Annotated in this window: 60 protein-coding genes and 3 pseudogenes (2 of these 63 running past the window's edge); 28 read left to right on the top strand and 35 right to left on the bottom strand. The window is 59.8% G+C overall.

All coding sequences use genetic code 11. From position 1 onward, the window contains the following. From AT6N2_RS12420 to AT6N2_RS12405, 4 genes are all read right to left on the bottom strand, one after another. On the bottom strand, positions 1-45 hold the start of the coding sequence (locus AT6N2_RS12420; RefSeq protein WP_209087192.1) for a hypothetical protein. 138 nt of this gene lie to the left of the window's left edge; the window shows 45 of its 183 coding nt (coding positions 1-45); its start codon is at positions 43-45; its stop codon lies beyond the left edge, outside the window. 123 nt (positions 46-168) lie between these two features. Then, a complete protein-coding gene (locus AT6N2_RS12415) occupies positions 169-459 on the bottom strand; it encodes a DUF3175 domain-containing protein (RefSeq protein ID WP_209087190.1) in 291 nt (96 codons plus the stop codon). An 18-nt stretch (positions 460-477) separates the two neighbouring features. Next, positions 478-669 (bottom strand): hypothetical protein, encoded by a 192-nt coding sequence (locus tag AT6N2_RS12410; RefSeq protein WP_209087188.1) that lies wholly within the window; start codon positions 667-669, stop codon positions 478-480. A 41-nt stretch (positions 670-710) separates the two neighbouring features. Then, on the bottom strand, positions 711-908 hold the full coding sequence (locus AT6N2_RS12405; RefSeq protein WP_077224706.1) for a hypothetical protein: 198 nt from the start codon (positions 906-908) through the stop codon (positions 711-713). Positions 909-1,066: 158 nt separating this feature from the next. On the opposite strand from AT6N2_RS12405, the gene AT6N2_RS12400 reads away from it, so the two are divergent. Both AT6N2_RS12400 and AT6N2_RS12395 read left to right on the top strand, forming a co-directional pair. Further along, positions 1,067-1,255, top strand: coding sequence for a hypothetical protein (locus tag AT6N2_RS12400; RefSeq protein ID WP_063948103.1), 189 nt, complete (start codon positions 1,067-1,069; stop codon positions 1,253-1,255). A gap of 50 nt (positions 1,256-1,305) precedes the next feature. Next, complete coding sequence (locus tag AT6N2_RS12395) at positions 1,306-1,545, top strand: DUF6894 family protein (protein ID WP_063948184.1); 240 nt, start codon at positions 1,306-1,308, stop codon at positions 1,543-1,545. Here the strand turns inward: AT6N2_RS12395 and AT6N2_RS12390 are convergent. Next, entirely contained in the window at positions 1,528-2,274 is a 747-nt protein-coding gene (locus AT6N2_RS12390) for a Crp/Fnr family transcriptional regulator (RefSeq protein ID WP_209087186.1), read from the bottom strand. The genes AT6N2_RS12395 and AT6N2_RS12390 overlap by 18 nt on opposite strands. A gap of 258 nt (positions 2,275-2,532) precedes the next feature. On the opposite strand from AT6N2_RS12390, the gene AT6N2_RS12385 reads away from it, so the two are divergent. The 8 genes and pseudogenes from AT6N2_RS12385 (at position 2,533) to treZ (ending at position 9,182) form a co-directional block, all read left to right on the top strand. After that, the gene (locus AT6N2_RS12385) at positions 2,533-3,189 is read left to right on the top strand and encodes a UdgX family uracil-DNA binding protein (RefSeq protein WP_209087185.1); all 657 of its coding nucleotides are present in this window, start codon (positions 2,533-2,535) and stop codon (positions 3,187-3,189) included. A gap of 89 nt (positions 3,190-3,278) precedes the next feature. Beyond that, positions 3,279-3,617, top strand: a complete 339-nt coding sequence (locus AT6N2_RS12380) for a hypothetical protein (RefSeq protein ID WP_209087183.1) — start codon at positions 3,279-3,281, stop codon at positions 3,615-3,617. Between the two features lie 258 nt (positions 3,618-3,875). After that, the gene (locus tag AT6N2_RS12375; RefSeq protein ID WP_209087181.1) at positions 3,876-4,235 is read left to right on the top strand and encodes a hypothetical protein; all 360 of its coding nucleotides are present in this window, start codon (positions 3,876-3,878) and stop codon (positions 4,233-4,235) included. A gap of 15 nt (positions 4,236-4,250) precedes the next feature. Further along, positions 4,251-5,015, top strand: coding sequence for a Crp/Fnr family transcriptional regulator (locus AT6N2_RS12370; RefSeq protein WP_209087179.1), 765 nt, complete (start codon positions 4,251-4,253; stop codon positions 5,013-5,015). Positions 5,016-5,157: 142 nt separating this feature from the next. After that, positions 5,158-5,385 carry a hypothetical protein gene (locus tag AT6N2_RS12365; RefSeq protein WP_144577015.1) on the top strand — a complete coding sequence of 76 codons (228 nt, stop codon included), beginning with the start codon at positions 5,158-5,160 and terminating at the stop codon, positions 5,383-5,385. 189 nt (positions 5,386-5,574) lie between these two features. Further along, on the top strand, positions 5,575-5,757 hold the full coding sequence (locus AT6N2_RS12360; protein ID WP_063948109.1) for a hypothetical protein: 183 nt from the start codon (positions 5,575-5,577) through the stop codon (positions 5,755-5,757). Between the two features lie 90 nt (positions 5,758-5,847). Continuing rightward, positions 5,848-7,376 (top strand): annotated as a pseudogene (glgA, locus tag AT6N2_RS12355) (glycogen synthase GlgA). Between the two features lie 24 nt (positions 7,377-7,400). Next, positions 7,401-9,182, top strand: a complete 1,782-nt coding sequence (gene treZ, locus AT6N2_RS12350) for a malto-oligosyltrehalose trehalohydrolase (protein WP_209089694.1) — start codon at positions 7,401-7,403, stop codon at positions 9,180-9,182. Between the two features lie 146 nt (positions 9,183-9,328). Here the strand turns inward: treZ and AT6N2_RS12345 are convergent, their stop codons facing one another. After that, a complete protein-coding gene (locus tag AT6N2_RS12345) occupies positions 9,329-9,853 on the bottom strand; it encodes a sigma-70 family RNA polymerase sigma factor (RefSeq protein ID WP_209087177.1) in 525 nt (174 codons plus the stop codon). A gap of 162 nt (positions 9,854-10,015) precedes the next feature. Here AT6N2_RS12345 and AT6N2_RS12340 point away from each other — a divergent pair, with 162 nt between their 5' ends. Further along, complete coding sequence (locus AT6N2_RS12340) at positions 10,016-10,246, top strand: hypothetical protein (RefSeq protein WP_144577012.1); 231 nt, start codon at positions 10,016-10,018, stop codon at positions 10,244-10,246. 113 nt (positions 10,247-10,359) lie between these two features. On the opposite strand, the gene AT6N2_RS12335 is transcribed toward AT6N2_RS12340, so the two are convergent. Then, positions 10,360-10,566 carry a hypothetical protein gene (locus AT6N2_RS12335; RefSeq protein WP_209087175.1) on the bottom strand — a complete coding sequence of 69 codons (207 nt, stop codon included), beginning with the start codon at positions 10,564-10,566 and terminating at the stop codon, positions 10,360-10,362. A gap of 172 nt (positions 10,567-10,738) precedes the next feature. Here AT6N2_RS12335 and AT6N2_RS12330 point away from each other — a divergent pair, with 172 nt between their 5' ends. Continuing rightward, positions 10,739-11,908, top strand: coding sequence for a zinc-dependent alcohol dehydrogenase (locus tag AT6N2_RS12330; protein WP_209087173.1), 1,170 nt, complete (start codon positions 10,739-10,741; stop codon positions 11,906-11,908). A gap of 9 nt (positions 11,909-11,917) precedes the next feature. Next, the gene (locus AT6N2_RS12325) at positions 11,918-12,712 is read left to right on the top strand and encodes an SDR family NAD(P)-dependent oxidoreductase (RefSeq protein ID WP_209087171.1); all 795 of its coding nucleotides are present in this window, start codon (positions 11,918-11,920) and stop codon (positions 12,710-12,712) included. Positions 12,713-12,717: 5 nt separating this feature from the next. On the opposite strand, the gene AT6N2_RS12320 is transcribed toward AT6N2_RS12325, so the two are convergent. The 7 genes and pseudogenes from AT6N2_RS12320 to AT6N2_RS12290 all read right to left on the bottom strand — a co-directional run bounded on the left by AT6N2_RS12320 (position 12,718) and on the right by AT6N2_RS12290 (position 18,578). Beyond that, positions 12,718-13,341: a cysteine hydrolase family protein gene (locus AT6N2_RS12320; protein WP_209087169.1), complete on the bottom strand. Its 624-nt coding sequence runs from the start codon at positions 13,339-13,341 to the stop codon at positions 12,718-12,720. Between the two features lie 188 nt (positions 13,342-13,529). Next, positions 13,530-14,030: a ferritin-like domain-containing protein gene (locus AT6N2_RS12315; RefSeq protein ID WP_063948118.1), complete on the bottom strand. Its 501-nt coding sequence runs from the start codon at positions 14,028-14,030 to the stop codon at positions 13,530-13,532. Between the two features lie 49 nt (positions 14,031-14,079). Further along, positions 14,080-16,221, bottom strand: coding sequence for a catalase (catE, locus tag AT6N2_RS12310; RefSeq protein WP_209087167.1), 2,142 nt, complete (start codon positions 16,219-16,221; stop codon positions 14,080-14,082). 66 nt (positions 16,222-16,287) lie between these two features. Then, positions 16,288-16,893, bottom strand: coding sequence for a general stress protein (locus tag AT6N2_RS12305; protein ID WP_063948120.1), 606 nt, complete (start codon positions 16,891-16,893; stop codon positions 16,288-16,290). Between the two features lie 26 nt (positions 16,894-16,919). Then, a complete protein-coding gene (locus AT6N2_RS12300; protein WP_209087165.1) occupies positions 16,920-17,237 on the bottom strand; it encodes a PepSY domain-containing protein in 318 nt (105 codons plus the stop codon). A gap of 218 nt (positions 17,238-17,455) precedes the next feature. Next, on the bottom strand, positions 17,456-18,073 hold the full coding sequence (locus AT6N2_RS12295; protein ID WP_209089692.1) for a flavodoxin family protein: 618 nt from the start codon (positions 18,071-18,073) through the stop codon (positions 17,456-17,458). 95 nt (positions 18,074-18,168) lie between these two features. After that, a pseudogene (locus AT6N2_RS12290) lies at positions 18,169-18,578 on the bottom strand (low affinity iron permease family protein). A gap of 281 nt (positions 18,579-18,859) precedes the next feature. On the opposite strand from AT6N2_RS12290, the gene AT6N2_RS12285 reads away from it, so the two are divergent. Genes AT6N2_RS12285 through AT6N2_RS24170 form a run of 4 tightly spaced genes read left to right on the top strand, consistent with a single transcriptional unit; the run spans position 18,860 to position 22,116 of the window. Beyond that, entirely contained in the window at positions 18,860-20,128 is a 1,269-nt protein-coding gene (locus AT6N2_RS12285) for a sugar ABC transporter substrate-binding protein (protein WP_209087163.1), read from the top strand. A gap of 22 nt (positions 20,129-20,150) precedes the next feature. Then, positions 20,151-21,239 carry a carbohydrate ABC transporter permease gene (locus AT6N2_RS12280; protein WP_209087161.1) on the top strand — a complete coding sequence of 363 codons (1,089 nt, stop codon included), beginning with the start codon at positions 20,151-20,153 and terminating at the stop codon, positions 21,237-21,239. Continuing rightward, positions 21,239-21,697, top strand: coding sequence for a hypothetical protein (locus AT6N2_RS24175; protein ID WP_233282449.1), 459 nt, complete (start codon positions 21,239-21,241; stop codon positions 21,695-21,697). The genes AT6N2_RS12280 and AT6N2_RS24175 overlap by 1 nt, the downstream gene beginning before the upstream one ends. 11 nt (positions 21,698-21,708) lie before the next feature. Next, the gene (locus AT6N2_RS24170) at positions 21,709-22,116 is read left to right on the top strand and encodes a carbohydrate ABC transporter permease (RefSeq protein ID WP_233282448.1); all 408 of its coding nucleotides are present in this window, start codon (positions 21,709-21,711) and stop codon (positions 22,114-22,116) included. A 44-nt stretch (positions 22,117-22,160) separates the two neighbouring features. Here the strand turns inward: AT6N2_RS24170 and AT6N2_RS12270 are convergent, their stop codons facing one another. After that, positions 22,161-22,979, bottom strand: coding sequence for a DMT family transporter (locus tag AT6N2_RS12270; protein WP_233282504.1), 819 nt, complete (start codon positions 22,977-22,979; stop codon positions 22,161-22,163). A 284-nt stretch (positions 22,980-23,263) separates the two neighbouring features. Between AT6N2_RS12270 and AT6N2_RS12265 the strand changes: the two genes are divergently transcribed. From AT6N2_RS12265 to AT6N2_RS12235, 7 genes are all read left to right on the top strand, one after another. Beyond that, a complete protein-coding gene (locus AT6N2_RS12265) occupies positions 23,264-24,064 on the top strand; it encodes a LysR substrate-binding domain-containing protein (RefSeq protein ID WP_209087157.1) in 801 nt (266 codons plus the stop codon). Between the two features lie 349 nt (positions 24,065-24,413). After that, the gene (locus tag AT6N2_RS12260; protein WP_144577004.1) at positions 24,414-25,526 is read left to right on the top strand and encodes an ABC transporter ATP-binding protein; all 1,113 of its coding nucleotides are present in this window, start codon (positions 24,414-24,416) and stop codon (positions 25,524-25,526) included. After that, positions 25,523-26,173, top strand: coding sequence for an ABC transporter permease (locus AT6N2_RS12255; protein ID WP_063948126.1), 651 nt, complete (start codon positions 25,523-25,525; stop codon positions 26,171-26,173). The genes AT6N2_RS12260 and AT6N2_RS12255 overlap by 4 nt, the downstream gene beginning before the upstream one ends. After that, complete coding sequence (locus AT6N2_RS12250; protein WP_144577003.1) at positions 26,170-26,841, top strand: ABC transporter permease; 672 nt, start codon at positions 26,170-26,172, stop codon at positions 26,839-26,841. The genes AT6N2_RS12255 and AT6N2_RS12250 overlap by 4 nt, the downstream gene beginning before the upstream one ends. Before the next feature lie 62 nt (positions 26,842-26,903). Beyond that, the gene (locus AT6N2_RS12245) at positions 26,904-27,818 is read left to right on the top strand and encodes an ABC transporter substrate-binding protein (RefSeq protein WP_144577002.1); all 915 of its coding nucleotides are present in this window, start codon (positions 26,904-26,906) and stop codon (positions 27,816-27,818) included. Positions 27,819-27,916: 98 nt separating this feature from the next. Beyond that, a complete protein-coding gene (hutC, locus tag AT6N2_RS12240; RefSeq protein WP_144577001.1) occupies positions 27,917-28,657 on the top strand; it encodes a histidine utilization repressor in 741 nt (246 codons plus the stop codon). Between the two features lie 93 nt (positions 28,658-28,750). Next, complete coding sequence (locus tag AT6N2_RS12235) at positions 28,751-30,238, top strand: HAL/PAL/TAL family ammonia-lyase (RefSeq protein WP_144577000.1); 1,488 nt, start codon at positions 28,751-28,753, stop codon at positions 30,236-30,238. Positions 30,239-30,295: 57 nt separating this feature from the next. On the opposite strand, the gene AT6N2_RS12230 is transcribed toward AT6N2_RS12235, so the two are convergent. Next, positions 30,296-31,042 (bottom strand): PhnD/SsuA/transferrin family substrate-binding protein, encoded by a 747-nt coding sequence (locus AT6N2_RS12230; RefSeq protein WP_144577484.1) that lies wholly within the window; start codon positions 31,040-31,042, stop codon positions 30,296-30,298. Positions 31,043-31,062: 20 nt separating this feature from the next. After that, positions 31,063-32,103 (bottom strand): fatty acid desaturase, encoded by a 1,041-nt coding sequence (locus tag AT6N2_RS12225; RefSeq protein WP_144576999.1) that lies wholly within the window; start codon positions 32,101-32,103, stop codon positions 31,063-31,065. A gap of 134 nt (positions 32,104-32,237) precedes the next feature. Here AT6N2_RS12225 and AT6N2_RS12220 point away from each other — a divergent pair, with 134 nt between their 5' ends. Beyond that, positions 32,238-33,074 carry a helix-turn-helix domain-containing protein gene (locus tag AT6N2_RS12220; RefSeq protein ID WP_209087155.1) on the top strand — a complete coding sequence of 279 codons (837 nt, stop codon included), beginning with the start codon at positions 32,238-32,240 and terminating at the stop codon, positions 33,072-33,074. Between the two features lie 188 nt (positions 33,075-33,262). On the opposite strand, the gene AT6N2_RS12215 is transcribed toward AT6N2_RS12220, so the two are convergent. From AT6N2_RS12215 to AT6N2_RS12175, 9 genes are all read right to left on the bottom strand, one after another. Next, positions 33,263-34,024, bottom strand: a complete 762-nt coding sequence (locus tag AT6N2_RS12215) for an SDR family NAD(P)-dependent oxidoreductase (protein WP_209087153.1) — start codon at positions 34,022-34,024, stop codon at positions 33,263-33,265. A 3-nt stretch (positions 34,025-34,027) separates the two neighbouring features. Continuing rightward, positions 34,028-35,710, bottom strand: a complete 1,683-nt coding sequence (locus AT6N2_RS12210; protein WP_063948134.1) for an SMP-30/gluconolactonase/LRE family protein — start codon at positions 35,708-35,710, stop codon at positions 34,028-34,030. Then, positions 35,710-36,690, bottom strand: a complete 981-nt coding sequence (locus tag AT6N2_RS12205) for an NAD-dependent epimerase/dehydratase family protein (RefSeq protein WP_209087151.1) — start codon at positions 36,688-36,690, stop codon at positions 35,710-35,712. The genes AT6N2_RS12210 and AT6N2_RS12205 overlap by 1 nt, the downstream gene beginning before the upstream one ends. After that, positions 36,687-37,769: an ABC transporter ATP-binding protein gene (locus tag AT6N2_RS12200; RefSeq protein ID WP_209087144.1), complete on the bottom strand. Its 1,083-nt coding sequence runs from the start codon at positions 37,767-37,769 to the stop codon at positions 36,687-36,689. Before AT6N2_RS12200 ends, AT6N2_RS12205 begins: the two co-directional genes overlap by 4 nt. 2 nt (positions 37,770-37,771) lie before the next feature. Further along, positions 37,772-38,602: a carbohydrate ABC transporter permease gene (locus tag AT6N2_RS12195; RefSeq protein ID WP_142172418.1), complete on the bottom strand. Its 831-nt coding sequence runs from the start codon at positions 38,600-38,602 to the stop codon at positions 37,772-37,774. A 10-nt stretch (positions 38,603-38,612) separates the two neighbouring features. Continuing rightward, complete coding sequence (locus tag AT6N2_RS12190) at positions 38,613-39,539, bottom strand: carbohydrate ABC transporter permease (RefSeq protein WP_063948138.1); 927 nt, start codon at positions 39,537-39,539, stop codon at positions 38,613-38,615. 70 nt (positions 39,540-39,609) lie between these two features. After that, the gene (locus AT6N2_RS12185; protein ID WP_209087142.1) at positions 39,610-40,881 is read right to left on the bottom strand and encodes an ABC transporter substrate-binding protein; all 1,272 of its coding nucleotides are present in this window, start codon (positions 40,879-40,881) and stop codon (positions 39,610-39,612) included. 24 nt (positions 40,882-40,905) lie between these two features. Next, positions 40,906-42,072: a mandelate racemase/muconate lactonizing enzyme family protein gene (locus AT6N2_RS12180; RefSeq protein WP_209087140.1), complete on the bottom strand. Its 1,167-nt coding sequence runs from the start codon at positions 42,070-42,072 to the stop codon at positions 40,906-40,908. Beyond that, positions 42,069-42,977 (bottom strand): dihydrodipicolinate synthase family protein, encoded by a 909-nt coding sequence (locus tag AT6N2_RS12175; RefSeq protein WP_209089686.1) that lies wholly within the window; start codon positions 42,975-42,977, stop codon positions 42,069-42,071. The genes AT6N2_RS12180 and AT6N2_RS12175 overlap by 4 nt, the downstream gene beginning before the upstream one ends. A 115-nt stretch (positions 42,978-43,092) precedes the next feature. Between AT6N2_RS12175 and AT6N2_RS12170 the strand changes: the two genes are divergently transcribed. Both AT6N2_RS12170 and AT6N2_RS12165 read left to right on the top strand, forming a co-directional pair. Beyond that, positions 43,093-44,004: a 2-dehydro-3-deoxygalactonokinase gene (locus AT6N2_RS12170; protein WP_209087132.1), complete on the top strand. Its 912-nt coding sequence runs from the start codon at positions 43,093-43,095 to the stop codon at positions 44,002-44,004. A 67-nt stretch (positions 44,005-44,071) separates the two neighbouring features. Next, complete coding sequence (locus tag AT6N2_RS12165; protein ID WP_209087123.1) at positions 44,072-44,698, top strand: GDSL-type esterase/lipase family protein; 627 nt, start codon at positions 44,072-44,074, stop codon at positions 44,696-44,698. Between the two features lie 971 nt (positions 44,699-45,669). Here AT6N2_RS12165 and AT6N2_RS12160 read toward each other — a convergent pair. From AT6N2_RS12160 to AT6N2_RS12120, 9 genes and pseudogenes are all read right to left on the bottom strand, one after another. Next, a pseudogene (locus tag AT6N2_RS12160) lies at positions 45,670-45,952 on the bottom strand (IS3 family transposase); the annotation flags it as partial. Between the two features lie 69 nt (positions 45,953-46,021). Next, on the bottom strand, positions 46,022-47,032 hold the full coding sequence (locus AT6N2_RS12155; RefSeq protein WP_209087121.1) for an alcohol dehydrogenase catalytic domain-containing protein: 1,011 nt from the start codon (positions 47,030-47,032) through the stop codon (positions 46,022-46,024). After that, on the bottom strand, positions 47,029-48,096 hold the full coding sequence (locus tag AT6N2_RS12150; protein WP_209087119.1) for a branched-chain amino acid ABC transporter permease: 1,068 nt from the start codon (positions 48,094-48,096) through the stop codon (positions 47,029-47,031). Before AT6N2_RS12150 ends, AT6N2_RS12155 begins: the two co-directional genes overlap by 4 nt. 4 nt (positions 48,097-48,100) lie before the next feature. After that, positions 48,101-48,958, bottom strand: a complete 858-nt coding sequence (locus AT6N2_RS12145; RefSeq protein ID WP_209087118.1) for a branched-chain amino acid ABC transporter permease — start codon at positions 48,956-48,958, stop codon at positions 48,101-48,103. Further along, entirely contained in the window at positions 48,945-49,676 is a 732-nt protein-coding gene (locus AT6N2_RS12140; protein ID WP_209089684.1) for an ABC transporter ATP-binding protein, read from the bottom strand. Before AT6N2_RS12140 ends, AT6N2_RS12145 begins: the two co-directional genes overlap by 14 nt. Beyond that, on the bottom strand, positions 49,676-50,401 hold the full coding sequence (locus tag AT6N2_RS12135; RefSeq protein ID WP_209087116.1) for an ABC transporter ATP-binding protein: 726 nt from the start codon (positions 50,399-50,401) through the stop codon (positions 49,676-49,678). Before AT6N2_RS12135 ends, AT6N2_RS12140 begins: the two co-directional genes overlap by 1 nt. A gap of 77 nt (positions 50,402-50,478) precedes the next feature. Then, a complete protein-coding gene (locus tag AT6N2_RS12130) occupies positions 50,479-51,774 on the bottom strand; it encodes an ABC transporter substrate-binding protein (protein ID WP_209087111.1) in 1,296 nt (431 codons plus the stop codon). A 68-nt stretch (positions 51,775-51,842) separates the two neighbouring features. Continuing rightward, positions 51,843-52,676 (bottom strand): SDR family NAD(P)-dependent oxidoreductase, encoded by an 834-nt coding sequence (locus AT6N2_RS12125; protein WP_209087103.1) that lies wholly within the window; start codon positions 52,674-52,676, stop codon positions 51,843-51,845. Positions 52,677-52,797: 121 nt separating this feature from the next. Further along, a complete protein-coding gene (locus AT6N2_RS12120) occupies positions 52,798-53,313 on the bottom strand; it encodes a 2,4'-dihydroxyacetophenone dioxygenase family protein (RefSeq protein WP_209087102.1) in 516 nt (171 codons plus the stop codon). 289 nt (positions 53,314-53,602) lie between these two features. Between AT6N2_RS12120 and AT6N2_RS12115 the strand changes: the two genes are divergently transcribed. Continuing rightward, a protein-coding gene (locus tag AT6N2_RS12115) for a sigma-54-dependent Fis family transcriptional regulator (protein WP_209087100.1) crosses the window boundary here: on the top strand, positions 53,603-54,066 show its beginning. The gene runs 1,138 nt beyond the window's last position; only the first 464 of its 1,602 coding nucleotides appear in the window; it begins with the start codon at positions 53,603-53,605; the stop codon falls past the right edge of the window.

Raw genomic sequence — 54,066 nt, 5'->3', positions numbered from 1 at the left:
GCCGGCCTTCACATGCTGTTCGTGCGTACCACCCTGATTTGCCATGGTATGTCTCCTCATATTGGTGATTTTGTCACTCGCGCCTTCCGTGAGACGCCTCAAACGAACCATTCGGCGCGGCAGGAGTTCCGGATTTTTTTTAACATTTCGTGAGATCGCGACAGGCTCTCATCGCTGCTTTCCAAATTCCTTGCGAAGTTCGTCCTTGGCCTCTTCCAGCACATCCTTTCGTGTTCTCGGCAGCGATCGACCGGCCCGGTTGATGTAAAAGACCAGCATGGACATGGCCGACCGGAAAGGGTTTGCCTTGCGCCTGTCGGATTGTTCTGCCGAGGCCTTCAGCGATCGGGCGATCTGCGAGGGGTCCTCCTTTGTGAAGACCTCTTTTTCAAGGTCAAGCGCATCGCTTTCCCTGGTCACTTTCTGCGACCATTTCTTTTTCTTCTTCGCCTTTTTCATTGTTCTTCTCCCGAACGATCATGATTTTCGGCCGGGATCGTGGGTGTGGTGACTGTCGCGCTCGCCACCGCCGCCGGAAACGTGGCTCTTCGAGCGTTTGTCGCTGTCCGCGGGGGGCTTCTGGATTTCCAGCGGCTCCTTTGCATTTTCATGCGATGCGCCCGGCCCACCCTGTCGGATGCTGGCCGGCGTTTTTGTTGACGTGGACATCTCTTCCTCCTGTCATCGGTGACGGCGGTCAGGCCGCCGGATCATGGGTCATCGCGCGTTTTCATCGCGTCCGAGACGCGCTTCTTGCGTGGATCCCTAAGGTTCTCGCCAACGGCGTCGCGATCGTGCTCAGGATCGTCAGACGGTTTCATGTAACCTCTCGGCCGGTTTTCCTCCGGCCCTTCCCAGCGCGGCGATTGGTCGGTGGTGCCAGGCGCACCGTCTCGCGGAGATTTGATGGTCATCGCTGCCTCCATTTAAGTTGCGAACCCACCCAACCTCTTTGCTGAGGTGATGTTCCGCAGAACGCAGGGTGCGATGAGGCCAAGTTTTTTCGAAACCATTGCGGGTTGCACCGGTTAGGCGGCAGAGAAATTCAATCAGAGGGAACACGACGATGACGGATAAACCCGATAAGTCCGATCGCATCTCCAGAATTGCTTACGAGCAACAGCAGGACTTTCTCAGACGCTCGTCCCTGCAGTTTCTGGAATGCGCCATCCATTTATGTGCCACGAATATGAGTATTTCCGAACTCGCCACGCGACTTGAAAAACAGGCCCAGTATCTGCGGCAGTTCGGCTGAGGGTGCAGGGGCATGGCGGCGACGACAACGCCTTAGCCGGGAAGACCGAAATGCCGAGATTTTTCTTCACTGTGATCAGTGGCAAGAATGTCCTTGATGATCAGGAAGGGAGCGTTCTGCCCTCGCTCGACCAGGCGATCGAGGAGGCGCTGAAAGATGCCCGCGCGCTGATGAGCGATGCCATCCTGCAGGGCCGCGACATCTCCGGAGGGTGCATCATCATCCGCAACGCGCAGCAGGAGGTTCTGACAGTCGTCCGCTTTGCCGATGCGTTAGACAGAAATGGCTGACGGCGTGTCGACATCCGTCTGCATGCGCGCCATCAGCCGCTCATATTCTTTTTCGGGGACGCCGTAGGTCGCGTCGGCAACGCTTTCCAGAATGCGGCGATTGATGATGCGGACCTTGCCGCGGCTGGCGCGGATCGCATGAATGCCCTCGAGAATGTGCAATTCATTGGTGATGCCGGGCCGGCGCACACCAAGAACCGTGGAGAGGAACTCATGGGTAATCGGCAGGTCATCGGTATCGAGCCGGTCATGGCACATCAGCAACCATCGCGCGAGCCTTTCGCGCAGGCTGTATTGCCCGTTCGCCAGCACGAGCTGGCCGACCTGAAGCATGCAGATATTGACGTAACCGAGCAGAAGCTCGCGCAGACGCGCATCCTCTTCCATATCCCGCAATACTTCGGCAGCCGGGATGAGGTAGCCGCGCCCGGTCACGCTCATCACGGTCTCATCCGGCGTGGTTTCTGCGCCCAGCAGTGCGGGCCAGCCGGTAATCCCCTCGCGCCCGACAAGCACGGTCTCGATACCCTTGCCGCCCTCATCATGCACGATGGTCGATGCGAGCCCGGTTTCGATGAAACAGAGATGGGAGATCGGCATGCCGGCACCGACGAGCTGATGCCCGGCCGGCAGGTTTACCGGTTCCATACGGGCGGCGAGCTGCGACAGCCGTTCCGTGCCGAGGGTTTTCAACAATCGGTTATAGAAAACAAAACTTGATCCAAGCATAGCGGTTCGCCCCGTTCGCCCCTCTGCTCGAAACATTAACCTGCAGAATCATATTAGCAGGGGAAAAATGAATGAAAACAGTGAGTACGTTACCGTACAAATTTGCAGAAAGGGGCGTCTCTGCCTCGCAGGATGACCAAAATTCGCAATTCCTGCCCAAGCTTGAAACAGCATGATAACCCGAAATACCGCGATTGGGTATGGCTTGCCAAATGATGGGGAACGGTCCTGATAACCGGCGAGGAAGGAGAAACCGCCGTGACGGAGAAAAGGCCAAGCAGAAAACCGCCTCCCGCCTTCCAGTCCGGTGGCGCGGATGCCACCTCTTTGGGAGCCCTCCGGGACGACGCCGAGGGATGCCGGAGATGTGATCTCTACCGAGACGCCACCCAGCTGGTTTTCGGCGAAGGCAGCGCGAAAGCGCGCGTGGTTCTCGTCGGTGAGCAGCCCGGCAATGAGGAGGACCGGAAAGGCAGACCCTTCGTCGGACCAGCCGGCCGTCTCCTCGACCAATGTCTCCAGGAAGCCGGCGTCGACCGCTCGCAATGTTATGTGACGAACGCGGTCAAACATTTCAAATTCAAACAGCGCGGCAAGCGGCGGTTGCATGAACGCCCGAATAGCGGCGAGGTTCAAAGCTGCGCCTGGTGGCTGGCAGCAGAGCTGCGCCTGCTTGCCCCCGACCTGATCGTGGCCATGGGCGCTACCGCTTTTTATACACTGACCGGGCGTAGAACCGGCGTGACCAGCGAACGCGGCAACCTCCTGACGACGCCTTTCGGCACCCGCCTCCTCGTCACGATACACCCCTCCTATCTCCTGCGCCTTCGCGACCGCGACGACGCCCACCGGCAGCAGCGCGCGTTCATCGCCGACCTGCACAGGATAGAGGAGATCCTTGCCGAAAACTCGTAACCGCCGCATCTGCTGCATTCGGTCCGACCATCAGGAACAAGCCTTTCCCATCGTGGTTAGGGACTCCCAAACAGGGAGGCTTCAAAACCATGCACAAAAAAATCGAACACAAGATCATCGCCCATGAAAATGGATGGGCTGTCGTTATCTCCGGCGTGATACGAGGCGTGTACCCCAGCCGCCATATGGCTTTGTCCGCGGCAAAAGAGCTGCAAAGCGATTTATTATCCGCGGACACGGCAAAGGCTTCCGGTCCGGTCGCCAATCTGCCCTTGACCGATGCGGCGGCCATCAGCCGGTGGCGCACCTCATCACAGCCAACAGTAGCAGTGCCCTATCAGGTGGATATGCCTTTGCGGCGCAGGAGTGGCGAGGTCAGCTACCCCGCGTCGTTTGACGGCTCCAGTCTAAGAGCCGGCAAGATTTAAGCGGCATCGTAGACCAGCCGCGTCTCGATGGGGCGGCGGTCTGTGCGGCAGCTGTCCGAGCCCCTAGCGCCTGTACCAGGATGAGGTCCACTTACCATGGAACTTCATCCAGGCGCTATCATCGGATCGATCCGTGGCGCCTTTGCCTCTCTTGCGCATATTTCAGATTTCGCTTGATTGGACGGCTGGAATTGCGCCTTTCAGGCGCTATGGTGAGCTGAAAGGTCAGTGCATGCGATGGGATGCGAGGAGAAAGCTATGGAGACTGTCGAACGCCTCACCATCGCTATCATCGGGATGACCGATACCGTGACACCCGAGATCACGAAGGCCTGGTCGAATGCCCGCGTTGGCCTCGAAGGACCCTACACGGCTGATCACTTAGAACGGGAGCACGCACTGGAATTCGCAGCAGCGATCGTCGACATCCGTTACGAGCCGGACGTTATCCTGCGGCTGACCGAGAGACTGGAAGCCGAAGCAATACCCTATCTTTTTTTCGTTCCCGCGACCGTTATCGACAGTGCACCGGGACCTTTTATCCTCTCCGAGCGTTCGGAAGATATCGAAACCATCGTCTCCGCCCTGGTTGCGCAGGGAGGAGGCACCAGGCATTAGAGCGAGGCACGTGTTATGCTGGAGCGACCGCAGGGCCATGGTGAAGCGAATATTCTGTTTTCTCTTTTGCCTGAGGGTGTCAGGCGCGAGGTTGTGGGAGCCTGCAGCGCGGTAGAACTCGCCTTGGGCGATGTGCTGATATCCGCTGGCGCGCCGATCGAGCGCGTTTTCTTCCTTTCTTCCGGCATCGCATCCGTCGTTGTCGTCTCGAAAGCCGGGCGAAGGACTGAAGCGGGCCTCGTGGGTAGAGAGGGTTTCGTTCCCATGGCCGCAGCGGCGGGCGCGCTGAGAAACGTGACCGAGATCGTGATGCAGGCCCCGGGTGAGGCACTTGCCCTTGACATAGGGTCGTTTGAAACGTTGCTGGCAAAACATCGGGTGTTCTTCGACATTCTGGTCTGCGCGCATCATATCGCCAGGGTGCAGGTGGAGTGCACGGCTTCCTCCAACGCCATCCAGTCGGTCACCGAGCGTCTCGCGCGCTGGCTTTTGATGTGTCACGACCGTGTCGAAGGCAATTCCCTGCATCTGACACACGACTTTCTGTCAACGATGCTGGCAGTGCGGCGTGCAAGCGTGACGGATGCGCTGCACGTTCTTGAGAGCCATGGCTTCATTCGTTCTGAAAGAGGACGGATCACGATCAGGAACCGTGAGACGCTGGAAACCTATGCCGGCGAGCTCTACGGTCTGCCCGAAGAGGAGGGCAACCGCATGCTCGCCCGCTTCCGGCGCGCGCACCCTTCGGAGCCGCCGCTGGGTAATCTCACCGCGGTCTGAAGCGGCAGCAGGCGCCGCACGGGAGGATTTTCACGCCGTCGGTTTGGTACGGTGGCGGACATTTACCTTTGGCGGTTTCCCTATAAGATGGATGCATCTTCCCTCACGCTGTGAAATGCCCGACGCATTTCGAGGAGGTGAAATGTATGCGAATCACGAGTACCAGAGTTCGGGAATATTCCTGGACGACGACATCAATATCGTTAAGGCAGCCTTCGACAATGTCGTTTCGGCCGAGCCGGACCCTGCCCTCTGCCGCGCCGAAGTCGCCCGCTACGTTCTGAAAATGTATGATCGTGGCGTCGTTGACCCGCTGAAACTCCAGCAACTGACCGCCCTCTATTTCAGGACCAAGCTACGGGTCCGTTGACAACCCGTTCGGGATGAAAGGCAGCGCGTCAGGGCCGAAGTTCCGACCGCGGCCAGCAGGATTGGTACGCCTCATCCTGCTTTTGAATTCTTCCCGACCGCACCATAAAAGGTGATCGAACAGGCAGGAACAAAGCCACGCGGGCATGGTTCGGATTGCTCCACGAACTCAGGCCCGACGAGGTAGACGATGACCCGCAAAACGCTCCCCATCCCCGAGGAAAACAGAAGCCACGAGGGGTCAGGCGACAATGAACGCCTGAACACGGAAGAGGCTTCTCCGGTCAAGGAACAAAAGGTTTCAACACGGACCGGCAGGCAGGCAAACATCAAGATCAACACCACCCATCAGGGTCACCAGCAGGACAGATAGCCTCCTGCTTCCGGTAGACGGCTGCGCGCTGCCGCCGCTCCGTCTCCGGGTTCCTGCCGTTTGATATCCACGCGTTCCTGGAGGCGCCACATGCGCATTCTTGCCGTCACGGCCGAACTGTTTCCCTTCGTCAAGACCGGCGGATTGGCCGATGCGGCAGGGGCGCTGCCGGAGGCGCTCGCAAAACTCGGCGCAGACGTTCGCACTCTGCTGCCCCTTTACCGCAAGCTGATCCCCCTCGTTCGCGGCCAGACACCGTGTCTGAAGACCGATATTCTCGGATGGCCGGTAGCGGTTTACGCCGTCGCCGCCAAAGGGCATCGACTTCTCCTTCTCGAGGCGGCAGACCTGTTCGACAGGGACGGCCATCCCTACGGCATGAAAGGCGCGCCCTTCGGCGACAATGACCTGCGCTTCGCGGTGCTATCCAAGGTGGCCGCAGAGATTGCCCTTGGGGCCATAGCCGAGTGGAAGCCCGATCTTGTCCATGTCCATGACTGGCATGCGGCGCTGACCTGCGTTTATCTTTCAGAGGCGACACCCAAGGTGCCCACCGTCCTCACCCTTCACAATCTCGCCTTTCAGGGCCAATATGCAATGGATCGGGCCGGCATGCTGGGCTTGCCCCCGCACCTTTGCACCGTCGATTGCCTTGAATATTATGGCGACATTTCCTTTCTGAAGGGCGGTCTCACGACGGCCTCGGCCGTGACAACAGTCAGTCCGACCTATGCGAGGGAAATCCTGACACCGGATATGGGCATGGGCATGCATGGTGTGCTGGCCGTTCGGCGCGATGACCTGCGTGGCATCGTCAACGGTGTCGACCAGGATGTGTGGGACCCTGCAACCGATCCTTACATCATAGCAAATTTCACCGCTGCGACGGCCACGCGACGAAGCCTGAACAAATATGCCCTGCTTCAGGCCCTCGGCCTTGCCCCGACGCAGGGGCCTGTCTTCGGCGTGGTCAGCCGCCTGACCTGGCAAAAAGGCATAGACCTCCTCCCCCAGGTCGTGCCGCTGATCATCGCGCGAAAAGGCAGGCTGATCATTCATGGCGAGGGTGACACGGCGCTGGAAGAAAATCTGCGGGCGCTGGCGAAGCGATACCCTGAGCTGGTTTGCGCCCATATCGGTTACGATGAACGGCTCGCGCATATGATCCAGGCGGGCTCAGACTTCATCATCCAGCCTTCCCGGTTCGAGCCCTGCGGGCTCACACAACTCTACGCGCTCCGCTACGGTGCGCTTCCCATCGTCAGCCGCACGGGCGGGCTTGCCGAAACCATCATCGATGCAAATGACGCGGCCATCGAGGCGGGGTGGCGACGGGTTTTCAGTTCGAACCGGCAAATGAGGAGGATTTGCGCGCAGCACTCGACCGCGCGATTGATGCCTATAACGACCGCCAGCTTTTCAGACGGCTTCAGGCGCAGGCAATGCAGGCCAATTTTTCCTGGGACAAGAGTGCCGCGCAGTATATGTCGCTTTTCGAAAGCCTCGTCGGCCCGGACGCATCCGCCGGAGACACCTTTCCCCACATCACGTCCGAGACCTTCGCAAAGATAAGGGCTGACAGGCGACTGGCGGGAACCGCAGGATCATCAACGGGTTAGACCTCCGACAACAGGAGGTTGATGATGGATGCAGGGAAATATCGCAAATGGGGCGCCCAGCGAAAGCAATCCGGAGAAACGGAATTTACGATCTGGGCGCCCGCATCGGCCGCAGTGAGATTATGGCTGAATGATGCGGAATCCAACATGCAAACGGCCGGGGACGGCTGGCATCACATCACAAAACCCACCTCCGCCGGCGATCGCTACGGCTTCATATTGGAGGACGGGACAAGGGTTTCAGATCCCGCTTCCCACCGGCAGGAGGAAGGCCCGCTCGGCCCCTCCCTGATCGTCAACCATGACTTCCACTGGAAAAACCCCGACTGGAAAGGCCGGCCCTGGCTTGAAGCGGTCGTCTATGAGCTTCATGTCGGAACTTTTACAAGAGAGGGAACATATGCTGCCGCCGCGGCAAAGCTGGAATATCTCGCCAGCATCGGTGTGACGGTGGTCGAACTCATGCCGCTTGCGACCTTCTCGGGCAGTCGCGGCTGGGGTTATGATGGCGTTCTGCAATTCGCGCCCCAGCGGGATTACGGCACGCCCGAAGACCTCAAGGCCTTCATCGATGAGGCCCATGGCCATGGCCTGATGGTGTTGCTGGATGTCGTCTATAACCACTTCGGCACGACGGGAAACGCGATTGAGACCTTCGCGCCAGCGTTCTTCAAACAGGGCGGAACGCCGTGGGGACCCGCGCCGGACTTCAACCGCGCCGAGGTGCGGTCGTTCTTTCTCCAGAACGCGCTCTACTGGCTCGAGGCCTACCGGTTTGACGGCCTACGGATCGATGCCGCCGACCATCTCGCCGGCGGCGACGGAGACGTCGATTTTCTGATCGAGATGGCAAGGCACGTGAAGCGGACGATAACAGGCAGGCATGTCCATATCGTCACCGAAGACGCGCGAAATGCAGCCTCACCCCTGACCCCTTCGTCTGATGGCCTCGTCGCTGTCGATGCCGAATGGAACGACGACTTTCACCATGTGATTCATGTCGCCACCACGCAGGAGGATGGTGGCATTTACGAAGATTTCGCCAACCAGCCCTATGACGGTCTTCGCCGCTCGCTCGCAACCGGCTTTGTCTATCAGGGCCACCCGCGGCCTTCTCACAAATTTGCCGGCAGCGGTGAACCCAGCGGCCATCTTGCGCCCCACCGGTTCGTAAACTTTCTGCATAACCACGATCAGGCCGGTAACCGCCTGCGGGGCGAGCGGCTGCGTTCCCTGATACAACGTCCCCTTTTCGATACGCTTGAGACGATCCTCCTCCTTGCCCCGCAGACGCCGCTGATGTTCATGGGCGACGACCATGGTTCGACCAACCCGTTCTTCTTTTTTTCCGACCACCCCGAAAACGACCGGGAGCAGGAGATCAAGAACCGGCTGAAACAGGCGGAAAGCTTTCAGGGCGAATTGCCGCCCGATGCCCCGCAGGTGGTATTGGATCCGAATGATCCGCACACGATGCAGGTCTCAACCCTGAAGTGGGATGAGGCGGAAACGACCGAGGGGAAGCTGGCAAGGGAAAGGATGAAGGCGTTGCTTGAGAAACGGCGCCGGTACATCTGGCCGCTCCTGCGCTCGGATTTCGAGAGGGGCGTTTCCCTAGACTGTGAGACGCAGTGTCTGGCGATCGATTGGTATTTCAGCGCGGGACGGCTGGAAATGCGCGCCAACCTTTCACCAAACCTCACCAGTCTTCCGGCTGTGCAGGGGGAAGCCTTTCTCCGGCACGGCAGTATCGAGGGCACGGGCTATGGCGCTTATGCCCTGCAATTTGCGATCGGTGACCGCTGACAGGAGTAAGGCAAGAAAACGGCCGCGGGAATGTTTTGCGCGGCCGGTTCAATTCATTTGAAAATGATTTCCGGCGATTCGCCGGAAAGGCTCTTCAGCGCATACGGTTGGTCGGACGAGCCGTCCGCACGATGAGAAATCAGACTTTAATCGAGATTGCGCCGTAGCGATTCCCGCGCTCTGTTGACGCGGCTTTTGATGGTGCCCACGCGGCAGCCGCAAATCGAGGCGGCGTCTGAGTAACTCGTTCCGCCGGCGACCAGGAGCAGGGCCTTTTTCTGGTCCGTGTCGAGATCGCGGATCGCCCGCATGACCTCGTGATGCTGCACGCGCCATTCCTGATTGGCGGGCGTGGACATCGTCTGTTCGATGCCGACGGGAAGGCCGACACATTCGCGTTTGGAAACCTTGTAGCGGGTGCAGAACGTGTTACGCAGGATCGTGAAAAGCCACGACTTCAATGCGGTGCCGGGTGTAAACCCGTGCAGTGACCGCAGCCCCCGCAACATCGTCTCCTGAACGAGATCGTCGACATCCTCCTCATTTCTGACAAAGCGTCGGGCAAAAGCCGTTAAAGCCGGCGCCAGATCCGCAATGCCCGTGCGCAACACCTCCAGTTGCTCGTCACTCAATGTGTTTCCGGAAACTCCACTCACTGCGTGCTTGGTCATCTTCCCATCCTTTCACGATAGGCAAATGTCTCGGCCGGGTCTTGGTTGCAGTACGCCAGCGTACAATGGCGCAATATCCGCCGCCTTACTCCAGAAGGAGTGTCGCAACACGCGGGAACAGGGCGGCTTCAGAATGGTTAGGCAGCCATCAAGGAGGACGTCATGACCAAGGACGACAAGCTCAACCAAATCCACAAAGACAGCGAACCTCAATTCGCCCGCGGCAAAAAAACATCCGATAACAACGGCGTCGCGAGTGCAAAACCGAGGGTTATCACCGGCTCGGACGACGCGACCGCAAACAAATTGCCTCCCGGCGCCAAAAAACCCGAGAAGGACTGGGACCTGAACTACGACGAGCGAGACAGTAATGAAGGCGATTTCAGGGGTTGACCTGAGGGCTGGAGCCGCCGAAGCGTGTTCGCATCGGCGTCAAACAATCTGCCAAAAACAAAGGAATGGAGCATTTCCCGTGCCGCGATGGTCACCGGAAATGCTCCAGGCCCTCACTTTGCCAGGTCCTCGATCATCAATTCAATGGACTGCGGCTCAGCACCCTCCCGGGTTTCCACCCTGAGGACGCTGCCGGTGTTCAAGACGCCCTCGAGGACCGTCCGCTCGCCCACGATGATCTTGATCACCTTCGGGGTGGCGGCCTCGATGTTCAGGCTGTCTGCGGTTTCATGATCGACTATTCGGGTCGTCTGGGTCACGGCTCGACCTCCTGTTCGTGGGAAGTAAGCGAGCCTAACCGCGCTCGGTCGGGCTTGTTCCCGCTCATCGACAATCTCGGCTGCCAAACTGTCGGGAACTTCGAGGGAGGACCCCGGTTAGGCCCGGACGCGGCGCAACCTGCCGCTCCTCGATACGGAAGGAACTCCGACAATGAAGGCACTGACCTGGCACGGAAAGCACGACATTCGCTGTGAGAGTGTCCCCGATCCCAAAATCGAGCATGGCCGCGACGCGATCATTAAGGTGACGGCCTGCGCCATCTGCGGCTCGGATCTCCACCTCTATAATGGCATCATGCCCGACATGCATGGCGGCGACATCATGGGTCACGAGACCATGGGCGAAGTCGTAGAAGTCGGCAGCGACAACAAGGCGCTCAAGGTCGGTGACCGCGTCGTCGTTCCCTTCACCATTGCCTGCGGGGAATGTTTCTTTTGCAAAAGAGGATTTCATTCAGGCTGCGAGCGCAGTAACCCCAATCCGCACAAGGTCAAGGAAATGTGGGGCAATTCCCCTGCAGGCCTGTTCGGCTATACCCACCTGCTCGGCGGTTTCAGCGGTGGGCAGGCCGAATATATGCGGGTTCCATACGCCGATGTCGGACCTCTCAAGGTTCCCGACGGGCTGACGGACGAGCAGGTCCTGTTCCTTTCGGATATTTTCCCGACCGGTTACATGGCGGCGGATTTCTGCAATATCCAGCCCGGGGATACCATCGCTATCTGGGGCTGCGGACCCGTCGGCCAGATGGCCATTCGCTCCGCCTTCCTTCTGGGTGCCGAAAGGGTGATTGCAATCGATTCCGTCCCTGATCGGATCGCCCTTGCTGCCTCTGCCGGCGCGCTCACGCTGAATTACCTGGATGAGGATATTTACGAGCGGATCATGGAACTGACCCATGGCCGAGGTGCGGATGCCTGCATCGACGCCGTGGGCACCGAGCCGGATCCGGCCGCAGGCTGGGATTCGCGGATTGACCGTATCAAGGTCGCGACCTTCATGGGGACGGACCGTCCGCATGTGTTGCGGCAGGCGATCTATTGCTGCCGCAACTTCGGCACCGTTTCGGTCGTCGGCGTTTACGGCGGTTTCCTCGACAAGATTCCCATGGGCTCGGCCATCAATCGCGGCCTGACCTTCCGGATGGCGCAGACGCCCGTGCAGGCCTATCTGCCCACTTTGCTGGAACGGATCGAGAAGGGCGAGATCGACCCATCCTTCGTCATCACCCACCGCGCCGGCCTCGAGGATGGCCCCGATCTCTACAAAACGTTCAGCCATCGCGACGATGGCTGCATCAAGGTCGTTTTGAAGCCATAGGAGGCGAACATGAACCCGGATATTTCCCGCAAAGGGCTGGCCGTCGTTACCGGCGCTTCCTCCGGCATCGGATACGAGCTGGCGCGATGCGCCGTGCAGGATGGTTACGACCTCATCGTGGTGGCTGACGAGGCGGAAATCGAAAGCGCAGCAGCCCGGTTGCGGGCAGCGGGCACAGAAGTGGAGGCGGTGCAGGCCGATCTTTCCACGCAGGCGGGCGTCGAGAAGCTTCTCTCCCGCATCGCAGCGAGCGGACGGCCGGTCGACCTGTTGTTTGCGAATGCGGGACAGGGGCTGGGCAATGGCTTCCTCGACCAGCAGATGGAGGCGATTCAAAGGGTGATAGCCACCAATATTAGCGGCACCGTGGCGCTGGTCCATGCGATCGGCAACGGCATGCGACAGCGCGGCAGCGGGCGGATTCTGTTCACCGGCTCAATTGCAGGCTTCATGCCCGGCACCTTTCAGGCCGTCTATAACGCCACGAAGGCCTTCATCAATTCCTTCTCTTTCGCACTTCGCGAAGAGCTCAACGGCTCCGGCGTCACAGTCACCTGCCTGATGCCGGGCGCAACCGAGACGGCGTTTTTCGATCGTGCTGACATGCTCGACACCCCGGTCGGCAAACAGAAGAAGGATGACCCGGGCTTCGTCGCGCAGGTGGGTTACGAGGCCATGATGAATGGAGAGGGCGACGTCGTCTCCGGCTGGAAAAACAAGCTGATGACCGCCGCCGCGAATGTAACGCCAGCCGAAACCCTTGCCAGACAGCATCGGAAAATGGCCGAGCCGGACGGCGATTGATCTGCCTATCGCATCTTAAACTGCGGTGCTGCCCGGGAAGGCAGGGCCGCAAGCAGCATCTCCGTCGTACACACCTGCAACTGCGTCGAAAAGCGGCCGGAGAGAAGCTGCAGCGCTGCATCATGTGTCGCATCCGTGCCACTGCACAGTGCATCCTCTACAAGAATGACATGAAAACCCTGGTCTATCGCTCCCAGAACGGTGGCAAGAACGCAGACATCCGTCTCTCCGCCCGAAATCACCACCGTCGACACCTGCTCCTTCCGCAGAATGTCGGCAAGGCCGCCGTGCTGCCATGGCGAATAGACGCTTTTGCGAAAGACACGGGCGGGCGGAGTGTAACGGGACAACGACGGAATGATCTCGATGAGTTCAGGGGCTAGTGCCTCTTGCGTCATCATCGGCCACTTTTCATAATAGGCGCGCCAGGCACCGGGCGCTTCAGCGACCGTTTCAGGTGGCACAAAACAGGTGAAGATGCAGCGCGCCGGATCGGCCTCAACCACCGCCTCCACCGCTTCGCTGATGCGGTCCATCCATTCGACGTGCCACGGCGTATCCTCCGCAAAGACACGCTGCATATCGACGCACAGGTGGCGCCAGTCTCCATCGGGCGAAAATTCGACCATGCTTCTCCTTTTCACCTCCTGATTTGACCATGAGGATCAGGCCTTGGCGCCAGGGATAGAGCAGGAAGAGGTGTGGACGGATGCGAACCGCGAAACAGCCCCATGGTTCAGCCTCGCACGAAAGAAGAACAGTTAATACCGGAGGAAGGTGCCGCCGCTGCGGGCGGCACCTACCGTTAACGACCGGCTTACGCCGCCTTGGACTTGCCCTTGACGTTGGCGCTCGCCTGCGCGAGCGACGACAGGGCGGTATCCGTCGCGCTTTCTTCGCCAAGCGTCTGCTCGAACAGCTTGGCCGCTTCCTTCATGCCGAGTTCGGTCGCCCAGGTTTTCAAGGTTCCATAGCGGGTGATCTCGTAATGCTCCACCGCCTGCGCCGAAGAAATCAGCCCGGCATCGAGTGCGGGCGAGCCCTTGAATTCCTCCATGATCTCTTCGCCTTCGGCGATGATGCCCTGGATCGCCTCACAGGTCTTGCCACGTGCCGGCTTGCCCAGCAGCTCGAAGACGTTCTGCAAACGCTCGACGTGAACCTCGGTCTCATCCCGATGCTTTTCGAACGCGGCCTTCAACTCGGGCGACTGCGCAGCCCGCGCCATTTTCGGAAGCGCCTTGAGAATTTGGCGCTCGGCAAAATAAATGTCCTTCACCGTGTCGAGGAAAAGGTCTTCCAATGTCTTCTCAGCCATTTTTAGTCTCCTGTTGCTGTGGTTGGTGAGTGCGAAATCAGTTGCTTCTTCATTGATCCCTGACGGGGATGGAGGCCTTGCCGAGCTTCACGGACGGCTCGCGTCCCCAGACCCGGAGCTTGCCGAGCTCGGACACGAAAGCCGCAAGACCGCCTTCCCCCGGCAAGGCCAGCACCCCTTCGTCCATGGCATCAGCGATTCCCGCTTTTTCGAGCAGCGGCAGCGCCGACTGGTCGTAACCGATGAATTTGCAGTGCTGGAACGCGTCCGCGACGAAATCACGGGCCGTGGCTTCCTTGACCAGTTCGTCGATCGCCGCCGCCGATGTCAGCAGCGCAACCGCGTCGAAAAGCACGGAAGGTCCGCCATCGATCATATGGTGCGCCTCGATGAAGGTACCGTCCGCCGCGGTCACGCCGCCCACCTTTGGGGCGATCAATTCGAACACGGCTTTTTCTGCCGTTACGGCTTTTGTCAGACCCTTTAGCAGTTTTGTGTCGACACCATCGGTAATGAGGATACCGAGCTTGCGACCCTCGAACCTTTTGGGGCCTCTCTCAACGATGCTGAGCGCTGGCGAAGGCTCCAGGTCCTGACGCGTCGGCATGGCGGCATCAGCCGCCTTCGGCATGGTTTTAAAGCCAAGCTTCTGCGCAACCGTGGCGGCCAGCGTCTCATCGATGTTGAGAAGATGGGCTACCATCCTCTCGCGGATGACGGGAGTTTCCACCTTGCTGAGTTCGAAGGTGAGCGCAGACGCGATGTGGCGCTGCTCCGGCGGGGTCTGACTGATGTAGAACTGCCGCGCCTGACTATAGTGATCGGCAAAACTCTCCGGCCGCAGCCTCGCCTTCGCCCCCTCCTCCTGCGAAGGGAAATGGCGGAAGCCGCGCTCCGGCGATTCCCGCGGGCCCTCGCCGAAGGAATTCGGCTGGTAATTGGCCCGGCCGGTGGGATTGCGCATCGCCATATGGCCATCCTGCTGGAAATGCGCGAAAGGACACTTCGGCGCGTTGATCGGCAGATGCGTGAAATTCGGCCCGCCCAGACGCTTGAGTTGTGTGTCGAGATAGGAAAAATTCCGCCCTTGCAGCAGGGGATCATTGCTGAAATCAATGCCCGGCGGCACGTTCTGCGTCATGAACGCCACCTGCTCGGTCTCGGCAAAGAAGTTGTCCGGCATGCGGTCAAGAACCAGCCGTCCGATCGGCTTTGGCGCCAGTATCTCTTCAGGGATGATCTTGGTGGGATCGAGGACGTCGAAATCGAAGCTGTCGGCGAAATCCTGGTCGAACAGCTGCACCTGCAGCTCCCATTCCGGGAAATTGCCGGACTGGATCGCATTCCAGAGATCGCGCCGGTGGAAATCGGGATCGGCGCCGTTGATCTTGACCGCCTCGTTCCACGCCACCGACTGCAAGCCGAGCTTCGGCTTCCAGTGAAACTTCACGAAGGTCGATTCTTCCTTCGCGTTGACGAAACGGAAGGTGTGCACACCGAACCCTTCCATGAACCGGAAGGAACGCGGAATTGTCCGGTCTGACATGATCCACATGACCATGTGCATGCTTTCCGGCGTGAGGCTGATGAAATCCCAGAAGGTGTCATGCGCCGTCTGCGCCTGCGGAAACGCCCGGTCAGGCTCCTGCTTGGCAGCATGGACGACATCTGGAAACTTGATTGCATCCTGTATGAAGAAAACAGGAATATTGTTGCCGACGAGGTCCCAGTTCCCTTCTTTCGTGTAAATCTTCACGGCGAAACCGCGCACATCCCGCGCAAGGTCGGCCGAGCCCTTGTTGCCGGCAACGGTCGAAAACCGCACGAAGGCCGGGGTCTTTTCACCGGCCCGTTGGAAGAGATCGGCCTTGGTATGGGCGGCAAGGGAATCGTAAGTTTCGAAATAGCCATGCGCGCCATAACCGCGGGCGTGAACCACGCGCTCTGGAATCCTCTCATGGTCGAAATGGAAAAGCTTCTCGCGGAAATGGAAATCATCGATGAGAAGGGGCCCGCGAGGCCCCACCCGCAGCGAATTCTGGTCGTCCGCAACCGGCCCGCCCTGGGCAGTGGTGAGCACCGGCTCGCCACCGCTGGCGGTCTGGTGCAGTTCGCCCCCCGCACCGCGGACGAGCTTTTGGTCATGAATGGTGACGGTGGCGGATGAAATGGATTCTGGTTTCTTGGCCATGGGAGCTCCTGAGGGCGTTGACCGGGGGCCCTGGACAAGCCAGGCCCCCGGATGACAGGCTTCGCGTCAAAGTACCGATCGACGGTAGCGACTGCGCTCCTGCTCGATGTCTTCCGCGGCATAGGGCCTTGCTGTCTCGTCGAACCTCGTCCAGCCCTGTTCGCGGTAGGCGGCGCGCCGCTCCGACGGATCGACCCAGCCCTGCCGCTTGAGGACCGCTTCAGCTTCCGGAACCAGGTTGTCCTCGACACGGGCCGTGACGAGCGTACCGCCCCGGCGCACCCCTTCGGCATAGACATGGGCATCGTCTTCGGAGACACCCGAGCGGGTCATGGCGCCGATCAGCCCGCCGGCCGCGCCACCGGCGACAGCACCACCTGCGGCGCCCACAGCCGTCGCGGCAAGCCAGCCCGCTGCAACCACGGGGCCGACGCCTGGTATCGCCATCAAACCAAGGCCGGTCAGCAGGCCGCCGGCGCCGCCCACAAGAGCGCCAATGCCGGCACCCGTGCCTGCGCCTTCCGCGGCCTTGGTCTCATCCTCGCCATGCCGCCTGTCGGCGTTGCTGCCAACGATACTGATATCGCTGGAGGGCACGCCCGCTCTCTCCAGTTCCGAAACGGCAGCGCTCGCATCATCATAGTCGTCGAAAAGTCCGGTTACGGTTCTCATGTCACTTCTCCCAAATGCTGCGCGCCTTATTTGGCGACGACGTTGCCCTGATAATCGAGCGCGACCGTTACGGCCTTGCCGTCTTTCATGCCTGATGCCATCCACACGCCCTTGTCGTCCTTTTTCAGATCCTTGACCTGCGTGTACCCTGCTTGTTCCATCCGCTCCTTGGCCTGTGCCTCGGTGAAGCTGTTGGCACCTTCGACGGGCGCCGTCGGGTTATTGACACCCGGGGTGGCAACCGCCGGCGTGTCGCCACCCGGATTGGCAGTGGGTGCCTGCTGGGCAAAGGCAGACAGCGCACCGCTCCCGAGAAGCAAAGCCACAAAAACAGTCTTTTTCATTGGGATTGTTCCTCCGCTTGCATCGTTGCTCTCATGCTCCCAGGAACTTCCCTCGAGACGAGGAAACCTTCCTGAGCCAGCACGGACGCCTCCCGAACAAAGCGGCATGCGGAGAGTTCCGAAAATATTTCGCAGCATCAGGAGAAGCGGTTTTGGATCGCGCGGCGGCGTTGCCATGAGTTGCAACCGCACGGAACAGCGCCAAAAAACGAAAGACCTCATTCTTCGCTAGCGGGATATTGACTGTTCTTCAGGAGACCGGCCAGATGCACCGTGTTGCGCGCCAGCATGCTGATCATGGTTTTTACCGCATCAGGCGTCTCATCCAGATCGACGAAATTCGTCGACCCCATCGCCTCTCCCACCCAATAGGCAACCGCATTCGCGGGGATGGTGAAGCCGACGTCGTTCAGGGCCTGGAAGATCTCAGCAGAGACATGGTGGGCCCCATCCTCGTTGCCGACGACCGCCACGGCAGCCACCTTTCCGTAGGACACCATTCGTCCCTGCGCGTCGGTTTCCTCCAGAAAGGCATCCATACGCTCCAGTGCTCTTTTGCAGACGCTCGAGGGCTGGCCGAGCCATATCGGCGTGCCGACAAGTAAAATGTCCGCCGCCAGTATCTTCTTTCGAATGGCCGGCCAGGCATCTCCCTCCCCCTCGTCTGAGCTGACGCCCGGTTTGATGTCATGATCGGCAAGCCAGACGGTCTCGGTCTGAACATCCAGACTGCCCAGCTCCTGAACGATCAGGTCGAGTAGGCTTCCCGTCGAAGACGGCTCTTCCGACGTCGAGGATTTGAGGGTCGCATTCAGGGCAATGGCTTTAAGAGACATCATGTTTCCTTCTGTCAGCGGACTTTGCCGCATGGTGTTTTCGGGTGATCATGTCTTGTCTGGCTGAGGACCGTGCCCGCCCCAAAGCCAAGACGTTAGCGTCGGGACAGCAACCGCGACATGGCGTGATGCGGCGGCGGCTTTCCGCCTTCAGCACAGCCATTTTCCTTTTCGAGGCGGGCGCGAATTTCCTCGATTTCGTTCTCGGTGAGATGCTCGATGCCGATGAAACCCCCCTTGCCTGCTCAACGGCCCGCAGCAGTTCGTCCAGTTTCGCTTCCATCGCCGCCGAATCCCTGTTTTGCGAGTTCTGCACGAGGAAAATCATCAGGAAGGTGACGATGGTCGTGCCTGTATTGATGACCAGCTGCCAGACCTCCGAAAATCCGAAGAGCGGTCCGCTAATGCCCCAGACGATCACGGTCCCAAGTGCGACTACAAAGGCCGTCGGCGAACCGGAAAACGACGCAATACGGCTCGCAAATTGCGTAAAGAACCTGTTCATGGCGCGCTGCACCTCATGTCTTACGATGCCGACGCACCTGTCAGATCAGCCAGACGCGGTGTCGTCCGATACGATGCGCTGCATGTCCTCGCTTCGAACAACGAAGGCGCGCAATGGTTCCGGAATGCCGGCGGCGTGAGCGCGTCGGATTTAAGCCTTTCAGCCCTGTGAGGCGCGCCAAGCCATACTAGCCACGCGAAAAAATGCAGCGCCTGAATGCAAATTTTTTCGGAACAATCTGGAGATGGTGAAGTTACCTTCCTTCAGGAGGAGGACCATCCATGAACAGAAAAGCCGTTTTTGCAGGCACTGCCGCCGTTCTGTCGATGTTTTTTTCCAGCACGGCGCTCGCCCAGACCGACCTTACGATGTGGTATCACGGTGCCGGTAACGTCGAAGAGCGCAAGATACTGGCTGGCATCATCGAGGACTTCAATTCGTCCCAGTCCGAATGGCGCGTGTCTCTTCAGGAGTTTCCGCAAAACGCCTATAACGAATCCGTCACCGCTGCCGCACTTTCCAACAAGCTGCCTGACATCCTCGACGTAGACGGGCCGAACATGCCGAACTGGGCATGGTCCGGTTATCTTCAGCCGTTGCAGATCGACGAAACCAAGCTCGCCAATTTCCTCCCGGGTGCGATCGGAAAATGGGGCGACAAGCTTTACTCCGTCGGGCTTTGGGATGCCGCCGTCGCGGTGTTCGCCCGCAAATCCGTTCTCGATGAAAATGGCATCCGCATCCCGACACTCGACCAGCCATGGACCGGCGAGGAGTTTAATGCGGCGCTCGATAAGCTCGGGGCCAGTGGCAAGTTCGATTATGCGATCGACCTCGGCATGGCCGACAAGACGGAATGGTACAGCTATGCCTTCACCCCGTTTCTGGAAAGCTTCGGCGGCAGCCTGATCAACAAGGAAAATTATCAAACTGCCGAAGATGCCCTCAACGGAGACGATGCCATCAAGTTCGGGGAATGGTGGCAGGCGCTGTTCCAGAAGAAACTGGCACCCGGCACATCACAATCGCCCGCCGACCACGAAACCGGGTTTCTGGAGGGAAGGCATGCCCTGCAATGGATGGGCAACTGGGTTGCGGTGAAAGCGCTGGAAAAATACGGAGACGACCTGCTGTTTCTCCCCGCGCCGGATTTTGGTAACGGCCCGAAAATCGGTGCCGGGTCCTGGCAGTTCGGCGTATCGGCCACCAGCAAACATCCGCAGGGAGCCTCCGCCTTCATCGAGTTTGCCATACAGGACAAATATCTTGCGCAGTTTTCCGATGCGATCGGTCTGATACCTGCCACCTCTTCCGCCGCACAGATGACTGAGAACTACAAGAAGGGCGGACCACTTGAAGTTTTCTTCGAACTTTCCAAACGCCAGGGGACCCTGCGCCCGGTGACGCCGGCCTACGCCTTCATGTCGCCGGTCTTTGCCAAGGCTGTGTCGGATATAACCAATGGTGCTGATGTTGCCGACACGCTGGACAACGCGACCGACGAGATCAACAACAACATCGAGCGCAACGCCGGTTACAAGCCCAAATAGGGCCGAGATTGGGAAGCGATCAATGGCGTTCTTCTCGTCCAAGGAGAAACTTTCCCGCGACGGCTTAACGGGCTGGCTGATGGCCGCACCGGCGATGGTGCTGATTGGTCTCTTTCTGATCACGCCCTTCCTGCTCGGGCTGGGTTTCTCCTTCACCAACCAGCGGCTGACCTCCCCCAACCCGACGGAATTTGTGGGCTTTGAAAATTACACCCGGCTGCTCGGAGTTGGGGTCCTCGCGCTCGAGCCGGAGCGTAAGGCGGATGGAAGCCTCAAGCAGGATGCTGACGGCACGCTCTCCTATCCGCGCCTCCGCAGCTTTACCCGCGGAAACCCCGATTATCCGCATCTCGACGGAATGCGGGAATATAAAAGTTTCACCTGGGGTGAGAAACAGATCGTCATTCTGGCGCGCGACGTCGTGTTCTTGACGGCGCTTGTCAATACGCTCTCCTTCGTGGCGGTCGTTGCTCCCGTTCAGGCGGCGCTGGCGTTGTTTCTCGCCGTGCTGGTCAACCAGAAAATTCCGGGCGTTACGGTTTTCCGCGCGGTCTATTTCATGCCCGTCGTTTTGTCCGTCGTCGTGGTGGCGCTGCTCTGGCGGTTTATCTATGCCGCCGATAACGGCCTTCTGAACAGTGTTCTTGGCTATATGAGTTTCGGCCTGTTTCAACCTGTCGACTGGCTCGGCCGAACCGACACGGCCCTTTGGGCCATTCTGGTGATGTCGGTCTGGCAGGGCGTCGGTTTCCACATGGTTATCTGGCTTTCGGGCCTGCAGACCATTTCCCCTGATCTTTACGAAGCCGCTGATATCGAAGGCGCCAGCCGCTGGCAGAAGTTCAGCATGATAACCTGGCCGCTCCTGCGCAATACCGCCGTCCTCATCGTCATCGTCATCACCATGCAAGCCTTTGCGCTATTTGCGCAGATCGACGTGATGACCAAGGGCGGACCGCGCGACGCAACGCAAAGCATCGTCTATCAGGCCGTCGAGCGCGGCTACAGACAGCAGGATATTGCAGCTGGATCAGCAATCTCGGTCGTGCTGTTCCTGCTTGTCCTGTTGATCTCGCTGGTGCAGCGCTATCTCACACGGGAGAAACAGTGATGCAGGCAGGACAACGCAAAAGCCGTGCGTTCCTCATCGGCAACTACCTGCTGATGCTCGCCTTTGCGGCGATCTTCATCCTGCCCCTGCTCTTCATGGTTTTTTCGTCGCTGAAGCCAAACGAGCAGCTGTTGCGGGATGCGACGTCCCTGCGGGCATTCATGCCGGTGGGTGATCTGTCGCTCGAAAACTACACGGCGGCTTTTGCGCGCGCGCCAATTGCGACCTTCATATTCAACTCGGTACTTGTAACGGGCGTAACCGTCTTCCTCGCCCTGTTACTCGGCTCTCTGGCAGCCTTTGCCTTCACCTTTCTGAACTGGCGTGGAAAAGACGTCCTCTTCTCCGTCATTCTGGCCACCCTCATCATCCCCTTCGAGACGATCGCCGTACCTCTGCTCCTGGAAGTCAATAATCTGCCATGGATCGGCAGCGAAGGCTTCACCTGGGATGGCTGAATTCATGGCATGTGCAGATCATTCCCTGGATAGCCGACGGGCTGACGATTTTCCTCTTCGTTCAATATTTCAAGGATCTGCCGAAAGAGCTCCTGGAGGCGGCGCGCATTGATGGCGCAAGCTGGCTGCGGATTTACGCGCAGGTGGTGATGCCGCTCAGCGGCCCCGTCATCGCCACGGCCGCGATCCTGAAATTCCTTGTCATGTATAGCCAGCAATATCTTTGGCCCCTGCTCGTCACCCAGTCCGAGGCCTACCGGCCGGTGATGGTGGGCCTGCAATATTTCTTCCAGCTCAACACCCCCTGGGGCGAAGTCATGGCCTACCTCACCATCATCACGCTGCCCGTGCTTATCTTCTATCTCCTCCTGCAAAGGCTGTTCATCTCCAGCATCGCCGCGAGTGGGATAAAGGGGTAACGATCTCCGCCATAAGCGAGGAGTTACAACGTACTATGGCGTCTTCAACGCGCGAGCTGCCTGCCGATCTGCAGCATCGCGATGCTGCCCAGTACGAGGATAATGGCTGCGATCTCCAGAACACCGACCTTCTCCCCAGTGACCCAGCCGATCAGTAGCGCAACATTGGGCGTAATATAGGTCGCTCCCGAGGCAGCGACCGCGCCCAGTTCCTGCAGAAGATAATAGTAGATCAGGAAAGCCATCCCGGTTCCGAGCACACCAAGGCCTACGGCGACTCCAGCCGCCGCGTGCCAGTCTTGGAGAATGTCGCTCATTCCGGCTCGATCGACGACGATCAGCAAAACGACCAGCGCAAGGCCGGTTTGCCACGTGGCGAGAGCAAGCGGCGGGATATTATGGGGCGATAAAAAACGGCGAACATAAACATAGGAAACGCCGAGAATTATGGTCGCAGCCACCATCCACAGTACACCGATCAGATCGATCGTTCTGTCCGCTCCCTTCCAAGGCTGCGCGATGAGGGAAATCCCGGCAAAGCCGATGAGGACACCAGCCAGCATCATGGCGTTCGGCTTTTCGTTGCGGAGAAACAAAAGGGTGGCGATCGTCGTAAACAGCGAGATCGACCCTCCGAGAATGCCCGCGACGCCGGAAGGAAGGAGCGCCGTGCCTTCCGCGATCGCGAGATAATAGAAGGCTGTCGCAAACATGGCCATGATCAAAAAATGTGGTAGCTGCCGCAACTGATCGCGATGAATTACACCCTTTCGCCAAGAGACGAAAGCAAGCGGCAGAAAACCGAAAAAGACTCGCAACAGCGTAATCTGCGCTGGCGTGATCAATTCTGCAGCCCATTTCATATAAATAAAATTGGAACCCCAGAAGAGGCCAAGAAGAGCAAAAACAAGATAGATTCCGCGCATGGATCAAACTCACCGCCATAAATGATGTTGAGGGAAAGAGGCCACTCTGCCAAAGCAGCATATACCCAAGGAACCACCTGATATTTACGTATGAACTGTTCTGGTCTGGCATCATTTCTATTGTATTCTGACGATAGGAATTCTATCGTCACTGCATGCGCTCCAAAGGCCCACTTCCCTCCCTGAATGCGTTGCGGGCCTTTGAGGCGGCAGGCCGGCGATTGAGTTTCCGTGCGGCGGCGGATGAGCTGGGTGTGACGCAGGGGGCAGTTGCGCAGCAGGTTCGCAGCTTGGAAACAAGGCTCGGATTTCCGCTTTTCCAACGCCAGAGACGAGGTGTCATTCTCACGGAAAGAGGGCTCGGCTACTTTTCCGAGGTTCATCGTGCCTTCGAGCAACTCACCGCAGCAACCGATGTCGCTTTGTCCCGCAAGCGGATTGTGACCGTCAGTGTCACTCCGACCTTTGCATCCAAATGTCTGATCCCCAACCTCCCCTCGTTCGCCATCGTGCATCCGGATATCGAACTGCGGGTGCTGGCGACGGATGCAGTGTCGGATTTTGAAAGGGATGGTGTCGATCTTGCCGTGCGGTTGACAAAACCCCCATTCCCCCTAGGACAGGCAGCAGAATTTCTTTTCTCAGACATGATCGTCGTGGCGAGTCCAGCACTGGTATCGGGATATCCACTACCGCTGCCACTTGATATCATCAGCAATCTCACTCTGCTGAACGATGGGCAGGCTGTCTGGAGGAATTTGCTCGGCGAGAGGAGAGTGAAGGCCGAACTTCATATCAATCAAGCAGCACTCGCCATCGACGCGGCCGCGTCCGGCCAGGGACTTGCAATGGCAAACCGCATATTCGTTGCGGAAGCTCTTCGCTCCGGTCAGTTGATGCAGGTGGTTGATGACCCCGTCGAAACGGACGTTGGATATTATCTTGTGGTGCCCAAAAAAGCCCGGGGAGATGCCGCTACCGTGAGCGTTTCCAAGTGGCTTCGGCAACAGGCCGTCCCATAAAAGCACTTCGGATGGAACTTTCCAATCGCTACGGCTTTCTTCGGAAACCCCTTGCTGAACTTTCGGTTAAGGAACTGCGTGCAGACGACAAGGATGATCGCCAGCACCGTCGGGACGGTTGCAGCGGGAGCAATCATCGGTGACAGATTGGCGCGAACGGCGCGGCGCTTTTTACAGAAGCATCCTTGCTAGGCCGCCGGCGCAAAAACCGCTCAAAGAATTATCACAATCGCGACACGCGAAATCTTTAGGCACCCCGCTTGCGGAATGCAAAGCTTCGTGCTTGTATAGACAACTTCAAGGGATGCTCGAGGGTGACCAATATCCTTGGCTACAGAGGATTGTGTGCGTGATAACGTTCGATCGGGTGAGCAAGCATTATCGTGGAGCAACAACGGCTGTAGACAATCTGTCGCTGACCGCCCCCACCGGAAAACTGACGATTTTTGTTGGCCCGTCAGGCTGCGGCAAAACCACGTCGCTGCGCATGATAAACCAGCTAATCACGCCCTCATCCGGGTCGATCCTTCTTGATGGCGAGCCGACGGACAAGATGGATGTCGCCCTGCTGCGGCGTCGGATCGGTTACGTCATCCAGAACGCCGGTCTTTTTCCCCACCGAACGGTGGTGCAGAACATTGCCACCACGGCGCGCCTGAACGGCACCCCCAAGCAGCAGGCGCTCCGTATCGCCCACGATCTGCTGGAGCGCGTGGGACTGTCTGCTTCCTTTGCCGATCGTTACCCATGGCAGCTATCCGGTGGCCAGCAACAGCGGGTGGGCGTTGCCCGCGCTTTGGCGTCGGATCCGAAGTTCATGTTGATGGACGAGCCTTTTAGTGCCGTCGACCCTGTCGTTCGGGCACAGTTGCAGGATGAGTTCCTGAGACTTCAACGCGAGATCGGCAAGACCATCATCATGGTGACGCATGATATCGACGAGGCCCTGAAGCTTGGCGATCAGGTCGCCGTTTTGCGCACCGGCGGCACGCTGGCACAGATCGCCACGCCACAGGAGCTCCTGGCGCGGCCGGCGGATGATTTCGTCGCAGACTTCATCGGCCGGGACCGCGGTTATCGAATTCTCGGATTTGCCGAGTTTAGAAATGGTGTCGCCCTTGGCAAGGAACCCACGGCACCGCTCGGCACCGACCCCGCGTCGCTTCGGCAGAACGCCACGGACAGGTGGGTCCTGATTACGGATGCCGCAAACCGCCCACTCGGCTGGGTCGATAGTGAGAGCATCAAGGGCCCTGTTCGCGACGGCGATCTCAATCTCAGCGGAACGCTCGCGGTAGAGGGCGGAAGCCTGCGGCATGTTCTCGACGCAGCGCTGAGTTCGCCATCCGGCCGCGGTGTCATTGTCGGTCCATCGGGTGAACTCGTCGGCACAGTCACCCTGCCTGATGTTGTGTCCGCCATCGAAGCCGCGCGCAACGCACGTCAGGGCCTGCGATCATGAGATTTGACTGGTTATACCGTGAATCCGGCCGCATCGCCGAACTGTTTGCCTGGCACATCTGGCTTTCAGTCATCCCCGTCGTGATCGGCCTCATTCTGGCGTTGCCGCTCGGCTGGCTCGCGCAACGGGCAGGTTTTTTCCGCTCAACCATGCTTGGCGCCGCCGGGCTGCTTTACACCATTCCCTCGCTCGCGCTCTTCGTGCTTCTTCCCCTCGTGTTGGGCACACGCATCCTCGATCCACTCAACGTCGTCGTCGCACTGACGATATATGCGCTGGCACTTTTGGTGCGCACCGTCAGCGACGGACTTCAGTCGGTGTCTCCGGATGTCGTGCAGGCCGCAAACGCGATGGGTTACCGGCCGCTCAAACGTTTGCTCTTCGTCGAGCTGCCGCTGGCCGTTCCCGTCATTGCAGCTGGCTTGCGCGTGGCGGTGGTCTCGAATGTCAGCATCGTGTCGGTCGCAGCGCTCGTGGGCACGCCCCAGCTTGGCCTGCTGTTTACGCAGGGGCTGCAACTGCGGTTCCTGACGCCCATCATCGCAGGCATTATCCTGTGCATCGTTCTGGCGGTACTTCTGGATGCCATTGTGCTATTCATTGCGCGTCGTCTCACGCCATGGCAGGCAGGAGGTGCTGAAAAATGATTGACTGGTTCTCAGACCCCGCACACTGGATGGGCAATGACGGTGTTTTGGCGCTTGTGCTGCAGCATCTGATCTATAGTTCAATTGCGCTATTCTTCGCCTGCCTGATCGGCCTGCCGATCGGCCTTTATGTCGGACATACCGGACGGGGTGTGTTTCTCATTGCTGGCCTCGCCAATGCCCTTCGCGCGCTTCCAAGCCTTGGCCTCATCGTTCTGCTGGTGATCCTGTTCGGTCCCGTCTTTTCGTCGGACATGGCCTTCATCGTGCCCAGCATCGTCGTTCTGGTGCTTCTGGCGGTGCCGCCGATCATGAACGGCACATATGCCGGCGTGGCGGCGGTTGATCCGGCCGCCGTTGATGCAGCGCGCGGCATGGGTAAACGCCCACTCGACATTCTTTTCGACGTGGAACTGCCATGTGCGTTGCCACTGATCTTTTCGGGGCTGCGCAGTGCAACATTGCAGATCATCTCGACTGCAACCATTGCCGCTTACGTGTCGTTGGGCGGACTGGGCCGGTTGATTATCGATGGGCGGGCGCAAAACGATTATTACCAGATGGCGGCCGGCGCCGTGCTCGTTGGCGTTCTGGCGCTTGCCGTCGATCTTACCATAGGAATTATTTCGAAGCTCACGATCTCACCCGGCCTGGCGCGCCGCCACTAGGCTCGGCATGCCTGAAAGACAGACGCATTTTCATCCAAGTCAAAAACAACAGGAGCAGCTGCATGGCATTCAGGATCTTTAAAGCCGCTGGCGCATTGGCCTTGGTGGCGCTTTCGGCGACCACATCATTTGCCCAGACCGACCCGCTTGGAGCTGCCCCGGCGGCTCGGACGGACACCTCGACCATTATCGTCGGCTCTGCTGACTTCCCCGAAAGCCAGCTTCTGGCGACCATTTATGCCAAGGCGCTCGCCGCAAAGGGCATCAAGGTCGAGACGAAACTGAGCATCGGCAGCCGCGAGGTCTACATCCCCGCCCTGCTCGACGGCTCGATCGATCTCCTGCCCGAATATGCGGGCGCGACACTGAGCTATCTCGACAAGAACGCCACCGCACACTCGCCAGCCGACGTGGCGGCTGCGCTCAAGGCCGCTCTGCCAAAGGGCGTGTCGATGCTCACACCCTCTGAGGCGCAGGACTCGGACGGTGTTGCCGTGACACGCGCGACCGCCGAGAAATACAAGCTGAAGACAATCGCCGATCTGGCCCCAGTCGCCTCCGAGCTGGTGCTCGGCGGTCCACCCGAATGGAAAACCCGCAAAGAGGGTATAATCGGGCTCAAGGACATCTATGGCCTGGAGTTCAAGTCCTTCAAGTCGCTCGATGTCGGCGGTCCTCTGACGCTCTCCGCGCTGGTGAACGACCAGGTGCAGGCCGCAAACCTGTTCTCGACCGATCCCGCCATCGCCGCCAATGATCTCATCGTTCTGGAAGATGTGAAAAACCTGTTCCCAGCCCAGAACATCGTCCCTGTCATCGCGACGCCGAAGGTGAACGACGTCGTGACGACGACGCTTGACGCCGTCTCCGCAGCCTTGACCACCAAGGACCTCATCGTCATGAACGGTCGCCTTGCCAATCACGACAGCTTCGATGTGGTGGCCGAAGAGTGGCTCACGGCCCACAAGTTGAACTGACCTGATCTGCGGGTATGGCAGCTCCATACCCGCAGACGCTTCCCCTACACTCAGGCGCCGACACGGGCGGCCTTGACACCCCAGCGCCTCGGAACGCCATGCACACGGTAAAGCAACAGGTTGACATCAGGCAGGACGAAGCAGCTGCTACCCCGCCGCTTTACGTCAAACTGAAGGACTACGTTCGCAGCCGTGTTGAAACAGGCGAGTGGGCCATCGGCCAGCGCGTGCCATCTGAAAATGAATTGGTGGACATGCTTGGGGTCAGCCGGATGACGGCTAACCGTGCCCTGCGCGAGCTTGCGGATGAGGGATTCGTGGTCCGTGTCCGTGGCAAAGGCTCGTTTGTCGCCAGCAAAAAGCGGACGTCCCAGTTTCAGAGCGTTCCCAACATCGCCGACGAGATTACCCAGAATGGCGGCATACACTCGGCAAAGATCATTCTGCTTCGCACGGAGACAAGCGATACGGATCTCGCAGAAGCGCTCTCTGTCGATGTCGGGGCAACGGTCGCACATTCAATCATCGTCCACGCTGAAGATTCCGTTCCGATGCAGATCGAAGATCGTTTCGTCAACCACGAGATCGTGCCGGATTACGTCAATCAGGATTTCAACACGAGGACGCCAAACGGCTATCTCACTGCAGTGGCACCCATTATCAGGGCTGAACAACATATCGAGGCTGTTACGGCGCAGCCGTGGGAGTGCAAATTGCTGGCAATTTCCAAGGCCGAGCCCTGCCTCTTGGTGCGACGCCGGACCTGGTCCGAAGTGGGGGTCATCTCGTCGGTTCGGCTGCTCTATCCCGGAAGCCGCTACCGTCTTTACAGCACCTGACATTCCCAAATGTCAGGCCCAGCATCCCGACCATCCATTGGAACCTGCAATGCCTCTTTCGCCTGTCCTGCCTTCCGCCCCGGAGAAAAACCTGTGACCGTCTTGCTGGACAAAGGCCTGACATGGCGCGACGTTGCCCTCGTGAGCCAGGGGGATCATCTCGTTCTCTCAGACGACGCCTATCAGCGGATCGAAAGGGCAAGTCGGATTGTCGAGAGCATCGTTGAGAACGGTGTTCGCGCCTATGGCATCAGTACCGGCGTTGGCGCCCTGTCGGACACGGTCGTCGATCGCGCAGCGCAGGGGAAACTCTCCCGCAGCATCGTTCTCAGCCACGCCTGCGGCGTCGGCCCGTTGCTCGGCCGGACCGAAGTGCGCGCGATCATCGCGGCACAGATCGCCAACTTCGCCCATGGCCATTCCGGTGTTCACAGGGATGTCGTCGCCTATCTCACGAAATTTCTGGAGCACGACTGCGTTCCTGATGTTCCCTCAAAAGGGTCAGCCGGCTATCTGATCCATAATGCTCACATCGCACTCGTGCTGATCGGCGAAGGTTCGGCTAAGCTCGCCGGCAAACCGCTGAGCGGCAGCGACACCCTGGCGGCCATGGGCCTTGAACCGCTCGTTCTTGGCGCCAAAGAAGGTCTCAGCCTTGTTAACGGCACGGCCTGTTCCACGGGGCTTTCCAGTGTCGCTCTAGCGCGCGCAGAACGGCTCTTCGATTGGGCCGACGCGGTAGCCGCACTGACGCTTGAAGCCGCTGGCGGACAGATGTCGGCCTTCGCGGAACCTGTGCTCTTGCTACGCACGTCACCCGGCATTGCGACTGTCGGTGAATCCATCCGTTCCCGCCTCGAAGGCAGCGGTCTCATCGAAGCGTCGCGAGGCAGGCGGACACAGGATGCTCTCAGCCTGCGCGCCATTCCCCACGCCCATGGTGCGGCGCGCGATGTTTTCGATAGCTGCGCGACCATTGTCAACCGCGAACTGGCCTCGGTGACAGACAACCCGGCGATCGCCGGGACCCCCGACGAGCCGATGGTGTGGTCGCAGGCTCACGCGGTAGCGCCGGCGCTCGGGCAGGCGGCCGATAGTCTCGCCATCGCAGTTGCGCAAATCGCGGCCATGAGCGAACGGCGCATCGACCGGCTCGTCAACCCGCTGGTGAGCGGGCTTTCGCCATTTCTCGCCTCCGATCCTGGCAGCCATTCCGGTTTCATGATCGCGCAATATACCGCAGCAGCCCTTTCCAACGAAAATCGCCGGCTTGCAGCGCCCGCCTCGACCGACGGAGGACTGACCTCCGCTCTGCAGGAAGACTTTCTGGCGCATCCGACCGCCGCCGCCAGCAAACTTCTCACGATGATCGATAATGCCGAATATATCCTGTCGATTGAATGGATGGCGGCGACGCAGGCGCATGATCTGGTCGCATCCGTTGCGGCAAGGGCGGCAGGCACCGACGCACTTCATCGCCTGCTCCGCGCCCATCTTCCGCCCTATGCGGATGATCGACCGCTATCGGCGGATATCGAGGTTGCCCGCTCCCTGATGATACGGAACACGCCGCCATCCTGAAACATGGCGGCGTTGCCGGCAGTTCGGGCAGGCCGGGCATCCCTCTTGGCTTCTTCGCTACAGAGGAAGTTTTACACCCAGGGCCTTGGCGCCTATGAAAGGCAGTCCTTTGCGCCGCGCGGTCCAGCCAATGACGTGCAGGTGGGAAGCCACCGGCTCGTATCGCTGTGCAATCGCCCAGGATTTACAATCAATCGCGGCTAGATCGGCATCCCCGCGCCCGACGGCGATGAGCGACGCGCGATGCGAGCCTGTCTCCAGAAGGTCGCCGAACGTGTCGAGACTGTTGCCAGCAGCCTCCAAATCCCGCTTGAGGCTGAGGTAACCGGACAGGGACCGATGCTCGTTGAACGCCAGTCTTTTTTGATGGAAAAAGCTCAGCGGCAAAACTGCCTCGCCATCGTCGGACGGGCCGATATCGCCGCCGCCCTCACCGATACGGGCGATGATCGCGCTTGAGTAAAATGGACCCTTACCCCCTGCAATCCCGTCATAATTGCTCTCGCCAATGACCTCCACATGATCTTGAAGGCCAAGCTCCATAGGACCCCAGCACGTCTGGGAGACCAGTAGGTTCGGGTGACGCCACAAGACCGCGAGATCCAGCATTTCGGGATCCAGTGTGGCAGGATCCGCCGCGATGATGGAGCCGTCATCCCCGCGAATGCCGCCGGGAACGGCTGGCATCTCTCCATTGCGCCGCACGAGACGCTCTGGAGCGTCGATGCCATGGGCGCGAAACGTCGCGCGCATTTCCGCCCATAAAGCGTCGGTCTCGGCACGCAATTCCGGCCAGTCATACATCGGCAGAGCCGCGATCAGGGTCACGTTGCAATATCCGTTCTCAGTGTATTCTCCGACATGACGTAGGCGACGACGTCTGTTGGCACATAGGCGACGGCCGGCGCCATTGCGACGGTCTCGGTCCGCCTCAAGGCGGGATGTACCACGGGCTCCTTTGCACGCAGGGCAAAGGCGCGGAAAACCTCGAAATAGTTGGCGAAGACATACCCCTCATTCATGGTCTGCCACTCGGCGCGGCGTGCTTTATACAGGGATGGTAGCCTGTACCATGCGGCAGTCGGCAGCTTGTGATGCACGAAATGCAGGTTGTTATAGAGAAACAGGGGGGCCAGAATGGAGTTTTCAACGATGATCGTGCGCCCGTCCGGACGTTCTGCCCATTGGTGCTCGCAGTAGGAGCGAATAGCGATGATGGAAATCCCGAGGTAGGCGGCAACGCCGATATAGAGCCAGAGGGGAATTCCAAATAGCAGCGATATGACGAACACCGTCGGAACCAGTCCGGCTAGATGCAGGGCCCAGGCATACATGACACGCCGGTCACCTTTGGCGATCTTCCGCCACTCCGATACCGTAAATCCGATCACCATCAATGGCGGTCCGATCAACAAGCGTCCAATCAATGTATTGTTCCACCCCAGCAGCGTCTTTAGAAACCCCGGCAGCTTCTCCCAGTCGCCCATAGCGCGATAGTAGCTTTCCGGATCATCGAACGGATCGGTCAGACGCTCATCGGCGTGGTGCTGAAGATGGGTCCGCTTGTAACTGCGGTAGGGATAAAAAATGCCGAGCGGTGCGAAGACCAGAGCTTCGTTAAGCCTTGCGTTGCGGGTCGGGTGCCCGTGCAAGACCTCATGCTGAAGCGATGAATGCAGGGCGACAGCGACACCCATCAAGACCAACGCCAGCAGCGGATAATGTGGATAGAGAGCGTATCCGGCTCCTCCCCAAAGACCGTAGCAGATCACCAGCAAGCCGACCGTTGGCCACTCTATTCTCAAACCCCTCGACCGGCGTCGGCCGATCAATTGTAGATGCCCATCCCTGGAAATTTCGCTCATTTCATGCCCCGACAAAATCTGATCGAGAGATTTTCATCGGAGGTCGCATGGCACAACGAGATTATGGTGACCAATCGTTGATTCTGATCACGAAAAGTAGAATATGATGACAATTGTAAACAATGAGGTGACTAGTGGACAAACGCGCTCTGTCAAATCTGTTTCGCGTCAGGCTGAGTGATCTCGTTACCCGCGCCGGCGTCAGTCATTCCGCTTTCGCAGCCGGCATAGGCATCGATCGGTCAGCCCTCTCGCAGCTTCTATCCAGTGATTCGGCGAGGCTTCCGCGCGTCGAAACGCTCCTGAATATTGCCGAGCGCCACTCGGTCTCGCTGGACTGGTTGCTCGGCATCTCGCACGATCCGGGCTTGATGGGAGAGTTACGTCCAAGTTTTGAAATAGAGGAAGGCGGCGAAGATTATACCGATACGCTCCTGATGAAATGGCATGCGGAGGCCGCCGGCTCCAAGATACGATACGTGCCGGCCCGAATTCCCGACCTTCTCCGAACACCGCAGATCATCGCATTCGAGGCAAAATCCGCGCATCAGAGCGTCAAGGCGCAGGCGAGCGAGACGGCCTTCCGGCTCGATTACAATCGCCAACCTGGCACAGACATGGAAGTGTGCATGCCACGCGAAACACTCGAAGCCTTCGCTGAGGGCCGCGGCATGTGGCGAGGGCTGAAGAAGGAAATCCGTGCCGAACAGCTTCAGTACATGTCGACACTCATCAACGAGCTCTATCCGTCCTTCCGCTTGTTCCTCTTCAATGAGAAGGAACGGTTCTCCGTCCCCTACACGATCTTCGGATCGCAACGCGCTGCGATTTTCGTCGGCGGAATGTATCTCGTGCTGAACAACGCCGAATCCATCCGAAAGATGCAGCGGCATTTCGATGAGCTGATACGGTTCACCCGCGTCCACGCCCATCAAAGCGCGGATTTTGTACGAACGCTTGCCGTCTTATGATGCGCGGAGAAGGCAGCAGTCGCACGGTCCATGCCGAACGACATGCATCGGCAAAACAATGCGCTCACCCAAACCAAAGCCACGTGAATGACTCCCGTCAGCAGTGACTTGTCATGTCGAGCAGCTGAGGAAGCGTCCGGTTAGCAATCGCATTGCTCACCATCACCCCTCCCCGCAGGCCAAATCCGTCAAACTCCCCCCGTCAAAAATATGCTTTCGCCGGTCATGAAACTGCACGCCTCGGACGACAGGAAGATTGCGGCACCCACCATTTCCTGCGGATGCGCGGCCCGCCCCATCCAGTTGATGGTTCGCGTATACTCGGCCCAGCCTTCGGGGTCCCCATCACGACGATGGGCGTTGCGGTCCGTGTCAACGAGGCCGGGAGCGAGCGTGTTGAGCAGGACATTGTCGCGGGCGTAATCGCGTGCCTGACTCTGGATCAGATTATGCTGCGCCGCTTTGGTGGCGGCATAGGCCGTGACAATTGATTTGGGCCGCAGCTGGTTGATTGAGCCAAGCGAAACCACCCTGCCCCACTTACGGGCCGCCATGCGCGGAAGCACGGCCTGCAGCATGTCGACGGTGGAGCCCAGATTGACCGCAAGCTGAAACGTCAGATCGTCGTTTGTCAGCTCTGCCAAGGGCGCGTTGATCTGCGCGCTGGCATTGATGACAAGGATATCGACCGGGGCGATCTCTTCGGCGCGTCTTATCAGATCATGCCCGGCACCGGGCTCGGCGAGATCAGCCGCAAGTTCGCTCACGCTGGCGCCGCTTGCAGCGATTTTTTCCTGAACGGCAAGCGTCGAACCCGGCTTCACCCCGTGCAGGATGACATGTGCGCCCGCACCGGCGAGCCCTTCGGCGATCGCCGCGCCTATGCCACGGCTCGATCCCGTAACAAGCGCGGTGCGGCCCTTCAGGCCGAAGATAGTCTCCAGGGACATTGTTTAGCCCTCAAACAAGGAAACGCGCGCGCCGGCAATGCCCGGTCGGCAGGAAAACAGACCGCCCGAGAGCGGCGCGTCAGCGAGTGTCGACGCCGGCAGGCGAGTGCGGGCGCTGGTGATGAACAGCGTCGTCAGATCCGGCCCGCCAAAAGCGATGCTCGTGGGGCGCGGCACCGGCATCTCGATCACCTGATCCAGCTTCCCGTTCGGAAGATAGCGACGCACCGACCAGCCGTCCCATATGGCACACCAGACGCCGCCTTCCACATCCACGGCGAGACCGTCCGGCCGGCCGTCGGCGACGGGGATGCGCGCAAACTCGCGCCGGTTCGACAGCGCTCCTGTCAAAGGGTTGCAATCATAGGCGTGGATCAGACCGGGCACGGTATCAACGAAATAGAACGTTCTCCCATCCGGGCTCCAGCCGAGCCCGTTGGAGACGATGATGCCGCCCTCCTTGCGTTCAAAGGCACCATCGGCATTGATACGATAAAGCGCACCGGTGGGTTTAGAGGCATCGATCCGCATCGATCCGACCCATATCGCGCCATCGGGCCCGCATTTGGCATCGTTCAAGCGGTTGTCCACGATACCCGCCTCAGGGCTGACAAAGGGCGTGAGGCGGCCGGATGGAAAATCAAGCCACTCAATCCCGTCCTGGGATGCCACCAGCAGACGGCCGCCGCCAACCGGAATGACCGCGCTGACCAGCTTGCCGGTCTCGCAGGTTTCGTTGCGACCGGTCGCCGGGTCGAAGCGATGAACGGCAGGGTGGAGAATGTCCACCCAATAGAGAGTGTTCTCCCCCTCATGCCAGACGGGGCTCTCGCCAAGTTGCGCGCCCCATGGCAGGATGCAACTTAAATCGGCGCTCGGACGGCCCGTTGCCGATCGCGGTTTCGGCCTGGAGCTGATGGCAACGGCCCCGGCAGCGCCCGTGATGCGGCGCGCGGCGGCGATCAGCTCGCGACCGGCCGGATGGATGTTGGACGTATCGAGCCGCGACGAGGGACCGAGCGCAACCAACACCCCCATTGGCGTATTGTCGCGACCCATGACAGGCGCGGCCACTGAATTGACGCCCGGCAGATGCTCCTCATAGGAAATCGAATAACCCCGTGCGCGTGTCAGCGTCAGGTCCGCCTGAAGCGCGTCGAGCGTGGTGAGGGTTTTCGGCGTCTGCACATCGAACGTCAGACGATCGAGCAGTGCGCGGCCGACGGCAGGGTCCTGGAAAGCGAGAAGCGCCTTGCCGGGCGCCGTGCAATGCAGGGGAACACGACGTCCCACTTCGACACGGACCGACAGACCATTCGGCGAACGCTCGGCGAGATATTGGGTCATCGTGCCGTCAAGCCGGCACAACGCAACTGTTTCGCCCAGCTCAGCCGCGAGCCGCTCGAGTTCCGGCGTTGCGGCCGAAACGAGGTCGAAACTCTCCCAGACCTTATGCGACATTTCCAGAAAGCGTTGACCAAGCACATAGGTGCCCCGTGCCTCGTCCTGCCGCACCAGCCCATAGGCGATGAGGGTACGCAAAATGCGGGCAAAGGTCGGTTTCGGCAGGCCGGAGGCACGCAACAGCTCCGCAAAACGTGGCGGCTCCGGCGCATCCGCTACCATATCCAGAAGCGTCAGCCCTTTGGCGAGCGCCGCCGTTCCTCCCGGCGTTTCCGGCTTCATTATGTCCGCTCCGTCGCGAGGCGCTGCCGTCTTGCGGCGGCGGCCTCTTCCAGCATCCGGTCCATCGTCCATTGTGGTTCAAATCCCAGAGTGTTTCTGATCCGCTTGTTGGATGTATGGTAATAAACACCGTCGCCGGGAAAATCGACTGTCACGATGGGAAGTCCGGTCAGCACCGCCATTTTTGGCAAAACGTCGCTGAAGTCAGCAGGGTCGTCCGCGCCGAGATTGAAGATGCCGCCCGCCGCGTCGGGATGGTCGAGGGCAAGCAGGATGCCTGCCACCATGTCGCGCGTATCGGTGATGTGCATACGGAACGGCCGGCCGTTTTCATTCCGCGCCAGTATATGCGACGGCTCTCCAATATCGCGGGACCGGAGCAATTCGGCGACAGCCGTATTTCCGAAATTCTGCTGTTGGAGAATGCGCGGCCGCAGGAAAAACCGGGGGCCGGAAAAGAAACTCTCTTCGTCCAGCAGCTCTGTTGCATCCTGAGTGTGAGAAAAGCGCAGGATCACCGTTTCCATGCGGCCCGCCCGCTGATGAAACTGCACCAGCTCTTCGCCCAGAAGCTTGGTCAGACCATAGGGCGAATTGGGTCGAAGTGGATGGTCCTCCGTGACCGGCAGGAATTCCGGGCGATTTTCCGGATAGACCTCACCCGTTGAGGCGAAAACGAACCGCCGCACACCAGCCGCCGCGGCCGCGTCAAGCAGCAGGCGCGTGCCCTCGACATTGACGGCAAACATGCGGTCGCGATCAGCCGGAGCCCAGGACATGAACGCCCCAAGATGCAGGACGGCGCTCACACCCTTGGTGGCGTCGGACAGTGCCTGCGCATCCTCAAGTGACCCGACGACTTCCTCGCCGCCGGCTCCTGATGGTCTGAGATCAAAGCCGCGAACGGTTCGGCCCTGCGCGCGCAAGGCGGCGACAACGGCACGGCCGACACGACCTGACGATCCGGTGACAAGGATCATAGCCGTGCTCCGGTCTCTGCATCGAAAAGATAAAGCTGCGCCGGATCGAAACCGAGCCGGAGCGCCGCATTGCCGGGAAGGCTGCCGGTATGCGAGACGCGCGCGATCAACCCCTTGGACTTGCCTTCTTCGCCATCCGCGACCCTTGCGCCTTCCGCATCGAAATAGACGTATTTTTCCGATCCCAGGCTTTCAACCAGCGTCGGCCGAACATCGAAGGTAACAGGCGCATCGCCCAGAACGAGATGTTCTGGCCTCAGGCCCACGATCACGCTGCCCTGACGGTCGCCCGCTCCCGGCAGGGAAACCTGTTGCCCAAAGAGCGTCACTGTGCCGTCACGCAGTTCCGCATTGAGGAAATTCATGCCGGGCGAGCCGATGAACCCGGCAACGAAAAGATTGGCCGGGTTGTTGAAAAGCTCGTCCGGAGCGGCGATCTGCTGGATGACGCCGCCCTGCATGATGACAACGCGGTCCGCCATCGTCATCGCCTCCACCTGATCATGCGTCACATAAACGGTGGTGACGCCGATGCGCTTGTGCAACGCACCGATTTCGGCCCGCATATGGACACGCAGCTTGGCATCGAGGTTGGACAGCGGCTCATCCATCAGGAAGGCCTGCGGCTGGCGCACGATGGCGCGGCCAAGTGCCACGCGCTGCCGCTGGCCGCCCGACAGATCCTTGGGCTTGCGGTCGAGATATGGGGTGACTTCCAGAATGCGCGCCGCGTCATCGACGCGGCGGTCGATCTCGGCCTTGTCCGTGCCGCGCATCTTAAGGCCAAAGCCGATATTCTGGCGAACGGTCAGGTGCGGATAAAGCGCATAGTTCTGAAACACCATGGCGATGTCGCGGTCACCCGGCGCAAGGTCCGTCACTTCGTTTTCGCCGATGAAAATCTGCCCTTCGCTTGCCGGTTCTAGACCGGCGAGGATTTTCAGCATCGTCGACTTGCCGCAGCCGGAAGGCCCGACAAGCACCACGAACTCGCCATTCTCGATCTCGAGCGAAAAGGGCCTGAGAACGTTGAGCGCGCCATAGGACTTGCTGACGTTGCGAATGGAAATATTGGCCATGCTTATTTCTCCGCGCCAGCGGTGAGGCCGCCGACCAAATAACGTTCAAGGAACAGGTAGATTGCGATGATCGGCAGCGCGATGAACACGGATGCGGCGGAAATGTCGTTCCAGTAGGTGACATATTCGCCCTGCATCGTGGTGATGCCGAGATTGGCCGTCCAGTTGTCCGGCGAGTTGACGAGGAAGGTGCGCGCATAGGCATAGTCTGCCCAGCTGAGCACGAAGGCATAAAGTGCGGTGGCGGCAAGACCGGGCGTGGCGATCGGAAGCACGACGCGCACCATCGCACCGATCGGCGAGCAGCCGTCGACCATGGCGGCCTGTTCCAACTCCTTCGGAATGGTGTCGAAATAACCTTTCAGCATCCATGTGGCGAAAGGAATGATCATGGTCGAATGCGCCAGAACCAGCGTCCACAGGCTGCCGATCAGGCCGAAGCTGGAAAAAATCGAAAACAGCGGAATGACGAGCAGGGTCGCGGGCAACATCTTCGCCGTCAGGACGAAGAGACCCATGGTCGCGCCGCCCCGCATGGAGTAGCGGGACAGCGCATAACCGGCACTGACCGAAACCAGCATCGACAGCGCCACCGAGCCGATGGCCGCCAGCATCGAGTTCCACAGCCACAGCAGGATCGGTTTTGCCGCCCAGACCCTGGCGAAAATGTCCCATTGCGCATCATCCGGCCAGAAGGTCGGCGGCAGGCGGTACAGTTCATCGGTGGTGGAGAGCGCCGTGACCAGAAGCCAGTAGACCGGGAACAGGATCATCACCAGCGTGAAGATCACAGTCGCGTAGAGGGCAAGGCTCTGTAAAAATGTGCGTTTCATCAAAGCCTCCTCAATAGATCGATTTCGAACGCCGGCCGAGCATCAGAAGGCTCGCGACGATGCAGATCACCAGCGTCAGCACGCCGACGGCGGCGGCACGGCCGAAATTGTGGTACTGGAAGGCCTGATCGTAGGTCATGATCGACAGTGTCTGGGTCGACCGCAGCGGCCCGCCGCCGGTCAGGACCTTGATGATAGAAAAGTCGCGGAATACCCACAGCAGCGTCAGCACCAGCGTTACGCCCAGCACCGGCATCAAAAGCGGCATGGTGATCCAGCGGAAGCGCTGCCAGACACTGGCGCCATCCACCTTGGCCGCCGCGTAATAATCGGCGGGGATGGATTGCAAACCAGCGAGGCACATGATCGACACGAAAGGAAAACCCTTCCAGACCATGGTGATGGCAACGGCCCAGAAGGCGGCTGTCGAACTGCTGACCCACGGGATCATCTGGTCGGTGAAACCGAGCTTTATCGCCAGCCAGCCGAACAGGCCGAAGGACGTGTCGAACATCCACGCAAAGATGACGACCGCGATGATTTCCGGCACCGCCCAGGGGAGTGCCATTCCCAACCGCGCGACGGTGCGGCCCTTGAAACGGTTATTGGCCAGAAGCGCCGTGCTGAGGCCAACAGCAACACTGCCGGCGGTCACGACGATGACCAGTTTCAGCGTCACCCAGCAGGCCAGCCAGAATTCCGGCGAGGAAAACAACCAATTATAATTGGCCAATGAAAACGGCCGGCTGGCGCCGCCGAGCCTTGGTATCTTGACCTGCTGGAACGACAGGTCGATGGCCAAAACGAGCGGCCAGACGATGATGGCGGCAACCATCAGGACCGCGGGCGCGATCAGAATATAGCCGAGAAGATGTTGCCGGCTGGGACGTGCCAGATCGAAAAACTTGCGACGCCCAGCCCGAACGGGTTCGGTCATGGATGGTCCTCCTGCCGGATGCGGATGATAGCCATGGCCCTTTCAAGCGGGCCATGGCGAAACGACGGGATCAACCCTTGATGGCTTCGGCCTTGGCCTGCATGGTTTTCGCCACCGCCGCCGGATCGAGATCCTGAATGATCATCCGCTGGCTTTCTTCCATCACCATCTTGCTGAACTCGTTGTAGAAAAGCTCAAGTCCGGTCGGAATGCGGTCGATACCGGCTTCCGACGCGGCCTTCATCGTCTCAATCAGCACCGGGAAATGCGGGATGGTCTTTTCAACGCCCGAGACGTCGGCCTTCGGGCTTGGCGGGGTGTTGCCGCCGAGGGTGGCATAGCTGCGCTGGAATTCTGGTGACATCGTCAGCTTGATGAAATCCCAGACCAATGCCTTCTGGTCGTCGGGAATATCGGCTGGCATCGCCAGCACGTTGGAAGATCCGCCGAGCGGCGGATGAAGCGGTGGCGCGGCGTAGACGATGTCAGCCTTGGCCGAACCCTTTTCGGTCGTACCGTAAAGCCAGGGCCCATCGAGCCGCATCGCCATCTTGCCATCGGCAAAGAGCTTGCGCACATCGCTGGCGCTCATGTCGACCGGGCTGATGCCGCTCTTCATCACGGTTTTCCAGCGTGAAAGACCCTCCACCATCTGCGGCGTGTCGATGGTGATATTGCCGTCCTTGTCGGTCCAGTAGGCGCCGGCGTCGAGGATGTAGTTCAGCATCTCCGTCAGATATTGCCCTGGACCGCCTTTCGTTTCATGGCCGGTGCCGAACTGATCGATGATGCCGTCGCCGTTCAGATCCTTGGTCGTTGCTTTCGCAGCGGCCAGAAACTCATCATAGCTCTTCGGAACTGCGACGCCCGCCTCTTCCAAAATCTTCTTGTTGTAGGCCATCACGAAACCGAAGTAGTTGGTCATGATGCAGACGGTTTCGCCATTCCATTCGCACTTCTGCTGGCCGGCCCAGCCCGTCATGTCTATGCCGTCTTTCTTCAGCCACGGGTCGAGAGGCTCGAGCCAGCCGCTATCGGCAAACATCTGAAATTCGAAGGACGCCAGATGCACGATCTGCGGCGGCTGGTTGGCCGCAAAAAGCGTCGTCATCGTGTCGGCATAGGAACTGCGCTCGGCCTTGGTGAATTCGATTTTCACGCCCGGATGCTGTTTCTCGAAGGCGGCAATGGCAGAGCGCCACCATTCGCCCGTGCCAGCATCGTCCGTCTGCCAGGAAATGAATTTCAAAACGGTATCGGCCATGGCGGGAGCAAATCCGCCTACGGTCATCAACATCGCGGTCGCTGTGCCAAGCGCCAGCTTTCTTATTCTTTTGGTCATGGGTTCCTCCTCCAGAAAACCAGTTCAGATACGTTCAATAAGGGCGAGCGCCGCCTCCGACGGCTTGACGCCAAGTCCCGGTCCGGAGGGCAGGTAATATCTGCCTTCGCGGCAATCCATATCGCCGGCGAGCAGGCGGCGGTTGGGTTCGAAAATCGAGTGCTGGAACTCGTGCCCCTTCAGGGTCGGCAATGTCGATGACGCCTGCAGGCTCGCAGCAAGGAAGATACCTGCACCGACTGTTGCGTGCGGGATCACGTCAATGCCGTGCTCGGCCGCGAGCGCGCCGATGCGGATAAAATTGGTAATGCCCTTGTGGCCCATTTCCGGCTGCACGATCGCGATGCGGCAGCGTTCGATGCGGGCGCGCATGTCCCAATGGGTGCGCCATTCCTCGCCGACGGCAATCGGGACCTCTGTTCCATTCGAAACCTTTTCCAGCCCTGCGATGTCTTCCGTCCAGACCGGCGCTTCGGCGAACCACGGGTCGAACGGCGTCATCTCGGCTATGAGTTCCAGCGCCCACTCCGGCGTCTGGTTCCAGTGCATGTCAGCGGCGATTTTTGCCTGCGGGCCGAGGACATGCCGGAGATTGGCGATTTCCGCCGCCGGGCCATCGTCAGCCACCGGCGTTGCGAATTTGAAAGCATCAAAACCGCGATCCTGCCAATATTTCGCCAGTTCCCCGCGCGCCTTCAATGTCTTTTCAGGCAGGCCCGAAACATAGGCCGAAAAGATGTCAACACCGCCGCCAAGAAGGTCGCGGATGGATTTTCCGGCTTCCTGCCCGGCAATGTCCCAGAGCGCAATATCGAGCGCGGCAAGCGCATCGACGTAAAAGCCGCCGGTATAACCGCGCACCCGCATCATGTCGTAAAGGTCGTCGTAAACAGCCGAAGGATCGGACGCATCACGGCCGATCACGAAACCGGCGAGAAGATCGTTGATGAGGGCGGCAACGGCACCGGGGGCGACAATACCATAGGTCTCACCCCAGCCGACGGTGCCCGCCTCAGTCGTCATGCGCACCAGCACGCTGCGGTCAAAGGTGGGGTAGACCGTTCGATTGCCCTTGCGCACGATGTAGCCGTTGGGATTGACCACCTCGCCTTGCCTCAGCGCGCCGAGATAGGGAACCTTGCGCGGCTGGGTCAGCGTGAAGACCTCGACGGTTGCGATGGGGCTGTTCATGCGGCCTCCGCGGCAACAAGGCCAAGCTCGACCAGATTGGCATCGATATCGGCAATGGCCGCCGCATCAAGCTCAGGTGTCGGCGCGCGCACGCCGATGCCTTCGATCACGCCGCGGCGGGCGAGCACATATTTGGTCAGCCGCATGCGATAGACCGCCTGCAACACCAGAAGCGGCAATGTGCGGACATAAATCCGGCGAGCCTCCTCCTGCCGCCCGGCAACAAGCGCCCGGTCGATGGCCACATGTTCCTCGGCGATCTCCAGCGCTGGCATGGCCGCCGTAGCGCCTCGGGCATATTCGTCGAGAATGTAACGTGCACCGCCGCCACCGATGACGCCCTTCAGCGTCGAAGGCGCATGGGCGATGATGTAGCTGATGGCCGGGCCGGCCGGAAGGGTCTCTTCCTTGACATAGGCCACCTGCGGCAACGCTCGCACGATTTCCACGATCGCCTGGGGCGAGAGGTCGGAGCCGCGCGGCGCAGGCGCGTTCTGCAGGATGATTTCAACCGCGGGCAGCGCCTCGACGATCCTGCCGAGGAATTCGATCAGCGCTGGCGCATCCGTGCCGACCGATTTCGGCGGCTGCACCATCAGGTGGCGAATGCCAAGCGCCGATGCCGCCCGCCCATGCTCGACCACCTCACGCCAGTCGGCAGCGCTGGCACCCGCCACAACCGGCACCCGACCTGCCACCGCATCGACGACGATCTTCAGCAACGTCGCGCGTTCGGCGGCATTCAAAGCCTCAACTTCGCTGGCGAAACCGGGAAACACGACACCATCCACGCCCTTGTCGAGCGCAAAGACCACCAGCCGCTTCATGCCCGTTTCGTCAATGCCGCCATCCGCCAGGAACGGCGTGGGCAAAACAGGCAGAATCCCCTTGAGGCCAGCCATCATCATTCTCCTCCTGATTTAGTATCATATTTTGATACCTTGAATTCACTAATTGACACTACATAGACTTGCGACTTATGACAAGCCCCAAGATGAAATGAACGAGGAGGTTCAAGACATGGCAGCAGCGGCGAACTCGATTATCGTCGATTGGGGAACGACATCGCTGAGGGCGGCGCTCGTTGGCGAAGAAGGCGAAGAGCTCGATCATCTTGAAACCGCCGACGGTATTGCGAGCCTCGCCAAGGGTGAACACGAGGCGGCGTTGATGGCTGCGCTTGCACCCTGGTTTTCACGCCAGGGGGCATTGCCCGTCGCCGCGCTCGGCATGATTACCAGCCGCAACGGCTGGGTCGAAGTCGCTTATGTGCCGTGCCCGGCAGGCCCGGCGGAACTTGCCGCCGGCACGGTGCGCAGGTCGCTGCCGAACGGCTCCGACCTCGTCTTCCTGCCGGGTCTCAACGATCCTGCCCGCCAGCCCTTTCCGGACGTGATGCGCGGTGAGGAAACCCAGATCGTCGGCCACGGCCTTGGTGAAGACGCTACCCTCATCATCCCCGGAACCCATAGCAAATGGGCGCGGGTGAAGGCACGGCGGATCGACGGTTTTCAGACATTCGTGACCGGTGAAATCTTCAACCTGCTCATCAATCATTCCTTCATCGCGCGTGGCTCCACGCAGCCGCCGGTCGATGATCCAGAGGCCTATCTCTGGGGTCTGAAAGAGGCAAAACGATCCGCTGCCATGCTGTCGCTCATGTTTTCAGCGCGAACCGGCGGGCTTGCCGGCCGGCTTTCACCGGATCAGTTGCGCTCCTTTGTGCGCGGACTGGTCATCGGGCAGGAGTTTCGGCAGGCCCGCGAGGCCGGATGGTATGCGGAGGGAGACGAAGCCGCTATCGTCGGCAATGACGGCCTGAACGATCTCTATCTGGTTGCCGCAGAGGTGTTCGGTCTCAAGACATCCGTGGGGGCGGATGACGCCCTTACAAAAGGTGCCCTGACTGTGCTGCAGCACGCCCTTCCGTGACCCTTGCCGATCGCGGGGCGCCTAAATGACGGCATCCTGCTTCCAACAGAATTTTTCAGGACCAATCATGTACGACTTTCCGGTCAATATCGGCACCAGCCGTCACGAAAACGATGTCCTTGCCGTCCTTGCCCGCCTTCAGCGCATCGGCGTTCCAACCAATCCGATCGCCTTTTATGGGTCATCTTCATTTCGGATCTGGAGCTCGGTGACCGAAGATCTCGGCTCGCTGGATATCGTCAATCTGGGATTTGGCGGCGGCACCTACCTCTCCGCCAGCCATTATCTGCACCAGTTGCTGGTTCCCTTGAGGCCCGGCAAGGTGGTGCTTTATTTCGGCGAGAACGACATTGCCAGCGACGGCCTCAAGGCCGGGACCACGCTTCGGCACCTGCAGGATTTACGGGACGGCATCTCTCGCACCCTTCCGCAGGCGGAGGTGTTTGTCCTAGCCATCAAGCCCAGTCCGGCGCGCTGGATTTATCGACACGAATTCGATCTTTTCAATCAGATGGCGCGCGACTGGTGCGAGAGCCGCGACCGCACCACATGGTGTGATCCAAACGCCGGCCTCCTTGGTGAGAATGGCCTGCCGATGTTCCGTTGTTACCTACCCGATCTGGTCCACCTCAACGCAGCAGGCTACGCGGTCTGGTCGGAAGCGTTTAGAAACGCGTCGGGTCTGTTGAACTGAGAAAAGGCACTACAGTTGCCTCTCTAAGGGTACCGAACTTATTGTGCTTTGATCGGCTCGCTTCGCCGGAAGGTATTTGGTGTAGCGGCCACTATCCGCGGCACCTCGACTCCCGACAGCTGCTTGGCTGCACCGCCGCCTGCTCAACATGATGCCTCCGATTTGCGCATTCCGCCCGAACTCGGCGTCTAAGACGCCATCTTTGTGCAGGCTCGCTCGGTGCCCGTGCTCAGGGAAAGGGAAACCAATCTGCCGACGGTTCGAGACATCGCGATCTCAAGTTCTATGATCCGAGAAACGGTGCCACAACACGGAAAAGAAGGTCGGGAAACAAGGCCTCCTGATCGAAATCAGCGGCGCCACCCCAACGACTGTGTTACTCACGTTGACCGTGGCACTCGCCATTCAGGCGTGCATCCTTGAAAGCCCTTGCGTCAATTTCCTGCTTACTCCAATGGCCATCATTATCAGCCATCGACGTCGTCTCAAACAGGCAGAAAGCACCGCCTAAAAAGAGTCAGGTGCTCGGCACAGAATCACAAGTAATTCTCTCGATTCAAGATTTTAGCGAGAGCTTTTCGTTAACGAGTTAGCTACTTATGGGCAATCGCAAGCGTGGCCGGATGCTTTCCCTTGGGGCTTGAGCAAAGCCGTTTCAACCCTTGTCCGACGGGGTCGTCGCGTTCATTCCGACCGGGACCCTGAACCATTTCTGCGTCAAGGGTTTGATGCGGGATCGGTATTCGTGCCCCAGCCGATGCGCCAAACTGATAGGCTGGACGTCAGCATATTTGTGAGGCCGCCGGTCGCAGTCTTTTTCCCTTGCGTCCTGCAAGTCGATGCCACTGCCATGGTCTGGCTGCATTCGCCCAACACCCCAGAACGGCCGACCTACATACATGGCCTTATTCGGATGCCGCCGACTTACATGTCCAGCAGCTTCACCAGCATTTCGCCTGTTAAGCCGTGCAAAAAATCGCTTCCAGTGTCAGTTCGCCGATCTTGGCGTGAAGCGTTTTGACATCGCCGATCGGTTCTGCCGGTTCGGCTGGTTTCATCTCCAAATACGCCTGTCGCCCCCTTCAAAGAGCTGGTCTTTCCACTGTTTGTCCGAGTGGGCGCGAACGTAGAACTGCTGATACAATTCTACCATCGTCTGTGCACCTTTGATGGCAGCAAACGCCACCTTCGCCTTGAAAGCCGTACTGTGTTCCGGCGCGGTCCTTACGTCATGGCACCTCCTGTTCCCGGCATCTAAGCCGATCTCAGGTAGAAGCTCCACTTATTGTAGCTGTACAGATTTCCTGAGCCACCTCTATAGGCTCATTCGCCGAACGGATCGATCAACACCTTGCATTGCGTCGTTCGCTTTCGCAGCGCCTCGAATGCCATAGGCATGTCGCCGAGGCCCACGACGTCGGAAATCAGGTTCTGCGGCGTAAAGCGTCCGGAATCGAGGGCATCGATCGCGGTTGCGAATTCGTGCATGTTGAAAAACACCGACATGACGATCGTCACTTCCTTCGAAATCGCCCGGAAGGAGTCCATGTGGTCGACAGCCGTGCAGAGCCCCAGGACCACGATCTTGCCGCGCGGCCGCACCAGTGAAATGCAGTGATCGATCATGCCCGGCCGCCCCACGCATTCGAACACGATATCGGGCCGTCCGTCGCAGGCCGCCGCTGCCTGGACGGCGATGTCGTCGTCCGAGACGACGAAACCGGTTGCTCCGAGAGCCATGGCCCGCTGCGCCTGCAAATCCGAAAGATCCGCCAGCACGACCTTTCGCGCGCCTTGCCGTCGCGCCCAGAAGGCGACGGCAAGGCCGATGGCGCCCGCGCCGACAATGAGGACGGTGTCGCCGGGTTTCAGGCCGGACTGCGTGATGCCGTGCAAGGCGACGGCAAGCGGCTCGGCGAGCGCGCCGTCGGCGGGAGAAATGCCCCAGGGCAGGCGCCGGCATTGAAAGGCATCGACAGCGGCATATTGGGCATAGCCGCCGCCGATCAGCGTCATTTTTTCGCACCAGGCCGGTTCGCCGCGCAGACACGATGGGCAATGTCCGCATCCGCGCATCGGCGCGACGCTGACATGATCGCCGACCTTAAGGCCACCTGTCTCCCCGCCGATCTCCACGACTTCCCCGGAAAACTCGTGACCGAGCACGTCGCCCTTTCGAACCCCGAACACCTCCTCGGCGGTCATGTGGAGATCGCTGCCGCAGATGCCGCATCGGCAGACCTTGAGCAATAATTGTCCCCGTTGCGGTTTCGGATCATCGACATCGCCGACGACAAGCGGCGCCCCGATCCGGTCGAAAAGCGCGGCTTTCATGGATGCGATCCTTTCGTAACGGTGCTTGAGACGACCAGCTTTCGGCCCACTGGGAAGAGGGGAACGTGGATGCGGCTCGAGATCAGCCCCCAGATGCCTTGGCGCGCATAAAGGGCGGTCAGGAGGGTCATGAGACCGAGCACCACCATGTAGACCGCGCCGTATTGCGCAAAGAAGCGATCGGCGACGAAATAGATCAGCGCGCCGACGAGAACGCCTTCAATGGTCCCCACACCGCCGACCATGACGATGAAGATGGCGATATTGGCCCAACTCGGATTAAAGCCGGCCGCCGGCGTGATGCGCAGCTGCGCCATGTAGTAGACGGCGCCGGCAAGCCCCGTGCCCATCGCCGCGGCCACGAAGATCAGGAAGCGCAGCCGCTTGACGTTCACCCCCTGGCTTTCGGCGGCGACCGGATTGTCGCGCATCGCCGTCAGGGCAAGGCCGTGGCGCGAGCGCAGCAGCCAATAGCTGCCGCCGACCGTCACCAGAAGCATCGCGGCGCAAAGCCACATCAGTCCGACTTGCCGCTGATGCAGGGAATATTGGCTCATGACGCGAAGCGTCATGCCCGAGCCTGCGTTGACATAGTCGATGTTCAACACGACGAGCTTTACCGCTTCCGCCACCACCCAGGTGCCGATGGCGAAATAAGGACCGTCGAGACGGTGCAGCAGCGCATAGGTAGGAAGCGCCAGAAGACCCGAGACGAAAATGCCGACCCAGACCGCCAGAAACGGATTGATGCCGAAATTCGAAGCCAGCACGAACATCGCATAGCCCGCCACGCCGATAAAGGCCTGCTGACCGACGGAGACAAGCCCCGCATATCCGGCAAGCAGGTTCCACATCTGGGCAATGGCCAGGTAGACGGAAAACTCCACCACCCAGCGCATATGACCGGGTTGCCCCCACCAGGGCATCGAGACCATGGCGGCCAGGATGAGGAGAGAGACAGCCGCGGCAACGCGGCTGGACCCAGTGTGACGGATAACGACATGGGCCGGTTCGGCCGCAAACGGTCCGGCATCGGCCGGAGGGACGGGGTTTGCCAGTGTCATGGGTTCAACCTTTGCTCATCAGGCCCTGCGGACGGGTGGCCAGCACGGTGAGGAAAACGAGATGGCCGGCCAGCGTTCCGAAGCCGGGATCGATGCGGAAACCGATGGCCTGCGCGATGCCGAGAACCATGGAACCGACAAAGCCGCCCCAGATCGAGCCCATGCCGCCGATGATCACCGCCTCGAAGGCATAGATCAGCTGGGCCGGACCGTCGGCCGGCGAGACGGTGGCGCGCAGCGCGAAGAAGACGCCCGAAAGGCCGAGAATGCCGACCGCGATCGCTGTCGCATAAGCGTAGACGACGCGCGGGTTCACGCCGGTCATGGCCGCGGCTTCCGTGTCGGCGGCGGCGGCGCGCAAGGCCCGGCCGAAACGGGTGCGGCGCATGGTCAGGTCGAGCCCAAGCGTCAGCAGCGTCGCCGCGATCAGGATCATCACCGGCAGAAGCCCGATATAGATGCCGCCGATATCGACCGACGCCGCCTCGATGCCGCCGCCGCTCATCGAGCGCGTATCGGCCGACCAGATTTCGAGCATCAGGTTCTGAAGCGCGATCGAGACGCCGAAGGTGGCGATCAGGGAAGGCAGGGAATCCGCCGCGACCACCTTGTTGAGCACGAATTTCTGCAGGCCCCAGCCGATGACTGCCGCCAGCGGTACGAGCAGCAGAACAAGCGGCAAGGGCCCGACGCCGAAGGCGACGGAGGCCGATATGCCGATCAGCGCGAGCAGGACGACGAGGTCGCCATGGGCGATATTGACGATCCGCATGACGCCGAACATCAGCGCCATGCCGAGCGCGTATTGCGCATACATTCCGCCGAGCAGAACACCCTGTATCAATGCGTCAAGCCACGTCATGACCGGCTCCAAAATAGGCTTGCGCGATATCCGCGCGGGTAACGTTCGACGACAGGCTTTCGAGCGTGATATGGCCTTCGAGCATGCAGTAGAGGCGATTGGAGGCGCGCTGGGCCAGCATCACGTCCTGTTCCACAAGCACGATCGACGTGCCGGTGGCGGCGATCTGCGGCAGCACCTCGTAGATCTCGCGGATGACCTTCGGCGCGAGCCCGAGCGATATCTCGTCGCAAAGCAGAAGCCGCGGCTGGGCGAGAAGCGCCCGGCCGATGGCCACCATCTGCTGCTGGCCGCCCGACAGCTTCTCGACCTGGGTCCTTCGCCTTTCCTGAAGGATCGGAAACAGCCTGTAGATGCGCTCGAGCGTCCACGTCTTTTCGGCCGTCTTTCGGGCATGGTCGACGGCGACCTTCAGATTGTCCTCGACGGACATGCCGGCAAACAGCCGCCGCCCTTCCGGCACTATGGCGATGCCGAGCTGCACCATGCGGTGCGGCGCGCCGCCGCCGACCGGGCGGTCTTCAAAGAGCACCATGTCGCGACCGACGGGAAGAAGGCCCATAAGGGCGCGCAGGAAGGTCGATTTACCCGCCCCGTTCGCGCCGATCAGGGCGACGACCTCTCCCTCGGCAATGCGGAAATCGACGGAAAAAAGCGCCTGGAAGTCCCCGTAGCGGGCATTGAGACTTCGGGTGGAGAGAAGATCGAATGTCGTCATCATGCTTCGATCCCCATGTACACGCGCTGGACATCCGGATTGGCGATCACCTCTCTTGGCGGACCGTCGGCGATCTTTTCCCCGAAATTCAACACGAGGAGCCGGTCGGCCACCGCCATGATCGCGTTGAGCACATGTTCGATCCAGACGATCGTGATGTTGCGCTGCCTGATGCGGCGAACGAGCGCGACGAGCTGGCGCGCCTCCTCCTCGGTCAGGCCGCCGGCAATCTCATCGAGCAGCAGCAGCTTCGGATCGCTCGCCAGCGCGCGCGCCAGTTCGAGCCGCTTTCTGTCGAGAAGCGTCAGCGAACCGGCGGCCAGGTTCGCCTTCGCCGCGAGGCCGCATTCCTCGAGAATGGCCGCGCAGAAGGCGTTGGCGCGGCGTTCGCTCAACGCAGCGCCGAACATGGCTGCGACCATGAGGTTCTCGAATGTGGTCATGCCCGCATAGGGCTTCGGAATCTGATAGGTGCGGCCGATGCCGCGGCGACAGCGCCGGTGCGGCGCCTCGGAACGGAGCGTTTCGCCGTTAAAGGTCAATTCCCCGGCATCGAGCGTCGCGTCGCCGCTGATCATGTTGAACAATGTGGTCTTGCCCGCACCGTTGGGGCCCAATATTCCGAGGATTTCGCCCTCGCGGACATCGATGTCCACGCCATGGAGAACCCTCAGCGCGCCGTAGGACTTGGATATCCCCGTTCCCGATAAAATCATTTGCGCCATCGCATGCCCTTCGTCCGCATTGGAATTGTCGTCCTCGGACAGATCGCCTTCGACCTGTCCGAGGACAGTTCACGCGATCAGGACCACTTGATCGGTTGCAGCTTGGCTTCGGGCTCGATGAGCTTGCTGACGGAATTGTCGACGATCTTCAGATCGTACATCCACCTGTCGCTTTTCACCCACTGACCGCCGAAGATCGGGGTCTTGCAGATATTGGCATGCGGCCCGGCGCCGAATTTGATCGGGCCGACCAGCGTGTTGAGATCGGTCGCCTTCAGCGCGTCGCGCACCGAGGTGCGGTCCATCGGATCCTTGGCGCGTTTGAGCGTATCGATGGCAACCTCCCAGAGCGCGTGGGCATAGCCCAGCGGCTGGATCCATTGCTTCTTCATCTTGCTTTCCCAGGCATTGGCCACATCGCGGCTGACTTCGCCGGTCAGCGACGACTTGAACGGGAAGGCCGGCGTCCACCAGACTTCCGAACTCATGCCGTTGCCGAGCGGCCCCATGGCCTCGACGCCCGAGGGAAAGAGAAGGGCCGCGGCGACCGTGACGACCTTCGGATTGAACTTCTGCTGGCTGCACTGGGTGATGAAGGTCTTCAGGTCCGACACATAGGTGATGCCGCCGACGATGTCGCAGCCGCCGCTCTTATATTGGGAAATCTGCGCGGAGAAGTCGTTCGTGCGCGGCTGGAACATGCTCGGCACGATGGTCTTGAAGCCGGCTTTTTCGACCGCCGGCGGCAGTCCGTAACCGCGATTGCCCCAGGTCTCGCCATCGGCATTGCGCGGAAACAGCATGCCGACATTCCTGTTGGTTTCGAGCGATTGCCAGAGACCGACGAAGGTTGCGAGCGCATCCTCAAGCCCCCAGAAGAAATGGTAGGTCCAGTCGAACGGCTTCTTGTCGCCGCCGCGCGGCATGACGAAAGCCTGCCAGGGCGCGGCCGACGAAATGCTGGGAACGCCGTTGAGTTCCGCCTGATCGGCGGCCGAATTGATGACATCCGTCGTCGATGCCGGGATCAGAAGCTGGACATTCTCGTTCAGGATCAGTTCGCCCGCCAGTTCCGCCGATTTGTTCGGATCGGACTGGGCGTCGCGCACCAGAATATCGACCTCGTAGGTCTTGCCGTTGTTCTGGATACCGTTGGCCAGCAGCGTCTTGATGATCTCGACGGTGTAGCCGTCGGATTCGCCGAAGGGCGAAAGCGGTCCCGTCAGCGGACTGATGAAACCCACCTTGATCTTGCCGCCGGATGCGCGTGTCAAACCGGGCATGGCGAGCGTCGCTGCGGCGGCGCCCATGGTTTTCAACGCCGTTCGACGCGAAAGCCGCGTCTGGCTTATGCCTTCCAATAGTGTTTTCATGCTCTCCTCCCAAGTTTTAAAAATACCTGCATCGGCTCGTCTCCTCCACGACCCGATGCCTGACCGGATCAGTCCGCGGGGCGCAGATGCAGTCCCCCGTCGATCACCATTTGAGCGCCCGTTACGTAAGACGACGCGGGCGAGGCGAGGTAAAGCGCCAGGCCCTTGATTTCCGATGTTTCGGCCACGCGATGCAGCACCGACCATTTTTCGAAAGCGGCCCGGTCTGCGACATTGCGCAGCCGTCCGCCGGCGATATTGGTGACGAAGGGACCTGGCGCGATCGCGTTGACGAGAATGTTGTAGCGTCCGAGTTCCATCGCCGCCTGGCGCACCAGATGCGCGACCCCGGCCTTGGCCGGCATGTAGGGCGTGCCGACAATGCCGTCATTGTAGAGCGCCGCGCAGGACGAGGTGGCGATGATCCGCCCGCCGCCGGTCTGCTTCATGTAGCGCGCCGCAAGCTTGATCGTGTTGAACACGCTCGTCAGGTTGGTCGCGATCACCTTGTCCCAGTGCTTGTCTTCGAGATTGTCGATCTCGCCGTCGGGATTGCGCTCGCCTTCGGGCGTCAGGAAGCCCGGCCCCGCATCGATGCCGGCATTGGCGAAAACGATGTCGATGCTGCCGCGTTCGGCAAAGACCCGGGCAAAGGCTTCCTCCATGTTCGCCCGGTCGGTGACGTCAACGATCTGTCCCCAGACATTGCCGCCCCAAACATTGCCGCCGGCGCGGGCCAACGCGTCGAGCGTGTCGTCGAGCGCCGTGCGGTTGACGTCGAAGAGACAGACATTGGCGCCGTTTTCGGCGAGAACTTCCGCATAGGCGCGGCCAAGACCGCTGGCCGCCCCCGTCACGATGGCCGTTTTTCCGGCGACGTCGAACATTTCCTGCAATGACATGCGAACAATCCGTTTTCGAGCGTTTTGAATGGAAGCGTCACGCGGTCATCTGTCAAAAACCGCGACGAAACAAAGAGCCGGAGCATTGGCGAAGGGCCGGGATGCTCTCGTTTGAGGGCTGTCAGATGAACATTTCCTTGTTGATCGGAATGCCCTTCTTTTCGCAGTAGCTCGTATAGTGATCGATGAACCAGAATACGTCCGCGGTGAAATCGTACTTGCCCTGCTCGTCGTAGAATTCGATCGGCCCGTTGATCCAGAAAATCGCCTTCACGCCGTTCGGATCGTCCGAATAGAGCGTATGGTCGGTGCCCGGCAGCTCGTAGACGAAATCGCCGGGACGGGCGACCCAGCTATATTCGTAATAGGCGAAGGAGCCTTCAAGCGTCAGCGCCGAGACGACGCCGCGATGGCGATGCGTGCCGATGCGGCCGCCGCCCTTGACCCAGAGAATATTGGCGACCGAATTGGTCCGCACGTCGAAACAGAAGTGCTTGATGGCAGCGCTGTCGCCGAAGGGAACCCAGGGGTTCCTGTCGTCGTCACCCGGAATATGGGCTCCTTCGCGCGCATATTTCAGGATCGTCTGATGGTGGGGCTCTTCCGGAAGCTTGACGATATGGGCCGGCTTGTTCATGGAAATCTCCTCCCGATTTTCCGTGGTTCAGCAAGTTGGAGCCAGTCTGTGTTTCGTGCCTGCCAAGGGTCAACGGGATAATCGGCGGCCGGCCGCGACTTTCGGGAAAATCCTTATAACGCACTGAAATATCTATTCATAATTCGCAGGCGCACGGCGATGAAACGGCACGCTGCGGCGCGTATTTGAATTGTGTATTTATGAAAAGATCAATTCGTGTTTATCATTTCATCAACGAGGCGGCGCAAAGACATGGGTGGTGCCGGCGCGCCGTGAACGGGAGGCGGACATGAAGATCAACGGCGGACAGGAAGCCCTTCTCGATCGGGGCGGGCGGCCCACCTTGCGCGAACTTCTCACCCATCTCGTCTTCAGTCCCGTCAATGGCGTGTTGCGCCTCGGCGATACGCGGATGGTGCTTCAAAGAACCAGCTTTCTGAGCCACCTGCGCGAAGAGATCGTGCGCAGCTATGGACGCGAGGATGCCTTCGTGTTGCTGATGCGGCTCGGCTTTCAGGCCGGCGTCGAGGATTCCCGCTTCGTCAAGGCCTCATGGCCCAATCTCGACCCCGGCGACGCCTTCACCGCCGGCACTAGGCTTCACACCGTCAGCGGCGTGACGCGCGTCGAGACGGTCCACAATGATTTCGACTTCAAGAAGGGCAAATTCTCGGGCGAATTTCTCTGGCATGAAAGCGCCGAAGCCTCCGAACACCGCAAGCATTACGGCGACGCGATCGAGCCGGTTTGCTG

It is taken from the genome of Agrobacterium tumefaciens (assembly GCF_017726655.1).
Taxonomy (GTDB): domain Bacteria; phylum Pseudomonadota; class Alphaproteobacteria; order Rhizobiales; family Rhizobiaceae; genus Agrobacterium; species Agrobacterium tumefaciens_B.
Note: the sequence above shows the minus strand (reverse complement) of the source record. Positions and strands in the feature narration are given on the sequence as shown.

What these genes read in the sequence shown, in the direction of transcription:
- AT6N2_RS12330 (WP_209087173.1), top strand. Translation starts at nt 10,739, where the DNA reads ATGAAGGCACTGACCTGGCACGGAAAGCACGACATTCGCTGTGAGAGT.
- AT6N2_RS12340 (WP_144577012.1), top strand. Translation starts at nt 10,016, where the DNA reads ATGACCAAGGACGACAAGCTCAACCAAATCCACAAAGACAGCGAACCT.
- AT6N2_RS12325 (WP_209087171.1), top strand. Translation starts at nt 11,918, where the DNA reads ATGAACCCGGATATTTCCCGCAAAGGGCTGGCCGTCGTTACCGGCGCT.
- AT6N2_RS12395 (WP_063948184.1), top strand. Translation starts at nt 1,306, where the DNA reads ATGCCGAGATTTTTCTTCACTGTGATCAGTGGCAAGAATGTCCTTGAT.
- AT6N2_RS12210 (WP_063948134.1), bottom strand. Translation starts at nt 35,710, where the DNA reads ATGAAGCCGGAAACGCCGGGAGGAACGGCGGCGCTCGCCAAAGGGCTG.
- AT6N2_RS12285 (WP_209087163.1), top strand. Translation starts at nt 18,860, where the DNA reads ATGAACAGAAAAGCCGTTTTTGCAGGCACTGCCGCCGTTCTGTCGATG.
- AT6N2_RS12145 (WP_209087118.1), bottom strand. Translation starts at nt 48,958, where the DNA reads ATGACGTGGCTTGACGCATTGATACAGGGTGTTCTGCTCGGCGGAATG.
- AT6N2_RS12255 (WP_063948126.1), top strand. Translation starts at nt 25,523, where the DNA reads ATGAGATTTGACTGGTTATACCGTGAATCCGGCCGCATCGCCGAACTG.
- AT6N2_RS12390 (WP_209087186.1), bottom strand. Translation starts at nt 2,274, where the DNA reads ATGCTTGGATCAAGTTTTGTTTTCTATAACCGATTGTTGAAAACCCTC.
- hutC (WP_144577001.1), top strand. Translation starts at nt 27,917, where the DNA reads ATGCACACGGTAAAGCAACAGGTTGACATCAGGCAGGACGAAGCAGCT.
- AT6N2_RS12230 (WP_144577484.1), bottom strand. Translation starts at nt 31,042, where the DNA reads ATGTATGACTGGCCGGAATTGCGTGCCGAGACCGACGCTTTATGGGCG.
- AT6N2_RS12300 (WP_209087165.1), bottom strand. Translation starts at nt 17,237, where the DNA reads ATGAAAAAGACTGTTTTTGTGGCTTTGCTTCTCGGGAGCGGTGCGCTG.
- AT6N2_RS12130 (WP_209087111.1), bottom strand. Translation starts at nt 51,774, where the DNA reads ATGAAAACACTATTGGAAGGCATAAGCCAGACGCGGCTTTCGCGTCGA.
- AT6N2_RS12120 (WP_209087102.1), bottom strand. Translation starts at nt 53,313, where the DNA reads ATGAACAAGCCGGCCCATATCGTCAAGCTTCCGGAAGAGCCCCACCAT.
- AT6N2_RS12245 (WP_144577002.1), top strand. Translation starts at nt 26,904, where the DNA reads ATGGCATTCAGGATCTTTAAAGCCGCTGGCGCATTGGCCTTGGTGGCG.
- AT6N2_RS24175 (WP_233282449.1), top strand. Translation starts at nt 21,239, where the DNA reads ATGCAGGCAGGACAACGCAAAAGCCGTGCGTTCCTCATCGGCAACTAC.
- AT6N2_RS12380 (WP_209087183.1), top strand. Translation starts at nt 3,279, where the DNA reads ATGCACAAAAAAATCGAACACAAGATCATCGCCCATGAAAATGGATGG.
- AT6N2_RS12165 (WP_209087123.1), top strand. Translation starts at nt 44,072, where the DNA reads ATGTACGACTTTCCGGTCAATATCGGCACCAGCCGTCACGAAAACGAT.
- AT6N2_RS12200 (WP_209087144.1), bottom strand. Translation starts at nt 37,769, where the DNA reads ATGGCCAATATTTCCATTCGCAACGTCAGCAAGTCCTATGGCGCGCTC.
- AT6N2_RS12345 (WP_209087177.1), bottom strand. Translation starts at nt 9,853, where the DNA reads ATGACCAAGCACGCAGTGAGTGGAGTTTCCGGAAACACATTGAGTGAC.
- AT6N2_RS12315 (WP_063948118.1), bottom strand. Translation starts at nt 14,030, where the DNA reads ATGGCTGAGAAGACATTGGAAGACCTTTTCCTCGACACGGTGAAGGAC.
- AT6N2_RS12365 (WP_144577015.1), top strand. Translation starts at nt 5,158, where the DNA reads ATGTATGCGAATCACGAGTACCAGAGTTCGGGAATATTCCTGGACGAC.
- AT6N2_RS12360 (WP_063948109.1), top strand. Translation starts at nt 5,575, where the DNA reads ATGACCCGCAAAACGCTCCCCATCCCCGAGGAAAACAGAAGCCACGAG.
- AT6N2_RS12410 (WP_209087188.1), bottom strand. Translation starts at nt 669, where the DNA reads ATGTCCACGTCAACAAAAACGCCGGCCAGCATCCGACAGGGTGGGCCG.
- AT6N2_RS12370 (WP_209087179.1), top strand. Translation starts at nt 4,251, where the DNA reads ATGCTGGAGCGACCGCAGGGCCATGGTGAAGCGAATATTCTGTTTTCT.
- AT6N2_RS12175 (WP_209089686.1), bottom strand. Translation starts at nt 42,977, where the DNA reads ATGATGGCTGGCCTCAAGGGGATTCTGCCTGTTTTGCCCACGCCGTTC.
- AT6N2_RS12205 (WP_209087151.1), bottom strand. Translation starts at nt 36,690, where the DNA reads ATGATCCTTGTCACCGGATCGTCAGGTCGTGTCGGCCGTGCCGTTGTC.
- AT6N2_RS12225 (WP_144576999.1), bottom strand. Translation starts at nt 32,103, where the DNA reads ATGAGCGAAATTTCCAGGGATGGGCATCTACAATTGATCGGCCGACGC.
- AT6N2_RS12125 (WP_209087103.1), bottom strand. Translation starts at nt 52,676, where the DNA reads ATGTCATTGCAGGAAATGTTCGACGTCGCCGGAAAAACGGCCATCGTG.
- AT6N2_RS12135 (WP_209087116.1), bottom strand. Translation starts at nt 50,401, where the DNA reads ATGGCGCAAATGATTTTATCGGGAACGGGGATATCCAAGTCCTACGGC.
- AT6N2_RS12400 (WP_063948103.1), top strand. Translation starts at nt 1,067, where the DNA reads ATGACGGATAAACCCGATAAGTCCGATCGCATCTCCAGAATTGCTTAC.
- AT6N2_RS12170 (WP_209087132.1), top strand. Translation starts at nt 43,093, where the DNA reads ATGGCAGCAGCGGCGAACTCGATTATCGTCGATTGGGGAACGACATCG.
- AT6N2_RS12320 (WP_209087169.1), bottom strand. Translation starts at nt 13,341, where the DNA reads ATGGTCGAATTTTCGCCCGATGGAGACTGGCGCCACCTGTGCGTCGAT.
- AT6N2_RS12415 (WP_209087190.1), bottom strand. Translation starts at nt 459, where the DNA reads ATGAAAAAGGCGAAGAAGAAAAAGAAATGGTCGCAGAAAGTGACCAGG.
- AT6N2_RS12250 (WP_144577003.1), top strand. Translation starts at nt 26,170, where the DNA reads ATGATTGACTGGTTCTCAGACCCCGCACACTGGATGGGCAATGACGGT.
- AT6N2_RS12280 (WP_209087161.1), top strand. Translation starts at nt 20,151, where the DNA reads ATGGCGTTCTTCTCGTCCAAGGAGAAACTTTCCCGCGACGGCTTAACG.
- AT6N2_RS12375 (WP_209087181.1), top strand. Translation starts at nt 3,876, where the DNA reads ATGGAGACTGTCGAACGCCTCACCATCGCTATCATCGGGATGACCGAT.
- AT6N2_RS12305 (WP_063948120.1), bottom strand. Translation starts at nt 16,893, where the DNA reads ATGAGAACCGTAACCGGACTTTTCGACGACTATGATGATGCGAGCGCT.
- AT6N2_RS12140 (WP_209089684.1), bottom strand. Translation starts at nt 49,676, where the DNA reads ATGACGACATTCGATCTTCTCTCCACCCGAAGTCTCAATGCCCGCTAC.
- AT6N2_RS12215 (WP_209087153.1), bottom strand. Translation starts at nt 34,024, where the DNA reads ATGTCCCTGGAGACTATCTTCGGCCTGAAGGGCCGCACCGCGCTTGTT.
- AT6N2_RS12195 (WP_142172418.1), bottom strand. Translation starts at nt 38,602, where the DNA reads ATGAAACGCACATTTTTACAGAGCCTTGCCCTCTACGCGACTGTGATC.
- AT6N2_RS12180 (WP_209087140.1), bottom strand. Translation starts at nt 42,072, where the DNA reads ATGAACAGCCCCATCGCAACCGTCGAGGTCTTCACGCTGACCCAGCCG.
- AT6N2_RS12295 (WP_209089692.1), bottom strand. Translation starts at nt 18,073, where the DNA reads ATGTCTCTTAAAGCCATTGCCCTGAATGCGACCCTCAAATCCTCGACG.
- AT6N2_RS12190 (WP_063948138.1), bottom strand. Translation starts at nt 39,539, where the DNA reads ATGACCGAACCCGTTCGGGCTGGGCGTCGCAAGTTTTTCGATCTGGCA.
- AT6N2_RS12185 (WP_209087142.1), bottom strand. Translation starts at nt 40,881, where the DNA reads ATGACCAAAAGAATAAGAAAGCTGGCGCTTGGCACAGCGACCGCGATG.
- AT6N2_RS12155 (WP_209087121.1), bottom strand. Translation starts at nt 47,032, where the DNA reads ATGAAAGCCGCGCTTTTCGACCGGATCGGGGCGCCGCTTGTCGTCGGC.
- AT6N2_RS12150 (WP_209087119.1), bottom strand. Translation starts at nt 48,096, where the DNA reads ATGACACTGGCAAACCCCGTCCCTCCGGCCGATGCCGGACCGTTTGCG.
- catE (WP_209087167.1), bottom strand. Translation starts at nt 16,221, where the DNA reads ATGGCCAAGAAACCAGAATCCATTTCATCCGCCACCGTCACCATTCAT.
- treZ (WP_209089694.1), top strand. Translation starts at nt 7,401, where the DNA reads ATGGATGCAGGGAAATATCGCAAATGGGGCGCCCAGCGAAAGCAATCC.
- AT6N2_RS12270 (WP_233282504.1), bottom strand. Translation starts at nt 22,979, where the DNA reads ATGAAATGGGCTGCAGAATTGATCACGCCAGCGCAGATTACGCTGTTG.